A 57,671-nucleotide genomic window follows, 5' to 3' on the forward strand; every position below is an offset into this window, starting at 1 on the left:
TACTACACAAGAACTATATTCATCACTTCTAACACGCGCTATTTTGCCCCAATTAGGTGGTTCTAAGCTTGTAAAAATAAAAACGATGCATATACTCGCATTTATGGATAAGTTGCAACAAGACGGCCTGTCTGTCTATACGATCAAAAATACAATGGGTGTTCTACGTTCATTATTCACTTGTGCGGTGAAATGGAATGTCTTAAAAGCTAATCCCTGCAATGGAGTACAAGTCAAAAAGCCCAATAAGAAAGTACAAAAAGTTTACGATCAAAAAGGTTTGGCCAAACTTTTTGATGCATTAAAAAAAGGAAAATTTAGAATGGCAGCTACTTATCAGTATCGCAATCATGACTGGTGCACGCCAAGGAGAAATCGCTGGTTTAGAATGGAAACATATTGATACGAAGAAACGAACAATTTTATTTGAGCAAACGATTGTTGAACAACCTGGTATTGGAGTCACTATCAAGAAAGAACTAAAAAACGGTAAGGATAAAATAGTTTCATATCCCGAGTCATTAAAAAGTCTCATTGCTCGCTTCAAGGCACAAAAATTTAAAGATCGTGATATTAGCTCGGATGAGATAGTTTGGCCTGAACATTCTTTTATATTTTCAAACCCTAATGGAAAGCCTAAACGTCCAGATTCAATTGGACATCGCTGGACCGCATTTGTTAAAAGACACGAATTAGAACATATACGATTCCATGATTTAAGACATACTTCAGCAACACTTTTAATAGCCAACGGAGTTCATGCGAAAATAATTCAAGAGAGACTTGGGCATGCTGATATTGGAACAACAATGAATGTATACGGTCATGTATTTAGAGAAGCCGACCAAACAGCTGCAGAAACATTTGGAGGGCTACTTGATGCTAAGAAAAGAAAATCTTAAATCCTGCCCCATTTCTGCCCCATTTGCCAAAAAAGGCAAAAAAAAAGGATTCCAAAAGATCTGAACCATCTTTGAAACCCATTGATACTACTTATGCGGCCGAGAGGACTTGAACCTCCACGGGTTTTACCCCACTAGGCCCTCAACCTAGCGCGTCTGCCGATTCCGCCACGACCGCTCTATTAACACTAATTAATATTATATTATTGGAACCCTACCATGTCAATGATTAAATCAAAAAACATGAATATTTATTCAAAACCGACACTCACAACACAAAACCAGCACAATCCCATACACAAAAAAACGCCCAACCCATCTCTTTTCCAGGTAGGACGAAATCTCCGCTTCACACAAATCGAGCGAAAGCGTTTGTATTCCACCAGTTTCGTGGAAGCCGGAAGCGGAGTGTACGACTGTACATGAGAACCGGAAGTCCTCGAAACTGGTGGAATGCGAACGCTTGCCGCCGATTCCTCCGCATATACACAAAATAATGCTATGACCCGTACGGGAATCGAACCCGTGATACCGCCGTGAAAGGGCGGTGTCTTAACCGCTTGACCAACGGGCCGTGATGCGTAGCTCTAAAGCCAACTTTTTTTTATTATAGCATACTCACCGAATCTTGCAATACCTATTTCACAATTCCTGAAAAAAGCCCCTGTTTATCGCTAAACAGAGTCTCTCTTCCTCGCTATGATTTCTTTTTAGACTTGTCTTCTTTTCCAACGTATCAGTATTAACACACCTGTCATGCTAAGTACCAATCCCAAAACAATCGCTAGATCCATCGACTTGTCACCCGTTGTCGGTAGCACTCCTTTTTCTTTACTAGTTTCATCAGGATTTTTCGCTACTTTTTCCACAGTTGGTGCTTTTTCTGGCTGGCTCGGCGCGATTTCTTTCTCCGGTGGTATCACGGTTGTTCCATCTGGTTTTGGTGCTGGATCTGGCGTTGGTTTTGGTTCGGGTTTTGGTTCGGGTTTTGGCGTCGGCTCTGGGTCAGGTTCTGTTGGCACGACCTCCTCTGGGTCTTTCGTATAGCTCACAATGACTGACTGTGCTTGATCTGTGAACGTTCCCGTTGTTTGCGATGCTTTCTGTGTGTAGCCTGCAATCGCTTTTATTTCTGCCGCAAAATTTTCACCGATGTTTCCTTTTAAAATTTCTGGTGACGCGACCTCTCCACCATTTTCATCTTGGTATAAAACGGTCACGTCTGCGCCTGGTATTTGGGCGATAACTGGTGCAGATTCATTACTGGCAGCGTCCAATGCGGTCACAACATAGGTTCCAGATTCGCTAATTGGATAGTTGAATGCAAGTGCATCGCCGCGCCAAATTTTTAGGATGATGTTTGCTGGGTTGGCGGTGATTTCCTCGGCGGTTCCGGTGCCTTTATAAACAACGTAATAACGCGCAGAATTGGCCGCTGTGTCTGACCAAGTGAGTGCGTCCGCGGTTTGCTTGACTTGGAGCGGTGCAGCAATTGCTTGATGTGCGAGCCACGGTTTACTCGGGGTTAGAGAGGTCGTCGCGAAATAGGTTTCTTTTAAAAGATCAATCGCATCATTTTTCGCTTGATTCGCTGGTTTTTGAGCGTCTGGTAGGCTTGCGATATCGCTCTTTTTGATATCATTATAGCTGAACAAGACGCTACCGGAAACTTGGTCTAGCAGTTGATTGAAACGCATTTGATTCGGAATTTCGGCTGGGTTCATCCACGCGGCTTCCCAACCGCCGTTTCCAACATGTTTATAGTTCGCATGCCCAACGTAAATTTGCACGTGCGTCCCTTCTGCGGCCTTATTCCACCATCTCGCCAAATCGCCATAAGGAGCGGCTGCTTGGTCAAAACTCCAGTAAATTTGCGGTGTCATATAATCGACTTTCTCATCTTTAATCCACTGATATGTATCAGCGAAAATGCTTTGTGAGTAAGATTGGGAGGAACCTGTTGGCGTGTTGGAACCGAGCGGGTTATTCGCTTTATGCTCCCAAATGCCAAATGGGCTAATACCGAATTGCACGGCGGTTTTCTTCGCTTGGTTGCTCGTGTCGATAGTGCTTTTCACCTTGTCAATTAATGTCGTAATATTGTCGCGGCGCCAGTCATCGATTCCAGCTTTCGTATTTGGATAGCCGTCCGGAATGCCGTATTTAGCGAAGGTTGGCGCGTCTTCATCTTTATCGCCAAACAGTACATTTTTCCCATCCACCGTGATGCGATATGGGTAAAAATAATCATCGAAATGAATCGCATCCACATCATAATTCGTCACGACTTCCTTGATTGTTGCGGCTACGTAATCTTGCACTTCCGGAATGCCGGGATTGAGAAATAGCTTTTCATCAAAACGCAACACGTTCTCAGGATGCAAGACAGCGTAATTCGTATCCGCTAAAAGTCCTGCCTTGTTCCATGCTGTGATTTGCTCTGGAATCGTCATCGCAAGCGCTTCCTCTTTGGTCGCGCCAATTTTTGTTAAAACGCTTTGTGTCGTCAGTTTCGTATTCGTCACGCGATATGGATTAAACCACGCGTGATATTCCATGCCGCGTTTGTGTGTTTCCTCGACCATTATGGCGAGTGGATCATACCCTGGATTCGCGCCTTGCACGCCACTTGCGATAAACTCTGACCATGGGTTTATTTTCGATGGATAGTATGCGTCAAGGAGCGGCCGAACTTGGAAAATAACCGCATTCATATTCCACGTTTCAAAATCGTCTAATACCGTTTTATATTGTGCACGGAAAGCCGATTCTGATGCTACTTTTGCGAAGTTCAGATTGGCTATCGTCGCAACCCAGGAGCTCTTGAATTGTTCCTTATCTTGCGTATAGGTCGTTGGAATCTGGACTTGCTCGCTGGAGCCGTTATAGTAGAAAACTGGTGTGTTGGCGTCATAACCATACGTTCCATCCGCTTTTTTTTATGAATTTTGTCAACCCTTCTGTTGTCTCATCCGCCTGTACTGCCACGGAGAAAACGGATACACTTACTATAAGTATGAGTAACATGGATGCCCACTTTTTCATTCTTCATCCCCCTTTTTTATATCGCCAAACTTTATAATATTTTCCAGATGGCGATTACGGGTTCAATATATCATCTTCAAACATGGATTTCAACTTATTTTTTAGAAAAATTAATTATATTTAGCTTTTACACATAGTTCCAATACGGCTCCATCCCTTCTATATCAACTTATTTCATGTTTCAAACTAACTGAAATAAATTTTTAATCACATTTTGCAAGCGTTGACATTTTATTTCAAATGAACTAGAATACAGCATGTGAACTATTTTAATAAAAGGAGGCTTTCGACTACAGACTATTCACAACAGAGATGATACATAACTATCTAACTAAAAAAGGGAGAGTCATTATGCAGAGATTTATGGATTTTTTAGAAAAGTACTTGTCAATTCCAATGGCAAAATTGTCTGAACAGCGACATCTACGCGCAATTCGTGATGGTGTTGTTTCATCGCTACCGTTTATCATTGTTGGTAGTATGTTTTTAATCGTTGCTTTTCCACCAGTTCCTGAGAGTACGGCGCTTTATCAATGGGCCCAGGAGCACGCTTTTGAAATTTTAATTCCTTATAGGATGACCATGTTTATCATGTCGCTATATATCACTTTTGGAATCGGTTACAATTTAGCGAAGAGTTACAAGCTTGATCCACTATCTGGTGGTCAGATTGCTGTTGCTTCGTTTCTACTAACCTTGACACCTATCGCACTTGATAAAGTTGGTTTTGTCCTACCAATGGCAAACTTAGGCGGACACGGATTATTTATGGCAATGATTGTTTCGATTTTTTCTGTTGAAATTATGCGATTCTGTAAAACGCGTAACATTACAATCAAAATGCCAGAACAAGTTCCCCCTAGTGTAGCAAGATCGTTTGAAGCTCTTATTCCTGTTGCTTTTGTTGTAGTATTTATGACACTAATCACAGTTGTACTTGGCATCGATCTCCATTCACTGGTCGACCAAGCCGTTTCACCGATTGTAAAAGCTGGCGATACCTTATTCGGTGTCCTATTACCGGTATTTTTAATTGGGTTCTTCTGGTCCTTTGGTATTCACGGGATTTCCGTTATTGGAGCCGTTGCAAGACCTCTTTGGGAAAAATATTTGGGCGCCAATGCGGAAGCTGTAGCGGCTGGTGCTCCAATTCCTCATGTTGCTCCTGAGACCTTCTTCCAATGGTTTGTATGGATTGGTGGTTCTGGTGCGACACTCGGTTTAGTCCTTGCCATGCTCTTCTTTGCCAAATCAAGTTATTTGAAAGCGCTGGGCAAAACAACACTGGTTCCGAGTATTTTCAATATCAATGAACCAGTTATTTTTGGTACACCGATCGTACTGAACCCGATGTTGATTATTCCATTCATCTTCATTCCGCTTATCACAACAACCATCGCTTATTTCGCGACAACGCTTGGTTTCATTTCACCAACCTATGTCATGGCCCCGTGGACTTTACCCGCCCCGATTGGCGCATATCTATCCACAGGCGGCGACTGGCGAGCCATCGTTCTCGTCCTCGTCAATATCGGGATATCCTTTGTCATCTACATTCCGTTCTTCAAAATGTATGATCAAAAACTATTGGATGAAGAGCAAGCGCAGGCAGAGGAAAATAAAGAAACACACAGCAACGAGCCGAATTTGGCTTAATCTAAATTTGGAGGGGCAGCATCGTTGTCCCTCTTCATTTAAAAAGGAGGTTTTACCCGCATGGAAACGAATAGTAAATGGATCAAGTTTAACTACAAAAGCGCGATTATCTTTTTCGCCATCACGATTCTTGCCAATCTTATTTTCCTTCCTGTACTTACCGGCCTTGGCGTTTCTAAGGCTTTCGCTTTATTCTTACTTACGAGCCTTGGCAGTAGCGCTAGTTTATCTTATATTTTACTCGCGAAACACGGTTTTTATAAATCGAAGAAACAGGCGGCGATTTTCACAACGGTCGTTACGTTAGTCTGCACGGCGAGTTGTTACTTTTTAATGTATCTGAGCTAAAATGAGGAGGTTCGTAGTATGTATGTTGTTGGATTAATGTCCGGTACGTCGCTTGATGGCGTGGACGTGGCTTTGCTTGATATCAAAGAGATGGACGGGAACTTGTCGACAAAACTGATTGATTTCAAAACGGTGCCCTTTCAACCTGGAATCGTGACGGAAATTCGTAAAAGTTTGAGTATAGAAAAATCCGATTCACAGCTGATTTGTAGTTTAAATTTCAAATTGGGTGTGCTTTTTGCGGAAAGCGTGAAAATGATTTGTAGTAAAAATGGGATCGCAGCGTCAGAGCTTGGCGTGATCGGTTCGCATGGCCAGACGATTTTTCATCAGCCAGAACAAGTCGGTGATTTCGCTGCTTCGACGTTGCAAATTGGGGAGCCCGCGGTGATTGCGTATGAAACTGGCGCGACGGTTGTCTCGAATTTCCGCACGATGGATATGGCTGCCGGTGGTCAAGGCGCGCCGCTCGTGCCATTCACAGAGTTGCTGCTCTATCGGGACACGCATAAAAACCGCTTACTGCAAAATATCGGCGGAATCGGAAACGTGACGGTCCTGCCTAAAAATGCGACGTTAGATCAAGTTTTTGCATTTGATACTGGTCCAGGAAATATGATTATTGATGATTTGATGCAACGCTTATTCGGGCGTGGCTACGATGATAGTGGCGAAATGGCAGCGCACGGCGTTGTGAATGAGGAGTTGCTTGCCTATTGTATGGACGATTCCTTTATCACGGCTGCGATTCCAAAATCGACTGGGCGTGAACTTTTTGGGAAGGAATATACCGATGAGTTGCTAACTACATACGGGCATTTGGCGCCGGAGGATTTGATTGCGACAATGACGATGTTCACCGCTAAAACCATCGTTTCGAACTACGAACAATTCGTCTTTTCAAAAATGGCGATTGATGAAGTGATTGTAAGCGGTGGCGGAAGTTATAATAAGACGTTATTGCGCTATTTGGCGGAACTTTTGGAAGGCCGTTGTGAGGTATTGACGCAGGAAGACATTGGCTATTCCTCCGATGCAAAAGAGGCTGTCGCATTTGGCTTGCTGGCATATGAAACATTACATGGTCGGCCATCCAACGTTCCGATGGCAACTGGCGCGCGCGAGCATGTTATCCTCGGGAATGTCACTTACCCACCGCTAAAATATAAGGAAGAAGGTACAATTCATGCATAAACTTGGGATTTCGATTTATCCAGAACACGCGACACCTGAAAAAGACAAAGCTTACATCAGTTTGGCGCACAAATACGGTTTTACACGCGTATTTACGTGTTTATTATCGGTGAGTGGCGATAAAGAACTGATTTTACGCGAATTTAAAGAGACCATTAGCCATGCGAACGCACTTGGCATGGAGGTTTTGGTTGATATTTCGCCACGCATTTTCGAAGCACTTGGCATTTCTTATGACGACCTGTCCTTTTTCCACGAGCTCGGCGCCTATGGGATTCGCCTGGATATGGGCTTTACGGGCAGTGAAGAAGCCGCGATGACGTTTAATCCATACGGCCTCAAAATTGAGATTAATATGAGTAACGATACGAATTACTTGAATAATATCATCGATTTCCAGCCGAATCGGGATAATTTGATTGGCTCGCACAATTTTTATCCGCATCGCTATGCTGGTCTTTCCTATGATTATTTTGTAAAATGCAGCGAGCGATTCCGCAGTTTTCAGATTCGTACCGCCGCGTTTGTTCATTCGAATGATGCCACATACGGTCCTTGGCCTGTGACAGAGGGTTTGTGCACGCTTGAGATGCATCGCGGTTTGCCGATTGATACGCAGGCGAAGCACCTTCTGGCAACCAAGCTCATTGATGACATTATTGTAGCGAACGCCTATGCTTCTGAGGATGAACTCGCGCGACTGAGCGCTGTGCTCCAAGCAGAGAAATTCGGATTAAAAATACAACTTCACGATACCATCACCCCACTGGAACGCAAAATTGTCATGGAAGAGCCTCATTTTTATCGCGGCGACGTCTCGGATTACTTTATCCGTTCGACCCAATCTCGCGTGAAATATCGCGCAGAAGACTTCAAACCAACATTCACGCCAAACATCAAACGCGGTGATATTTTGATTGAAAATGAACGGTATGGCCAGTATAAAGGGGAACTGCAAATCGCTCTGAAAGATATGGAAAACCGCGGCAAAACAAATGTCGTTGGACGCATTCTCGATGAGGAGATTTTCTTATTGGATTATATGGAACCTTGGACTAAGTTTGAATTTTTTGTTGAATGATCATACAAGCAGGTTAGTCATGTAGACTGGCCTGTTTTTGTGCATGAAAAAAACGATACATCTCTGCATCGTTTTGAAAGTTTATAAATATGGCGGAGAAGGAGGGATTTGAACCCTCGCGCCGCGTTAACGACCTATACCCTTAGCAGGGGCACCTCTTCAGCCACTTGAGTACTTCCCCATATTTGAATCGCCAGCCAAAGGTACGCGCATAGAAAGAACTCCACAGGCAAGACTCGAACTTGCGACCGATCGGTTAACAGCCGATTGCTCTACCAACTGAGCTACTGTGGAATAGCGTCATGTTTGTTTCTGCCGACTCTTTACATTATAAGCAGGAATACTGAAAAAATCAAGCTTTATCTGGTTATTTTCAGTAAAACAATTTTTCACCTGTTCACAAATTCTTCTTTTGTATACGCTAATCGTCCATTACAGCGACCACAACGGTATTTTTTTTACGTCGAAACGGCGCTTGCGTAGGAATTCCGTTTCGCAGGATAAACACGTGTAGCGGTGCATTTTTTGCGTCGTCGGAATCGCTTGGCAAAACCGCGGGGCATCTACTTTTGCTAGCAGTGCTCGGAAATCGGCATCACGATGTTGGTATCCCTTTCCCTCTAAATGTAAATGATAGTGGCACAGCTCATGCTTCATAATGCCTATGAAGTACGCTAAGCCAAAATTATCAAGGTAACGTGGATTCATCTCAATATCGTGGCTTCGTAGCAAATAGCGCCCTCCTGTCGTCCGTAAACGCGTGTTGAACGTCGCCTGGTGCAAAAACGGCTTATGAAAAAATTGCAACGACACGCTTTCCATGTGCCGCTGCAGTTCTTGTTCTGTCATCATTGTCTTACTTCCCTTGTTCTGGGCTACGCATCGTTAGCGAAATTCGCCCTTTTTTCTGATCGACGTCGTCCACCCAAACAGTAACAATATCACCAACAGACACAACATCCATCGGTCTCTTAACAAAGGAATTGCTCAGCTTCGAAATATGCACGAGGCCATCTTGCTTCACGCCGATATCTACAAATGCTCCAAAATCAACAACATTGCGAACAGTCCCTTGCAACTCCATCCCGCTTTTTAAGTCTTCCATAGAAATGACATCTTGCTTTAGAAGTGGCGCATCCAGCTCGTCACGTAAATCGCGACCTGGTGCCACGAGTGAATCCACGATATCTTGTAATGTTTCTTTTCCGACTTCAAGTTCCGTTGCCATAGCAGTCAAATTGAACTGTTGCAATGCTTGTTTTAACTCGGGTGTTCCGAGATCCGTTAATTGGAAACCAGCAGAAACCACGATTTTCTCCGCAATGGCATAGCTTTCTGGGTGAATGGCAGTCTGGTCAAGTGGATGCTTGCCTTCCAAAATACGTAAGAAGCCAATACTTTGCTCGTATGATTTTGCGCCAAGACGCGGTACTTTTTTCAACTCTTTGCGCGATGTAAATGGTCCGTTTTCCTCGCGGTATTTGCGAATGTTACCGGCAACCGTTTTGTTCAAACCAGCGACGTGTTGCAAAAGAGAAGCCGAGGCCGTGTTTACATTCACGCCAACTTGGTTTACTGCGGTTTCGACGACAAATGTCAATGTGTCATTAAGCTGTTTTTGTGCAACATCATGTTGGTATTGACCAACGCCGACGGATTTCGGGTCAATTTTCACTAGTTCTGCTAGTGGATCTTGCAGGCGACGACCAATCGATACAGCACTGCGCTGCTCGACTTGATACTCTGGAAACTCTTCCCGCGCAATATCACTGGCGGAATAAACACTAGCTCCAGCCTCATTGACGATGCAATAATACGCATTCAACTTCTCCTCTTTAATCAGTTCAGCAATAAATTGTTCGGACTCACGCGATGCTGTTCCATTTCCAATCGCTACCACTTCGACACTATAATCCTGCATTAATTGTAAAACCTTTTGCTTAGCATCGGCTTTTTTATTTTGCGGTGGGTGTGGATAGATGACATCAATCGTGAGCACTTTCCCAGTTTTATCGAGTAGCGCCAATTTGCAACCCGTCCGGTAAGCTGGGTCGAGTCCGAGAATGATCTTTCCTTTTAATGGTGGCTGCAAAAGTAACTTCCGCAAGTTTTCCGCAAAAATATGAATCGCCTGTTCTTCCGCTGCTTCCGTTAATTCAGCACGGATTTCACGTTCTATCGCAGGTCCAATAAAGCGTTTATAGGCGTCATCAGTCGCTGCCACAACGTAACTTTCTGCGATGGAGCTAGCTTTTTTGATCACTTGTTTATGCAAATATTCACTGATTTTCGTCGCGTCAATAACGACTGCCACACGTAAAATATCCTCTTTCTCGCCACGATTAAAGGCTAACACGCGGTGACTTGCCACTTTTCCAATTAGCTCTTGGTAATCGTAATACATTTCGTACACCGATTTCTCATCCAGCTCGACTTTTTTACCAACGGACTGCATCATTCCGAACTTCCGCGTAAATTCTCGAATCCACTTGCGATACGTCGGCTCATCTGAAATAACTTCCGCGATAATTTCATGCGCACCTAGAAGTACCTCTTCAACCGTTGGCACATCTAGTTCTACTGAAATATATTTACTAGCTTCTGCGTTCACATCACCGCTTTCAGGGAAGCTAAGTAGCCATGTCGCAAACGGCTCCAATCCTTTCTCCTTAGCAATCGTTGCTTTCGTGCGCTTTTTCTGCTTGTAGGGGCGATATAAATCCTCCAATGCTTGGTGTTTCTCCGATTTCATAATCGCAATCCGGAGCTCCTCCGTCAATTTTCCCTGCTCCTCGATCAACCGCACAATCTCTTCTTTTCGCTGTTCCAATTTTTCTACATAGGCGTAGCGTTCTTCGATATGACGGATTTCAACTTCATCTAAACTCCCCGTCATTTCCTTCCGATAGCGCGCGATAAATGGCACTGTGTTGCCTGCATTTAGCAATTCTATCACTGCATTAATCTGATTCGGTCGATAAGGTAATGATGTATGTACTAACTTCAAAATTTCTTCCATATTTTCTGCCTCCAAATAATTCATCTCTTGGACTAGTGTACCATAAAATAAGGCGTAAAACCAAAATGAGTAAGCAATTGTATCTATGGACTCCCTGTCTTGAATACAGTCACTTACTTATATAACTGGTAGCCATCACATCCGTGCCATATCCGATAAACTCATCTTCCGCTTCTGGTGATTCACCGCCAAAAAAGACCGCAATTTGCTTTTTCATAGCTTTTCCTCCTCGTGCTTAGTTAGTGAATCCATAGGCCATCAGTTTTTTCGTATCTTGAAAACGGACATCCGTTGTTTTTGCTTTTAACACAATCGTTATAAGGCGTTTTCCATTTTGCTTTGCAGTACCCACAAAACAGTACCCCGCACCGTCTGTGAATCCAGTTTTCAAACCATCTAGACCATCGATTTCTTTATTTGCTAAAAGCGCGTCCGTAGATTTCAGCGTGTAGTCGTTACTCGTCACATAGCTGGCTTTTGAAGTCATGTCTAGCACTTCAGGAAATTTCGTGATAAGCCCGGATGCAAGCAGGAATAAGTCTTTACTCGTCGATACATTTTCCTTCCCATCTTTATCTAAACCACTTGCACTGACAAAATTACTCTGGTTGGAGAGTCCCATTTTTTTGGCTGTTTTATTCATTTTTGCAGGAAAATCATTGCCTTCCAAGCGTTTTCCAAGAGCTTCTGCCGCGTCATTTGCCGACATGACAATCATCGCTGCATAGAGATCTTTTACGGTCCATTCTTTTTTGTTCGTAGTCATATAAAGAGATATGGCCGCCTTATCGTCCAGTGATTCTAATGGTAGTTTTTCATCCCAGGACAACGTTTTATTATGTATGGCCTGTAAGACTAAATACGCGGTCATCAGCTTAGTGACACTTGCGATTGGGGTTACAACTTGTGGATTTTCTTCGTATAATGGCTTACTTTTTTTAATGTCGTATAAAGCCGAGGATGCCGCTGAAATACCAAGTTTTGGCGAAGGTTCAGGTACGGGATTTTCTTTCACTATTTTTTCTGGGGCAGATACTGTAGGTTTCTCTTTCGTTGGTGTTACCGCTTCCTTATCTGCGCATGCCGACATGGAAACACTTGCTGTCAATGTAAAAAGCGCGATAACACATATTTTAGTAATTTTCATTTTAGACTCCTCCTTTGATATAGTTTAAGTATAGAGGAGGATAGTAAATGCTAGACTAAGAAAGTGTAAGTAAAGTCTAAAGAAATGGTTTGATTATTTCCAAGAAAAAGAGGTGCCGATGGGCTTTATGTAAGATAAAATATAAAAATCACGTTTTGGACCATAAAAAAAACAAGATTGGGACAAAACTCAAGATAAAGCAATCGAGTAGGAGGAGCCTGATGGCTCCGACCTCTCACACCACCGTACGTACAGATCCGTTTATACTAGACATGTATCCTTGCATGGCGCCTTCTATGTGATTTCTGTTCGTCGGACCAGAGATTTGCCTTGAGCTCCCTTCAGATTCCACGTCGCCATGGACACCCTTGCTGTCGGCTAGGTACTTACCACTACTCGGTCGCACTCGGGACTTCACCGTTAGAATTTGCCTATGCTGGGCAAACAAAATCGCCTCACCCTTTTTTGGGTAAGACGAAAAATTATGCTTTACACAAATCGAGCGAAAGCGTTTGTATTCAGAGAGTTTGGTGGAAACCGGAAGCGGAGTGTACGACTGTACATGAGAACCGGAAGTCCACCAAACTCCCTGAATGCGAGCGCTTTTCGCCGATTTACCTGGATTATGTCCCGGCCCCACTTTCATTTAAATGCTCCTACTAAGAATGTCACATCATCCTCAGGAATATCAATGACATTGCCTTCAATACAATGGCCTGTTGCTTCTACGGAACTTGAAGTGAATAAATAACGTTTCACTCCAGCAAGTGTTAATCCGTCTGAATGCATCAAAAATTTAGAGCCTGGCTTGTATTGGAACTTCTGTGTCCGAATTTTTTGTTTTCTTCCTGAAAGAAATCCTGTAGAGGAGATTGGGAAAATAAGCGCATCATCTGTACCAAGTAAATAAAATCGGATATTTCCAATTCCGCAGTACGTAATTGTTTGTTCATCCCAATCACCCCGCCATATGGCAATCGCCGCACCACGTAACCCGACCAAAGCCTCGTTTGCCAGTGCTACGATGTCACTTATATTAGGAAGCGTATTATTGGCACCGATAACCTCGACAACTGCCTTGGCCGCTTTCTCCGCCTCTTTTCCGCTTCCTAAACCATCCACGATAGCACACAGAAACCCCGTCGCGTCTTCTTTCAAAAAAATTTGATCGCCACAATGGTATTGCAAATGCTTAGCACGCTGGAAAAGGTACAATTCAATACTAGCACCCGATTGTCCGATCACATCCATCTATTCTAAATCCTCATCTTGCAATGCCGCGCGCAACTTCTTAATCGCTTGGCGCTGAATCCGAGAAACGTGCATCTGCGAAATATCCAGCAAATCACCAGTCTCTTTTTGACTGCGATTCTCAATGAACGTATACTGCAAAATTTTCTGCTCCCGCTCATCTAGCGCTGGCAATACCTTCTCCAATAACATCCGCTGATTCACCCGTTCGAAACCATCGTCCTCGCCGCCAACAACATCCAGCAACGTGATCGTGCTTCCGTCCGAATCCGCCTCAATCGAATGATCCACAGACAAGGCTTGGTAACTCTTGCCCATTTCCATAGCTTCTAAAATTTCCTCTTCTGTCGCACCGATAAAGTCCGCGATATCGCTAATTTGTGGTGAGCGTTGCAATTCACGCGTCAACTCTTCCACCGCGTTTTTTATCTTCGGACCGAGTTCTTTAATCCGACGTGGTACGTGAACACTCCAAGTTTTATCTCGTAAAAAGCGCTTGATTTCCCCGACAATCGTTGGTACTGCAAACGCTTCAAAACTCTTACCGAACGTTGCATCATATCTGCGAATCGCACCTAGCAAACCGATATTTCCAACTTGCACTAAATCTTCATGAAATGATTTACCTTGAGAATACTTGCGGGCAATGGATTCCACCAAATTCTTATAGTGAACAACAAGCTCATATTGCGCTTCCTCATCGCCGGTTTCTTGGTAATCACTAATCCATTTATAGACCTTTACTTTGGCCTTTTCACGGGCTTCCTCTCTTGCCGCTAGTTCCTCAGGTCGAGATAATTTTGGCATTCCCCTCCACCTGCTTTTCCTCTATATATTTAGTCATAACAACCGAAACTCCGTTATCATAATGCAATTCGACATCATCCATCAATGCCTCAATTAAAAATAAACCTAACCCTCCAACACGCAACAAATCCGCATCACTTTCTTCTTCATACGGACCAATTTCCGCCTTGCGCTTCTCCAGATCAAAGCTTTTGCCCTCATCCGTGACACGCACCTCTAACTTATCTTCATAAACGGAGAAAGTAATCTGAATCTCACCACTATCCTCTTCACTAAAAGCATGTTTTACAGCATTCGTAATCGCTTCACTAATCGCAATTTTTAAATCTTCAATCGCTTCAAAAGAAAAACCGATTCGGCTTGCGACGCCTGATACTGCTAATCGTCCTAAGCTTACGAACTCAGGTTTTGCCGGAATTTTTAGCTCAATCGTGTCATACGTTGTTGCCATTCATTTCACCCTCTACATTTTTGATTTCAATAATATCGGTCAAACCAGTAATCTCGAATAAACGATAAATACGATCTGACAGGCCTACTAATTCTAATTCACTCTTCTTCGCACGTAAGTTTTTAAACAGGCCAACAAAAACGCCTAAACCTGTGCTATCCATGTAGCTAACACCTGCTAAATCAATCTGTAACTGAAAATTCTCCTGATCCAAAAACTCGCTCAAGGCCTCTTTTAATTTTGGTGCCGTATACGCGTCAATCTCGCCACCCACAACTACTTTCGCATGATTACTATCAGTTTCTCTGATCTCTACTTTGATATTCATCACTTCACCTCGCCCATTTTGTATATCCAGAATACTTACCCCGAATACCATTACCTTAAACACGTTTCAAACAAATTAGTGTAAAATCGTCGCGCAATTCATAATCCTGCACTTTACACAAATGATCATACACCTCCTTAACCAACCTCTGAGGCGGCAAATCAATGCGCTCTTCAAAAACAGCAATCAAATCCTCACGCTCAATAAATCCATCCGCCGTCCGCGTTTCCGTCACACCATCCGACATAATAAAAATCATATCATCCGGCTCCACTTCCTTTTCAAAAGCGCGATACGTAGCGCTACGATCAATGCCCAGCGGTAACCCACGTGCATACAAATCGGTAAACTGTCGCGTTTTTGCGCTAAAATATAGCCCCACTTCATGACCAGCCGACGCAAATTCAAACAAGTGATGCGCCGTGTCATATAAACCATAAAACATCGTAATAAACATGTTATCCGCGATGTTTGTTTCCGCCACTGCATTCAGATTCTGCAACATCTCACTCGGCGTCTTCGTATCACCACCATAGCTATCCGCCGCATATTTCAGCATCGACATACTAAACGCCGCCGGAATCCCTTTTCCAATCACATCCGCGAGCGTGACACTAATCTTATTTTCGCCCTCATTCGTAAAACTGTAAAAATCGCCACTCATCTGACGCATCGGCACACTCACAGCGCCAACCTCAAGCCCTTTGACCATCGGGATATCCGATTTCATCATCGTTTTTTGCATGTCCTCAGCCTGAGCAATTTCACGCCTAAGTGCCATCTGCTCCGTCCGCATACTAAGATGCTCCATGTGCGCCAAGCCATAACCGACCATCATCTCAAGCAACACGTCAAACGAAGAAGAAACGTATTCCGGCAAATCCGCATCATACTCCTCTAAAATCGAGCGATGCAGATTCACCACTTCCTCTGGTGACACACGATTTTCCATCGCCTCACGCGTCAACCTTTCGCACGAATACAATATTTCTTCATCTTGATGTTCTAAATATTTCAGTATGATTTCACGATATTTCTCTTTAAATTCCTTAATCTCCCTATCCTCCATGTAGCGTCGTCCCCCCTAGCGAATCCACTTGTGTGTCGTAATAATGGTTCCCTGTGCCCCTTCTTCCACGCTAGATACTAAATCAAACGTATCCATCAATCGCTTCACACCCGGTAAACCTGCACCCAGACCGCCTGATGTCGTGTAACCATCTTGCATCACTTGCCTTACATCTTTTATTCCCGGACCTTTATCTTTCGCTATAATTTTCAGCCCATCTTTTCCTGCTTCTGCTATCTTTTCAATACATATTTCTCCAGTTCCCGCATAGAGAAAAATATTTCTTGCAAGCTCACTAATTGCTGTCGTGATTCTTGCCTGATCCACCGTACCAAAACCAATTTCCTTCGATATTTTTCGTCCTAACTGGCGAGCAGCGACAATGTCCCACTCATTGATAATCTTGACACAGGATTGGAATTCCATCTCTATTCCCCCAATTCCTGTTTTAATTTTTCCAAACCGCTTTCTAGATCCATCGCGGATAGGACACCTTCGAATGTAATACCAAGCTCAATCAATGTAATCGCAACTGCTGGCTGGATTCCCGTCACAACCACCGTCGCTCCCATCAACCGAGACATGCTGACAACATCGCCTAAAATTTTTGCAATGAAGGAATCAATAAAATCAATCGATGTAATATCAATCACGACTCCCCTTGCAGATGTTTCATGGATTTTGGCAAGTAAATCCTCTTGAAATTCTACCGCCGTATGGTCATCGAGTTCACTCTGGATGGAAATTAATAGACATTCTCCCAATTTCAAAATCGGAATTCCCATTCTCTCACTCCTCTTTTTCTACAATCTCTCTATTCGTCATCGCGAGTGCCTTCTCCATGCCTTTTTTCATCGTGCTCGTCGTGATAACTTGATCTAATTCTATCCCTAAATTCACAATCGTCTGCGCAATCTCTGGCCTGATTCCAACGAGCATCGCTTGGCATCCCACCAACCTGACTGCATCACTGGCTTGAATAATATGATGCGCCACCATCGTATCCACAATCGGAACACCTGTAATATCAATCAACACCACATCCGAGCGATTTTTCACGACACCAATCAGCAAATTCTCCATAATCAACTTCGCCCGCTCCGTATCAATGGTTCCAATCAACGGCATCACCGAAATCCCATCGAAAATTGGTAATAACGGTGCCGAAAGCTCCTGCAACGCCGTTTTCTGAATGGACACCGTCTTCTCCCAAGATTCCGCGTACGCATTGACAACCACATTATACATTGACGATAACCAATTCTCAAAATGATAATAAATATCCTCGTCCGCAGTCTTTTTCGTGGTACTAAAAAGTCCTTGCCGCTTCATCTCGCTATACACTAGGAGTCCAAACGTCCGCAAGCCCGCGGTCACAAAATGCACCGACCAACCAAGTTGCACCACTTTTTGCGCGAAGTCATCTAGTTTTTCATTAAAGGAACCATCTTTCGTCCCCAACACATTAGCAACAATCAAATCTAAAAATTCGCGACTTGTATCCTCATATAAAATATCGCTCGTCACTAGAAGAATCGCTGGATCTGCCTGTGCTTTCATCTGTTCCATCCACTTACTCAGCAACACATCTTTGTTTGTATGGATAAAATTAGCAAAATCTCTATACATATCTCTATTTCCAACCTTTCTCCTTGATTGAACCCAGTCTAATCTTTCTAAAAAAAAGAGACACAAGAAAAGCAAGGGGGGAAGCAAAATGGGGTTTGCCACAGCCTAAGAAGCTTTTCTCATGTCGGTTACTAAAAGCCAGACATTATATTCTAAACTCAAGTATCATCTAATATGTAATTCTTTTGTTCCTTTGAATCTTCGCGAAACCTTCACGTACTGCCTCATCATTCAACTAGTAAAGCCGTTCTTAACCATCAATTATGTAAAAGACACATCCGCTCTACTACTCATAAATATTCGCAATTTTAAAAAATCTACTAAGCCCATGCTAATTTCTAACGCTTTGTTTACTTGATTCATCAAGTTATCGTCCAGATGCGTAATCTTGTCCGTCAAGCGTTGTTTATCAATCGTTCTCACCTGTTCTAATAAAATAACAGAATCACGATCAAAACCATGTTTTCGAGCTGCCTCAACGTGAGTCGGCAATTTGGCTTTAGAAATCTTTGCCGTAATTGCCGCCACGATGACAGTAGGACTAAATCGATTGCCAATATCGTTTTGAATAACGAGAACAGGCCGTATTCCCCCTTGTTCACTTCCAACAACAGGAGATAAGTCCGCGTAGTAAACATCCCCACGCTTCACCATCGGCTCATTCATCCTCCTAAAACTTGTAAATTTTTATCCTCGGCTTCCGATTCTACATGTGTACATTCACACGCAATCGAAAAGTTAATAGAAGCCATTTCAGTGTACCCACGTTCCATTTCGTCACGCAAATCACGTGCTTTTCTTTGACGTAAAAACTGTTGTGTTGCTTCCATAATCATTTCACTCCGCCCCATTTTTTCTTTTGCCCGAGCCTCATCTAAGTCGTCCAATACCTGCTGCGTCATTTCTACCCAGATTTCTGTCGTGTCTGTCTTTTCTAACACGCGTCACACCCCCAGCTGTGTATTACTCCATAACATGTATATCGTAACACTATAGACGCGCGATTGAAAGGCTTTTCGGAGTGTTTTTTTCCTAAAAATACGCTATTAGACCTGATTCCCTATCTTTTAGGCTAGACTGAATACCTAAGAGTTAGGAAATATGTTGTGTACTTTCTCATTATAATTCCTAATCAAAAACTATGCACGTAAAAAACCTCAATGGATGTATTTTTTTGGAACGCGTTCAGATAGGAGGCACGTGACTTCATAATTAATCGTATTCAAATACCTTGCTGCAACGTCCGCTGAGTTCGGACCACCAATTAGTGTCACTTTTGTCCCAACCGGATATTCGCACGGTAACTTAATAATGCACTGATCCATACAAACCCGACCAATAATCGGCATCAAAACACCCTCTACCGATACTAGAAATCCTGCGTACGCTCGAATAAATCCATCCGCATAGCCAATCGGTAACGTCGCAACCCATTCGCACTCTGTAGCTTCATACGTAGCGCCATAACTCACATGATCCCCAGGCATCAATTCCTTCACCTGCACCATTTCCGTGTATAGCGATAAAGCTGGACGCAGGTCAAATGGCAAAGCTGAAAGAATCTCTGGCGATGGCGTTAAACCATACATGGAAATACCGAAACGCACCGCATCGAAATCTGCTTGCTCATGCAATAACGCCGTGGCACTATTCGCACAATGCACTAAAGCTGGGCGCACCGCCATCGAAGCTACAACCTGCCGAAAACAAGCCAATTGCTTCTCGAAATACGATGTTTCCAATTGATCCGCCGTAGCAAAATGCGTAAAGATACCTTCCAGCGTGACGTCCTCTCGTTTGGCGATTTCCGCCTCTATCTCACGTACTGCTTCCATAGAACGCACCCCTAACCGTCCCATGCCCGTATCCACTTTCAAATGAACATCCAGATTCATTGGTAACGGCGCCAATCCAGTTAACCATTCGATATCAAAAACTGTCACGGCAATCTGTTTTTGCGCGGCAAGTCCTGCAAAAGCCTGCGGTACCGCCCCCATCACCAGGATAAAATCATCGAATCCAGCTTCACGCAACGCCAAAGCTTCATCTAAAATCGCAACACAAAACCCTTTAGCACCGGCTTCTTTCGCGGTTTTTGCGACTTCCAGCATCCCGTGCCCATATGCATCTGCTTTGACGACAGCGAACAAAGCAACATTCTCAGGTAAATGCGCCTGCTCATTCTGAATATTAGCCCTGATCGCCGCACGATCCACTTCCGCCCACGTTGAGCGATGCCATCCTGTTACTGCCATTCTTTCCGCCCCCGATCTACCTCTTCAATGATGACTTGCGCCGCAGCACTTCTTCCCGTATGCGTAATACTAACAAAAACCTGCTCATCCAAACGCTTCGGCTTCGTTAAAATCGGCCGCCCATTCGGTAATGTCAAAATTTCCACATCCGTGAAGCTCAGCTCCTTGCCAAATCCAGTCCCATTCGCTTTTGCATAGGCTTCCTTCGCAGAAAAACGTCCCGCCAAAAACTCCACCTTGCGCGAACCACTGTACTTAGCGAGCAATTTCTGCTCCTCATCCGTCAGAATTCGCTCCACAAACCGCGGATTGTGCTCCAAAACCTTCTCCACACGGTCTAAATCAATCATATCTAATCCGACACCTTTTATCATCGCATCACCTGCTCTAAAAGTTGACACGCCTCATCTGCTGCAGTTTTCCCAGCCTGGATACAATCCGGAATACCCACGCCACGGTACGACATTCCTGCTAGAAAAACAGTTGGATGGCTATGCTTCAACTCACTCTCCACAAGTGCAAGACGTTCTTGATGTCCCACCGTATATTGCGGCATCGCTTCCTTCATCCGACTTACTTCATAAAATAGCGGTTCCCCTTTGAGCCCAATCATCTCTCTCAAGTCCGCCTGTACTGTATTCGCCATCTCCTCATCCGTCTGATTTAACAACCCAACCTGTCCCGCTTTTCCAAGGAAACCACGAAGCAAAATTTTCCCTTCTGGTACCATATGTGGCCATTTTTCATGTACCCACGTGCAAGCTGTTATATTATAATCCCCCGTTCTTGCTACCAAAAAGCCCGTGCCCTCAGGAATCGCCGGAACTGCTTCTTTATCAAAAGCCAGCGAAATCGTCGCCAAACTTGTCATCGGTTGTTCAGCTAACGGTATAACAGCTGGCGCATCTAGCAGAGAAAGCACCACATCATGCGTCGCAGCAATAATAATCGCATCCGCAACAATCCGCTCACCATTCTCCAAAACAACGGTCGTATTCTCAATCGACTTCACCTTAGCACTCGCATGCAATCGCTCCGCTGGAAGTGAATCTACCAAAGCGTTCGTTAGCGTCGTTAGGCCCCCAGCAAGCGTTCGAAAAGCCCCTATTGTTTTGGCCGTTCCAGTCGTATTCACCGTCTCCGGTCGATGACTCTTCAATCCATACATCAAACTCCGATATTCCTTCGCCACCTGCTCAAACTGTGGAAAAGTAGCGCGCAGACTCATCTCGTAAATATTTCCCGCATAAATGCCCGCAAGTAACGGTTCAATTAAGCGAACCACCATCTCTTTTCCAAAACGATGTTCAAAAAAGTCACCAATCGACTGATCCTCATCCATCACGTTCGCATCCACCATCAATTCCTCTAACGCCCGGATTTTGCCGTCTTGCGTTAATAAATCACTCTCTAAAAGCGCCCGGATATCTGTCGGAATCCCCATCACAGAGCCTTCTGGAATTGGGTGTAGCGCGGCGTCATGGTAAATATAGGATTTTCCCGTCGCATTCGTAATCAATTGATCCGTCAATCCCAGTTCCTCGACAAGCGCCAGTCCTGCTGGCTTACGCGCTAGAAAAGAATCCGGCCCTTTTTCAATGATAAAACCGTCGCGATGCACCGTATGGAATTTCCCACCAAAATGATCATCTGACTCGAACAACTGCCAGTCCACCGCTTCTTGATTTGTCTGTTTGTTGATATAATGCGCTGCGGATAATCCAGTGAGACCGCCGCCGATAATGATGACTTTTTTCATAATAGGTTCCTTCTTTCTAAATAAAGCTTTCTTATTTTGATGGCTGATACCAATGATAGAGGCTATTCGCATCTTGCTGAGCAATGTAGTGCACGCCTGCATTCAAATGCGTTTGCCCCGATTTCATGAGTACTGTAAAGTGAACAACATTTCCTTTTTTCATCCAAATGCTTTGCGCGTAGTCCACCGATTGAACGCGACGCTTCAGCATGAAATTCGTCTGTTTAGAAATAAACGCACGCCCTTGCATGACAAGCTCCGTCTCCGTCGTATAAAAACCGGTGGCACGATACGACGCATACGCCTTCCACGCAAACAGTGGCAACAATAACAAGCTGGATAACCCCCATGGGAACAATAAAATACTGACGAGTAAAATAACAGGAATCGTCCAAATTAGATTAATGAAGAAAAACCGTCTCAAGCTCTTTTTTTGGCGCTCGCTCTAGCTTTTCTATCGGAAATTGATAATCCTCCAGAAACTGCGGTAATATCTCCAGTGCTTTCGCCTTTTTCACAATCGGCAAAATCAAAATGTCTCCAGAATGTTCATCATCACCGGAACTTCCGGCCGTCACAACACGTACCGACGCCAATTTTAGCATTTGGCGAAGTGGTGATTCGATTAATTTAATCGATTGAATCCGCTCAAAAGCAATCGACGTATGCTCACGTTGCAATAGTCCTTTTTCAATAACGATGTGGTCGTCGAACTTCATTAGCTTGAACTGGAAATACTTGAATAACGTGCTGACTATCGCGATTCCCCAAAGAATAAGCAGTACGACAAAGCCAATGATGACAAGGATTAGCACGCCGTAACGAAGAATCGTATCAAATTGTTCTTCCACAAAATCAGCCGGAATCAGGTCGCGGAATTGCTGACCGAATGCCAAAATAATGAAGAATATCCCGAAGACGCCCCCCGATGTCACCGCCATGAGCAGCAACTCCTTAACCTCTAACTGAAAAGTAAGCAGTGGCTTCTCGTTCTTCTCCTGGACAACCCGAATTTCCGCTGTCTCCACACTCTCCTCTTCCACCAATTCCGCCACTTTTCCAGCGCGTAAATCTTTCAATTCCTGTGCCACGCTTGCAGGAACAGCGCTCAAATCCGCTTCGGCTTTCCCTCCACCAGCTGTTTCAATCAAAATTTGAACAACATGAAACGGCATGTAGAAAAACCATTGTTTCTGCTGAACTGTCTGGATTCGCTCATATGGAATAAAAATATTTTTCTTGAAAAACAGACCGTACTTCACCCGAATCCCCTTATCATCCATGCGATAACGGTATGTAAAATACTTGATCAAGGCTGGCGCTAATAACAAAACAATCAAAGCAATAATGAGTAGCGGATACATCCACCAAGATAATATCCCATTGTCATTCAAATTCCGGAACACCGCAAATATAACAACAGCAATCGGAATGATGCTCTGTCTCACACTAACAATTAACTCCTTAATAAGCGCAATCGGATGCAGACGTCTATCTTCATACATCTTCCTTCGCCACCTTTACAAGCTCTAAAATATGGTGTCTCAGCGCATCTGATTCTTCTGCTTGAACAGCCTCAATCGTGTGGACTGTCGCCGCCGTTGAAATCGAGACACTTACTAATCTCTGCTTTCTTAGCAATGGCCCCTGATCCGTCTCCACATGTTGCACCCGAATCATCGGAATCAACACCCGACTTCTAAAAATAATCCCATGCTGAATCTCAATCTCGTCATGCCTAATTTGATAACTCCACCTCGCCCAACGAAATGGTACAATTAAAAAAAAATGTCAAAATAAAATATAAAATCGTGAACGCAAAGCCAATCGCGCTCCACCAAAGTGACACATCAATGGCATAAAATAAAATGGCCGCTCCAATCGATACGACTAAAAATATCAAAATCGCAATCGCATACCCTTGGCGCCATACTGTTTTAATCTTCTCAGGTAATTTTTGTGCTAAATTCTCAAGCTCCATAAAAACGCCCTCCCTTTTCTTTTAATGATACCTGAAACCCCTTGAAAAATAAAGCTTTATCCCCTACTATTTTGCATGCCAGCCAAGCATATTTATCCCCTTATTGCTCGATTTTGTGTATACTTAGTTTCCAATCAAAATTTCTTAATCTATTCGTTTTTCGTTCACAGTTCGTTCATTTGTTGGTTTTATAATGAAAGATAGAAAGGTGGTAGTAAACATGAAAAAACGATTTTATGGATTCCTATTATTTATTTTATTCTTCTCAACGAGCATACATATTCCAGTAAGCGCGGCCACAACAAGCCCTACTACTTCTAGCGACAGCGCCAATGACTTCATGGAAATGTTCGACATAGACAGTTATACAGCATCAAACCCATATATTTTAGTGAACGGAAATACGGCCACTATCATGTTCACCACAGAGGAAGATGCCAAAGTGAGCATTCGCAGCGGTTCTATTTATGTGAAAACAACAGACTATACGCGCGACCAAGAACTATCTATCCATCAATTAGAAGAGACCACCCACCTCATTTTAACCGTTACAACAAAAGCTGGTGTCAGCACTTCTTATCCAATAACGATTAAAACAACACCTAAATCCGAACATAAAGTCTTACCAAGAATCACGGAAACATCGCTTTCATCCTCAAGAAGAACGCATTCTTAGAGAACTCTTCCCCGATTTTCATTTGCATTTCACCTTTATCCTGTAATATGGACTTAACTGTTACTGGAGGGATGTCAGCCTTGAAAAAGAAAATCGGATTTGGTGCCTTATGTTTCTTCATCGCATTAGGTGTCAGTATCTTACTCACACGACCTGAAGTAAAAGACACGGCCAGCAAGTTAAAAACAGACTATATAGAAGCAACTACCGTCGAAAATGTAAGCGATCCGTTCTCTGAGCTCGTAGAAGACCAGAAAGAATGGTTTATTAAACAATTAAGCGGTTCATAAAAAAAGCATGATAACAGTCGCGATTTAACGACTTGTCATCATGCTTTTTACGTTCTAATTAATAATTTTCTTGAAATCGATGCGTTTGTTGATATAATACATAATTGGCGCACCTATAGCTAAAACAATGAATTCGCTGATAGCCAGTGTTAACCATGTATACAAAAATGGCCACTCTAATACTACAGACAGTTCCCAAGCAATGATAAACATCGTCGCAGAGAAAACGAGCGTTGTCAGGACCATTCTTACCTTCACATTCGCCACATAGCGACTTAGCAAAATAACGATGGCTAGCGAAATCGCGGACTGCCCCACCCAAACACCCAGTCATACCAACCAAGTGGCGAGAAGAAATTCGCAATCAATACCCCAACTACAATTCCAAAAAAAATACTTCTTATCAAATACGATTAAATGATTGAACATCTCCGACAAACGAAATTGAATATTCGTAAATCCGAAAGGTGCTACAACCAAAGTCACGACAACATAAAGCGCCGCAACGATCGCATTTACCGTTAACGTTTTTATTTTCATTTTATATAGACTCCCCTTAGTTTTTTTACGTAGGATGGTTTCGAACTACGTTTTCTCATCTATGTTACCTTAAAAACCCCGTTATATCAAGGTCATTTCAACTTTTTTTTGAAAGTAAGCGGTATCTTATGAAAAAGTACTTGCTTTTTTTCGCAAATGGGTGTAAATTCAATTATAGACTTTAATTGTCCACGATGAAGTTTTTTCTTAAAACCTAATCAGAGACAAATTATATCCACAATGAAAACGAGGTGAATCAGGAACATGCAATTAACAAAAGGGGTAGAACAAGCGATTTGTATTATCGTCCTGCTGTCCACCCAAGATAACCACAATCCACTAGCATCCGACACAATTAGCGAGCATCTGCAAGTATCTCCTTCCTATTTAAAGAAGATCATGCGCAAACTCGTTGTCCAGAATATTATCCGATCCGTGCCAGGCAATAACGGCGGTTTTTCACTAGCAAAAAGTCCGGAGCAAATCACGTTACTAGAAGTCGTAGAATCGATGGAAGGCCCCATTTCGATCTATCCAGACACAGGCTTGATCAACAAAGTTTTCCGCGATGGCGAGCACACTTCTAAAGGGGAAGCAGTGTTACACGATGTTTTTAACGGTGCCAACGACCTTATTCGCGACTACTTATCCAAACAAACAGCCGCAGACTTACTGAAACGCACGATGGAACAATCTGAAATACCGGTACTTAACTGGAACACAATGAATCTAAGCAATCAAAAGGAGAAAGAGTGAGTTTTATGAATATGTTAAAGCAAGAATGGAAACGACTTTTAAATAACAAAATTCTGCTCGTTTCGACGATCGTTATTATGTTTATCCCGATTTTATACGGTGGCGTTTTCCTGAAATCCGTTTGGGATCCGTATGGCAAAACAAGTGAGCTTCCTGTTGCTGTCGTCAATGAAGACCAAGCGGCGAATTACGAAGGGCAAGAGCTCGATGTTGGGAATGAACTCGTCAAAGAACTGAAGAAAAATAACGATTTAGGCTGGAATTTTCTTGATGCGAAGACTGCCAATAAAGGTTTGAAAGACGGCAAGTATTACATGGTCATCACGATTCCGAAAGATTTTTCCAAAAATGCCTCTACCGTTCTTGATGCAACACCGAAAAAAAATGAATCTTTCTTATGAAATCAACCCCGCGCAGAACTATATCGGGGAAGTCGTAACAGGCCAAGGCGCATCAGCCGTCAACGCCAAAATTTCGAAAAAAGTAACGGAAAGCTATGCCAAAGCCATTTTTTCACAAATAGCAAAAGTTGGCGATGGCTTCGAAACCGCCGCGGATGGTTCTAAAAAAATCGACGACGGCACGATTCAATTGAAGGACGGGAGTAAAACACTGACTTCAAAACTAAACGAGCTCGCAGCAAGTACGCCGAAACTAGCAGATGGCGCGAATAAAATCAGTGTAGCGCTTGGCACAACGGTAGCAGATGGCGTGGACAAATTAAATGCCGGTGCTGGTAAACTAAACAGCTCGCTCGGCCAATATACAGCCGGCGGTTCACAAGTCCAATCAGGTCTTGGCAAATTGCAAGATGGGACGGCGCAACTAAACGCGAACTCCCCTGCCTTACTTGCTGGAAGTGGTAAATTAGCGGACGGGCTTGGCACGCTAAACGCGAGCACAGAAACACTTGCCGCCAAAGTCCCCGAACTAAACAACGGACAACAATCTTTAAACAACGGGTTGCAAAAATTACAAGCTGGAAGTAGCAAATTAGACGCTGGCCTTAACAAATTGGCGAACGGACTTCCAACAGCGAACAATGTCAAAGAACTAACATCCGGATTAAACGCGATGAAAGCCGGCATCAACACGATTAACTCGTCCCTCCAATCAGGTGGCGACTTAAGTACTTCCATGAAAACATTACAAACCAACTTAAAAACGATGGAAACCGCCATTACCGATTTAGGCACTTCCATCCAAAACAACGGCAAAAACACAACGACCGCAGTTGCTAGCACGAGCGCATTTCAAAGCTTGACACCAGCGCAACAAAAAGAAATCACAGATGCACTCAGCACAGAATTAACGAAACAAGCCGGACAACAAGTAGCCATTGCGCAAAAACTAGGCGCTAATTTATCAAGTACCGCAGACATTTTACAACATAAATTACAACCCGTGGCAGGAAGCTTAGGTACATTAAAAGCCGGCATTGCGGAACTAAATAGCAAAGCATCGGTCGGCATCCCTGTGGCAGTGCAAGCAATCCAAGGCTACAACACAATTCGAGGCGCGTTCGTTGCTCCAAACAATGGTATTTTAGACGGATCAGCAGCCTTAAAAGCAGGTCTAGATTCGGCCGTATCAGGAAGTAATCAACTTACATCTGGAACAGCGACTTTAAACAATAGCGTTCCCGCCTTAGTCGGTGGCATATCGCAACTCGCAGCAGGCTCTAACACGTTAAACAGCGGCTTGCAAACCTACACGAACGGCGTTGGCACAGTGCACGATGGCATCAATCAAGCCAACAACGGCGCAACCCAATTAACACAAAACAACCCGGCCTTACTCGCAGGTTCATCCGCACTCGCAAACGGGACACATACACTAGCAGGCGGTTTACCAGAACTCGTGAATGGCACAAATACCTTAGCAAGCGGCGCGACTCAGGTAAGCGATGGCGCGGGTAAACTCGCAACCGGATCAGGAACAATCGCTTCTAATCTCGTAAAACTAAACGACGGTACAAGCGAACTTGCAACCAAACTAAAAGACGGTGCAGCAGAAGTTGGCAAAATCGATCCATCATCGAAAACGTATGACATGATCGCCCAACCAACCGACCTCACCGAGAAAAAACTAAGTAACGTACCAAACTACGGTCACGGTTTAGCACCTTATGTCCTATCCCTTGGTCTATACGTCGGCGCATTAGTATTCAACTTTATTTTCCCAATCCGTCGCCCATCGATGACTCCATCATCTGGCGTATCGTGGTGGTTAAGTAAATTCTCGATTGGCTTTGTTGCCGCGATTTTACAAGCGTTGATTCTTGATTTTGTGATGTTAGCGCTTGGCTTAGAAGTGGCACATATGGGAGACTTCTTCTTGATTTCGATTTTGACGTCGCTCACCTTCATGTTCCTTGTTATGCTACTCGCAACAGCATTTGGAAACCCAGGCCGCTTCATTGCGATGGTCATCCTCGTCTTGCAACTTGGCGCAAGTGGTGGGACTTTCCCAATGCCACTGACAGACGGATTCTTCAACGCACTAAATCCATTCCTACCGATGACGCATTCTGTTTACGGCTTCCGTCAAGCAATCTCATCAGGACTTGGAAATAACCTTTTCGTCGTCAGTGCATGGGTCCTAGTAGGCTTGATTGTCCTATTCAACGCCCTACTCATCCTGACATTAACGATCAGAAAAAACAAACGCTTCCCAGTGACAACTTTACACGAACAAACGGTATAACTCAAAAAAACCGCTAAATCTGGTTATCAAAAAATGCCATTTTTAGCGGTTTTTTGCGTATAGAAGGTTCTTTCTTGCCTTAGTACTCACTCCAAGGTTTATAATGAAATTATCATTTGGAGGTGAACAAAGATGAATATGAAACAAGCGGCGGACATGTTTGATTTAACCGTTGTTACTTTGTGATATTACGAACGAATTGGTCTTATTTCGCCTATTTATCGCAATACACCTGGTGATTCCAAATATCATTCTTCACAATTCATGTAATCCCTACTAAACACTTCTAATTTGGAGTTATATGTAACGGAAATATAATACGCAAAAAAATCCGAATCAGCTGATAACAACTAATTCGGATTTTGGATTTATTATTTAGCGCTGCCGCCTTTGTTTCCGCCGCCGCCAGAGCTAGGTTTGCGATCGTTGCTATAACGACGTCCGCCGCCTCCGTTACCAGAACCGCTTCCAGAGCCAGAACCGCCGCCTTTGCCACGATAACCGCCGCCTCCGCCTTTGCGATCTCCACCGCCAGAGCCACCACGATAGCCGCCTTTACCGCCTCCGCGATAGCCGCCGCCACCTTTGCCGCCTCCGCCTTTTCCTCCACGATGAGGTAATGGACGTTCTTCGGAAATATGAACTGGTGTTTGGTCTGGTTCTTTCGACAACAGTTTCAACATTGCTGCTGCGATATCTGTTGGATCGTATTCTTCGAGTAATTTCGTTGCTACTACTTTATAGTCAGCTAGGCTGTCTTCGCGAACGATATCGCTAATTTTTTCAGTAGCTACGCGTAATTGACCTTCGAATGCTTCGTCCCACGTTGGTGGTTGAAGTGGTGTCATGCGTTTTTTTCGTTGTATCTTCCACGATTTTTAGGTAACCCATTTCACGTGGTGATACGAATGTTACTGCCATACCTTCTTTACCGGCACGACCAGTACGTCCAACACGATGGACATAGGACTCTGGATCTTGCGGAATATCAAAGTTATAGACGTGTGTTACGCCAGAAATATCTAGACCACGTGCTGCTACATCTGTGGCAACAAGGATGTCGATTTTGCCTTCTTTAAACTTACGCAATACGCTCATACGTTTCGCCTGGGTCAAATCACCATGAATACCTTCTGCAACATAGCCACGCATGTCAAGCGCGCGAGATACTTCGTCAACACGGCGTTTTGTACGACCAAAGACGATCGCAAGTTCTGGTGCTTGTACATCTAAAAGTCTAGAAAGAACATCGAATTTCTCTCTTTCGTTTACTTTCACAAAGAATTGCTCGATTAGTAGAGCTGTCATTTCTTTTGTTTTAACTTGTACCAATTCTGGGTTTTTCATGAAACGTTCTGCGATGCGTTGGATTGGTTTTGGCATTGTTGCTGAGAATAGCAACGTTTGACGATCGTCTGGAACTGTTTTTAGGATCGACTCGATATCATCGATGAATCCCATGTTAAGCATTTCATCGGCTTCATCCAATACTAATGTTTCCACGTTTTCTAGACGCAACGTTTTACGGTTGATATGATCTAGAATACGTCCTGGCGTACCAACAACGATTTGTGGATTTTTCTTCAATGAACGAATTTGGCGACTGATATCAGAACCGCCGTATACTGCTAAAACGTGAAGGCGTTTGTCAGTTGCTAAACGATATAGCTCTTCTGAAACTTGAATCGCAAGCTCACGTGTTGGAGCGATAATTAGCGATTGTACACCTGTTTTTTTTAGTGTCAATTTTGTTGATAAGCGGCAAACCAAATGCTGCTGTCTTACCTGTACCTGTTTGTGCTTGTCCAATAATATCTTTACCTAAAAGACCTAGTGGAATTGTTTTTTCTTGGATTGGGGTTGCTTCCTCAAATCCCATTCTGTTTACTGATTTAACAATTAGCGGATCTAAACCGAACTCCGAAAACTTTGTCAATGTCATTTCTCCTTTAAAAATAAAGTTTTTTTGGGAGAGCACTTTCTCATTTTCATCATCTTTACTCATCGTTTTAATTCATCTGGTTAATGCAAGCAAGTTGTTGTACCTCGAAACTAACGCCCGCATATTTCATTTTTCTGCAATAGAAAAGCTTGGATAAACCAAGCATATGATTCACGACATAATGGAGGCTGGGAGCAAACATCAACGCCGACAAGCGATCGATTCAGTCCACAGTCTCTTACGCAAAAAATAAAAAAGCCCTCTAATAATAATGTAGGCTTATCGTAAAAACCTAATTAACTTCCACAAATCATCATAACATGAATTCCTTGTGTTTTCAATGATTATACTCGATTTAAGCGTGAAATTTGCTTTTTATTTCCGAGTATGCGCATACATATGAAGTGGGTACACAAAGTTGCCCTGAAAAAATAGCCTCCAACATCCGAAATTGTTGAAAGCTACGATATGATTAGTTTGTCGTATATTTTTTTTATCATTTTGACTAAAAGTATGATAATTAGTACTCCTGCAAAAACAATGAGTGACTGGATAGCGCCTAGGAACAGAGCTCCCAGTATATCCGAAACTTTAGTATTCATGAGTAGCATTATATCTACAAAACTGAACACGACAAAAAGAGAAATTAATAGTATCCACATGCTTTTTTTCATCTAGTTTCACTCATTAATGCTTCTACAATATCCTTTAATCCCATGCCGTATGAGCCTTTGACCATGATGTATTCCTCGCCGGTAACTTGTGCTAGTAGTTCTGCTTCGAGTTCCGCTTTTGTTTCAAAATAGAATACGTTTTCCTCGCCAATTTGTTCTGCGGCAGCTTTTGTGAAGGCTTCGATATGATTTCCGTATGCAAAAACTTTATTGATACTACCTTTTTCGATGGATTTTCCGGCGTTATAGTGAAAAGCGTCTGCATCTTCACCAAGTTCTAACATGTCTGCTACCACGACGAATTTCTTTTTATTCGGCGCTTCTAGGTGCATGAATGTTTTCAGAACAGCCATCAATGCGGTTGGGCTCGAATTGTAGGCATCATTTAGAATATCGCTACCTTTCGCGCCGACAAGCCATTCGAGACGGCTAGTGGAACGTTCCATGCTCGCCAATGCTTCTTTTACATCGCTCGCTGAAATACCAAGTTCTTGTGCGGCTAACATCGCGGCCATCGTATTAAACACGTTATGTTCCCCTACAATCGGTACGAAAATTTCTACATCTGGCGCTACGTTCGTCGTGAAGGAGGTGCCTTCCATTTCGGTTCGCATCATTTTAGGACGCAAATCACCATTTTTCCCAAAAGTTGCTACGCGATAGTTATCCGTTACGAGTGGTTTTAGAAGTTCTTCCTCACTCGGATAAATGAGTAAACTAGCCGCATCAAGACCCATAGCAATTTCCATTTTTGCCTTGGCGATCTCTTCTCTGGAACCTAAATGCTCCAAATGCGCCTCGCCGACGTTCGTAATAAGCGCGATATCCGGCATCACAATCCTGGTCAGCACCTTGATCTCGTGGCGATGATTCATCCCCATCTCAAGCACTGCAACCTCTGTATCCGCTGGCATGCTAAGAATTGTGTACGGCAAACCGATATGATTATTAAAATTCCCACCGGTTTTGTGCACGCGATATTTCGACGCCACGATAGCCGCCATGATATCCTTCGTCGTCGTTTTCCCGTTGCTTCCGGTAATCGCGATTGTTTTTGGATTCACCTCTTGCAAATACGCCTTCGCCAAGTCCTGTAGCGCAGACAATGTATCTTCCACCATCAAAATTGGCACGCCCTCAGGAGGATTCGGCACATCTTTTTGCCACAGTGCTGCACTTGCACCAGCATCGTATGCATCCTTAACAAACGCATGACCATCACGCGATTCCCCAACAAAAGGAACGAACAAATCTCCCGCTTGGATTTGACGCGTATCAAAGCAAACACCAGTCAGCACAACGTCACGCCAACCCTCCACATCATTAAAAATCGAAATCATTTCTGCCATTTCTGCTACTGTCTTTTTCAAATCTTGCTCCTCCTAAAAATCCCGAGAAAAAAGTGTGACAAAAGTTTGAATAAGGCCGAAGACTACCATACCACTTGTATCGGTAAGGTATATATTCGGCTTTACACAAATCGAGCGAAAACGTTTGTATCCTCATAGTTTGGTGGAAGCCGGAAGTGGAGTGTACGACTACATAAGAACCGGAAGTCCGCCAAACTATGAGGATGCGAGCGCTTGTCGCCGATTTATTTAGGTTATGTCCCACCCTCGTCCTAACTCGATTAGTCCTCTAATGTATATTTTAAATTATTTTTTGCTTCATGACGTTCTTTCGCAAGCTCAACTAATTTCACAATCAACTCGGAATATGGCAACCCGCTTTCTTGCCAAAGGAGTGGGTACATGCTGTATGGCGTAAAACCTGGCATCGTGTTGACCTCATTTAAGAAAATCTGATTATCCGCCGTCACAAAAAAAGTCTGCACGCACGAGACCACTACCGGAAAGTCCCAGAAAAGCGCGTTTCGAGTAATCTACCAATTGTTCATACACAGCTGGTTCAAGCTCAGCTGGAATCGCCATCACCGTGTCGTTATCTTGATACTTCGCCCGGTAATCATAGAAAACCGCCTCCGCACCTTTTGGAATGATTTCTCCCGCAACAGAACAAGCTGGCGTGTCATTACCAAGAACAGCAATCTCCACTTCACGAGCCACAACGCCTTGTTCCACAACGATTCGACGGTCATAACGAAGCGCCTCGACCATCGCCGCAACAAGCGTCACGCGATCCGTTGCCTTACTGATTCCCACACTCGAACCAAGATTCGCAGGTTTCACAAAGACCGGATACTCAAGTGTTGCCTCAATTTTTGCGACAATCTCGTCTTGCGTTTCTTGCCATTCTATCGCGCGAACCGGCACAGCTGGAACTTGCGGAATGCCCGCATCAGCGAACACCATTTTCATCACGATTTTATCCATTGCCGCCGCCGAAGCCAAGACTCCTGCCCCAACATAAGGTAAGTTCAGAACCTCTAGCAAGCCTTGTACCGTGCCATCTTCACCGTTTGGTCCGTGCAATAACGGGAAAACAACGATCCGATCCATATCGCCTTCCTCACGTAAAGAAGCTGGACTAACAGCCAAACCGTGCGACGCCATTTCTTGTGTTTCCGCGAGTCTTAAAGCATCCTTTTGCTCAAATCGCAATTGCTCTACAAAGTCCAATTTACCAATCAAAGCTGGTCCCTGCACCCAGTCACCCTCATTCGTTATGTAAATGGGTTTTACTTCAAATTTATCGAACTCCAGCGCATTAATCACTGAAAAAGCCGTCTGTAAGGAGATTTCGTGTTCCGCCGATTTTCCACCATATAAAAGCACTAATTTTGTTTTCATGATACCCCTCCGTTTTACTACCTAAATCAATACAATCTATTTTAACACGTTTTTAAAAGAATAACAGAAAAAGCACTGAAAAATTTCTCAGTGCTCAAATCTTTCATATTAAGTCTTTCATCTCTAAATTCCCGATGCCCCGCCGCGTTTAGAGACCGCTAGTTAACTTCAATCCAATAACTCCCGCAATAATCAACGCAATAAATAGGAGTTTTAGCGCACTCTTCTTCTCTTTAAAAAGCACCATTCCCATTACGACGGAACCAACTGCACCGATTCCAGTCCAAATCGCGTAACCCGTACCAATCGGAATCGTCTTCAAGGCGAGCGAAAGCAAGAAGAAACTAGCAATCATAAAGACAACCGTATAAATAGAATAGTTTAGCTTCTTAAATCCTTCCGAGAGCTTCATCATTACAACAAAAGCCATTTCGCAAAGTCCAGCAATCAATAGAAAAATCCATGCCATCACGCGTCACCAGCCTTTTCATCCGACTTAGCGCCGCCATCTACCAATTTCAGACCGATAATCCCTGAAATCAGAACAATCAACGAGATAATTTTCCATAAATTTGCCGATTCATTCAAAAATAACATCCCAATAATCGCCGTTCCTGCCGCACCGATTCCCGTAAATACAGCATACGCCGTACCAATCGGAATCTTGCGCATCGCCCGCGCGAATAAATAAAAACTGACGATCAAAAATGCAATCGTTAACAAACTCCATCCTAACCTACTAAAACCATGCGCTTCCTTCAAACCGAACGCCCAAACGATTTCAGACAATCCAGCGAGCATTAAATAAATCCATGCCATCACTTTTTCCTCCTAAATAACTGGGCTGTCCCAAATTTGTTGAAAATATGATGCATCACGTATCCGAAAGGTCATCCTCTCTAGTCCTTATAACAATGCGGCTAGTGCTTCCCATGCCGCGTCGCGCCGTTTCGTAAAATCCTGTGCATCATAGATTTCATGTTCCAAACTTAAACCATCAAGCAAACAATAGAACACATAAATCCATTTCTCTTTCTGCGCCGCGTCTAGCTTTTGGCTTAAAATCGCACCGATAGATTCAGACGTCATCGCTTCATACGTCGTCATCTCCTCACGCATCTGCTTTGCGAGTGCCTGTGGCGGGAAAAAAATCGCGCGCTGGAAAAACCGTTTCACATCAGGATCCACACCGAAATCCGTTACTCTATAGAAGAAAGCACGCAATTCCGCTTCCATCGTGCCATGCCTTTCCTTCGCAACTTCCTCCAGCATCACCAATTCATGTCGCATCACATCTCGATAAATTTCCAAAAACAATGCTTCCTTCGAGGAAAAATGCGCGTAAATAGATGGCGTCTTAATTCCAACCGCCTTCGCAATTTCCGACAACGCCGTACCTTCATAGCCCTGCTCCGCAAAAAGTGGCAATGCCGCCTCCTTCAATCGCTGACTTGACATAAGAACCTCCTAACTAACATTCATTAGTTTTATTATAGCAAAAAAAACACGATACGTAAACCCAGCATATCGACAAAGGTTCACTTTGGTCGATATGCTGGGTTTACACGATAACTCAAAGTCCAACTAACCATCAATAACAGACCATTCATTTTGTTTCATATCATAAATTAAATGCGCCACCACATGGCCATATTCAATTAGATCACTGGAGCGCAATAACTCTTGCATATCATCTTTCAAATTCAAACCGATTGGTACTTCAATTTGATTGCGCGTCTTCACAGCATCGTCAAACGATATACAGGCACCTTCTCGAAAATATGTGGCGAACTTCTTAAGCAAGTCCACTGGTATGTCCGCAATTTTCTTTCGTTTCATGAAAGGCAAAACAATTTTCTCTGTCGTCATTTGCATCATATTTTTCCAGATTGCGTAGCCAAGCACATGATAGAATTGGTCTAAATTGCGGTAATAAACCTTGTTATATCTCCCATCATCTTTTGTTAGATAGACAAAGTTATTCTGGAGTTTATAATAAAACGGGGAACGTAAATGCCTGCCAGTATGCGCCAAATAGAGCAACTCAGCCACTTCTTGTGCTGTTAACTGATTCACTAAGTCAATATCTTCAAAGTCCACCCAACAAAAATCAGCATATTGCGAAACGGGCGCCTTTTTTAATTCTGGTAAATCATTCACATCACTATAATGAAAAGATGTATGTGCATTGAAAGACGCCTCAGGGAATTGATGTTTTAACAACAGAACATTTTGAGGGGGAGTCATCACACTATTCATAAAATCGCAAAATGTAATACCGCTTGTCACAACATTATTTATCACATTATCCATATGTACATAAATAGTTTGTTGCTTCAATATCTCTTTTTTCATTGCCTCACTCACCCAATTTCTCTTATTTCTATCCACTTTCGCGCAATCATATATCCATCATACAACACTTCTCTCTAAATGTATGTGTCAATTGATTCAAATCTTAGTTACTAATTGATGACAGACATTATTAAAGCTGTGAAAATGAAGGTTTACCCGCCACACACACAACTAAAAATCATCACAGTTCTGTCACATTTGTTTGTCATAATAGGGAAATTTCGTATTTTTTGTAAACGAAGTACATGGTAAAGTTATTTTAGCAAGACATCACTTAGGATAATAATTATAGGAGGAATGTTTATACTTTTCATGCAAGGTAAATTCTAAGATGGAATGCGATAACTTTAAAAAAACGGAATTAGATTTAATCAAGGTAAATAAACCAAATTGTGGGGGAATTAATTAAATGAATAAGAAAATGAATAAATTAGCGTTGGCTTTTCTAGCAACAAATATCATCGCAAGTACAGTAATCAATGAAATACCACTAGGCACACAAGCGGCACAACTCATTGCTGCAACAAATACTGCTGATAAAGTGGCAGAAGCAAAAGCGAATTTCCACGGCTTTAGCCTTAGTGCAGATGCAACATCATGGTTTGCTAAGATTGATGAGAAGAAAAAATCAGACTACCAATACGATTTTTATATCAATGGTTCCTTCGCTGCTTCTTGGTATGTAAATGGCGTATCACCATACGCTAATAACAGCACAGATGGTATCGACCGCATCGTTTCTCAAGGTCATACATTCAAAGAGGGCGATGTTCTGACAGCTACAGTAACGATAGATGGTACTGCGTATGAAGTTGGAAAATTAAGCTTATCATCCTACAATGACGCAAAAACCGCGGCAGATGCATTATTCATCAACAACGACACGACAAAAGGCATCAAAGATTCAACAACACAAGCGGCAATTGATGCAGCAAAAGTTTTGGCAAACAAGGTAACAGACACAACGAAGAAAGCAGAACTGACTAAAGAACTTACCTTAGCACAAAACATTTTAAATGCAAAAGCGAATTTCCACGGCTTGAGTGTTAATACGAATGCAACATCATGGTCTGCTAAAATTGATGAGAAGAAAAAATCAGACTATGGATACACTTTTTCTATCAATGGTTCCTACGCTGCTTCTTGGTATACTGATGGCACATCACCATACTCTAATAACAGCACAGATGGTATCGACCGCATCGTTTCTCAAGGGTATACATTCAAAGAGGGCGATGTTCTGACAGCTACTGTCACATTCGATGATACTGTGTATGAAGTTGGGAAATTAACCATATCATTTTACAATGACACAAAAACCGCAGTGGATGCATTATTCATCAACAACGACTCGACGAAAGGCATCAAAGATTCAACAACACAAGCGGCAATTGATGCAGCACAAGCTTTGATAGGCAGAGTAACAGACACAACGAAGAAAGCAGAACTGACCAAGGAACTTACCTTAGCACAAAACATTTTAAATGCAAAAACGAATTTCCATGGCTTGAGTGTTAATACGAATGCAACATCATGGTCTGCTAAAATTGATGAGAAGAAAAAATCAGACTATGCATACACTTTTTCTATCAATGGTTCCTATGCTGCTGAATGGTATACTGTTGGGACATCACCATATGCTATTAACAGCACAGATGGTATCGATCGTATTATTTCTCAAGGTTATGCATTCAAAGAGGGCGATGTTCTGACAGCTACTGTCACATTCGATGGTACCGTGTATGAAATCGGAAAATTAACCGTATCATTCTACAATAACGCAAAAGCTGCGACGGATGCATTATTCATCAACAACGACTCGACGAAAGGCATCAAAGATTCAACAACACAAGCGACGATTGATGCGGCACAAGTTTTGGTAAACAAAGTAACAGATGCTACGAAGAAAGCAGCTTTACAAGCAGATATAGCCAAAGCACAAAATGAACTCAACACACGTAACGCCGAAGCAACAAAACAAGCGGCTGCAACAACAAGTGTGAATGAGCTCTTCATCAACAACAATTCAGCTAACCACATCAAAGACTCGACGAACCAAGCAGCAATTGACGCTGCACAAGCAAAAGTGAATCTTGTAACAGACGTATCAAAAAAAAGCGGAATTACAAGCCCAAATTGACAAGGCTCAATCAGAATTTACAGCACAAGATGCCGTAACAGTAGCGACAACTAGCGTTAACAACCTATTCGCAGATGCTCCATCAAACCAAGTACTAAAAGAAACAACAACACAAGCCATGATCGATGCAGCACAAGCAAAAGTAGATGCTCTATCATCTAAGGTCCCAGAAAAAGCAGAACTAACAGGGGATATCAATAAAGCAAACACACTATTCAATCAGATCGTAGCAACAACCATTGGTGCGTTAACAACAGATTCTACATCCGTGTCTGGTAAAGGCGAACCAAATGCAGATATCGTTATTAAAAACGGTAATGCCATCATTAAATCTGGTAAAATAGCAGCTAACGGTGAGTATTTCTTCAACATCCCAACACAAGCAGCAGGCTCTACCATCACGGCTACCGTAACAAAAGCTTCCAATGGTAAAACATCAAGTGCTAGCACAAAAATAAGCGACGAGGCGATTACAGCCACAACAATCAGTGCTCTAACAGTAGATTCTACAACAGTTTCTGGTAAAGGCGAACCGAATGCCGATGTTGTCATCAAGAATGGTACAATACAAATCAAAGCAGGTAAAGTTGCAGATGATGGTACGTATTTCTTCAACATCTCGAAACAAGCAGCAGGTTCTACGATTACAGCAACCGTAACCAAAGCTTCTAACGGTAAAACATCAATCGCCAGCACGACAATTCCGGCAGTGGATACTAAATTAACAGCGAATGATTATACAATCGGAACAGCTACATTAAGCGGTAAAGCCCCAACAGGTACAGGTTTTGTACGTCTTTGGGTGAACAATAAAGCTGTATCAAGCGTATCACCAAGCGCAGATGGTTCATACACATTTACAAACGTCCCTAACTTCGTAAGCTTAACAACAGATAAAGTCGAAGTTGTGGCAGTGGATAAAGCCTACAAAGAAATGGCGCGTACAACCGTCGTAACAAAAGGTATCTCTGTCTTAGACAACAGTCTGAGTGCACCAACAAGCTTCGCACTTGGAACAGATAAAACAATCAGCGGTACTTTCGGGAGCAACGTATTCCAAGTTCGCTTAGCAATCAACGGTGTGAACAAAAAACAAGCAACAAAAACTGGCAGCAACTATACAGTGGACGCTAGCGACATCAAGAACACAACAGATACAGTTGAAATCGTAGCAGTCGATGCCCAATACAACGTAGTAGCACGCAAAACAGTGACTGTCACAGAGAAAGAAAGTAACGTCCTAAATATTAATCCGTATGCATTCGGTGATTCAACGATCAGCGGAACAGCAAGTAAAAATGTCTATGCCGTTCGTGTATGGGTCAATGGAGCAGTTAAAAAGAATTTCAACATGACTGCAACTGGTGCGTTTAGCTTTGCTGATATTAAAACATTGGTAACGAAATCAACAGACATCGTGAAAGTAGTTGCGGTTGATTCCAATTATAAAGAACTCCAAAGCGTTATTCTTCAACCTAAATAAGCAGTTCAATCTGTAACGGAATACGTATCGAAAATCTGAAATTAGATTTTCGATACGTATTTTCTGTTTTATCATCAAAAGAAAGTGGAAAATTGGATAATCAGCCTTCCTTGTTGATTCTTTTTGTACATAAATTTAATACTGGAGATATGGTATTATTAAATCTTATGTAGTTGTTATAATTCACGAGTGATATATACAATAAAACGATTGAGCTTAGATAGCAACGAGATCACATAACAATTTTTAGCGGGATATTTAAAAGGGAGTAATCCTACATATAGTATTTTGCTGAAGCAGTGGCCTCTAATTATAAGATTGGCGTATTATCAAGACCTCTGGACAGATATACTTAAGGTGTTATGAAGATGAACGATGCCGATTGCAAATACCATGTTTGTTCGGACACCTCCTTATAGAGGGGCTCACGCAAGGATTTTTCAACTTACCAACAGAGAAGGTTAAACAATCAGACCTCTCGGGACTTTCACTGCGTCCTAACAAATATAACGGTTTGAAAGCTCATCAACATAATGGGCCCTTTTCAGCTTTTCATATAAAAAAGCTAGTATCCCCAGATACTAGCTCCAAAAAGTATGTCTATGTAGTTTAACGTACACCTAGCTTCACAATGGTTAAGTGATTTTTTTGCAAATTATGCCAAATGTCATTTCTGGATTTGGTCTTCTCTACAAAAATACCTTTTTTCTCTAATTGTTGGATTACCTTATTCAACACATCTTTATTTTCTTGCAAATGGTATCACTCCAATCGCTTTTCACTTACTATCCCGTTTATATTTTCTCTATAGGTTCACTTTAACACAAAACACCTGACAAAAATAGCCCTTTTTTCAAAAAAAAATCTAGTATTTACGAATTATTTTTCGTTTTTTTAGTCCTGTAAACGGTTCAAACCCGAATATTATCCCTAAAAACAGACTATTTCAGAAAATATTGTTATAATTAAAGAATAATGAAGGAGTGATGAACATGGCAATTTCACAGGCCAAGAAAGCACGGATGAAGCGTGTTAGAGAAGGAAAACTGGATCCAGCGATTCACAGAAGTGCTTTTGCAACGTTGGATTTAAGCACGAAACGAACAAAAACAAAGCACGAGAAAATGAATCAGAAAAAATACAAGCAGTCTTATTCCAACGCGGAACAGGATAGCTTGTATTTTTTTACATACTACAAAACTTTTTCTAAAAAACTAATCGTACGCTCGTGTTGTGGCGCGTCAAACACTTGCTCTGGCGTGCCTTCCTCGACGATATAACCGCCGTCCATGAATATAACGCGGTCACCAACTTCTTTTGCGAAGCCCATCTCATGCGTGACAACCATCATCGTCATGCCTTCTTTCGCTAAGTCTTTCATAACGCCTAACACTTCGCCAACCATTTCTGGGTCGAGTGCTGATGTTGGTTCGTCAAAAAGCATGATGTCAGGATTCATCGCGAGCGCTCGGGCAATCGCGACACGTTGTTTTTGTCCGCCGGAAAGTTGGCTTGGTAGTGCGTCTGCTTTGTCTGATAGGCCAACACGTTGCAGGAGCGCAAGACCCGTTTTTCTGGCTTCTTCTTTGGATTGCTTACGTAATTCTGTCGGCGCAAGCGTGATGTTTTTCAACACAGACATATGCGGAAAAAGATTGAAGTGCTGGAATACCATGCCAATGTTTTCGCGTACTTTGTTGATGTCTGTTTTCTTATCGGTGATTTGGAAGTCATCTACAACCACGTCTCCCGCTGTAATTTCCTCCAGGTTATTCATGCAGCGCAAAAACGTACTTTTTCCGGAACCGGATGGGCCGATAACGCAAACTACTTCGCCTTCTGCCACTTCAAGATTGATTCCTTTTAAGACTTCATTGGTTCCGAAGCTTTTCTTTAGATCGGTTACTTTTAGTTTAGTCATTGTTTACCCTCCGTTCCATCACGTTTGATAGTTTCGTTAAGGCAGTGATGACAATCAAGTACATGATTGCAACAATCAGCCAAATAGTGGACGATTCAAATGTACGCGCGATGATAATTTTACCAGATTGTGTTAGCTCAACAAGACCGATAACACTCATGATGGACGTATCTTTCAATGTGATGACGAATTGATTGATGAACGACGGAATCATGACGCGAATTGCTTGTGGTAGAATGATTTTGATCATCGTTTTGCCGTATGGTAAGCCAAGTGAACGACCTGCCTCCATTTGACCTTTATCAACGGCTTGGATTCCGCCACGGATAATTTCGGTAATGTAAGCCCCCGCATTCAAACTCAAGGTGATGACTGCGGCGACGGTGGCGTCCATTTTAAAGCCCATTGCTTCGGGAATCCCGAAATAGATGAAGAAGGCGAGGACGATTAACGGAATACCACGGAAAATGTCGACGTAAACTGTTGCAATGCCGCGCAATACTTTGCTGCGACTCACTTTTAGGAAACCGAAGACAAGCCCTAGAATTGCGGCGAAAACGAGCGAAATAAGCGTTAATTTAATCGTATACCAAAGACCGAGTAGTAAGGCCGGCGCGCTTTCGATGAGTAAATCCCAGAATGATTGGGGTTTTACGTCGCTACCAATATACCGATCAATGATTTCTTTGTATTCACCGCTTGCTTTGATGTTCGTTAGTCCAACGTTGAATTTCTCAAGGAGTTCTTGATTTTTACCTTTGTTAACTGCAAAACCGTACGAATTTCCTTTTTCTTTTTCTGTGACGATATCCAGGCCGTTGCCTTGTTTTACGCCATAAGCGAGAACGGGATAGTCATCGAAACACGCGACTGAATTGCCGGTTCTAACGTCTGCGTACATGCTTGCAGAATCATCGAATGGCACAAGTGTAAAGCCGTATTTTTCTTTATTGGCATCTGCAAAAGCATAACCTTCTGTTCCTGTTTTGACAGCGACTTTCTTGCCGCGTAGGTCTTCGTAGGATTGAATCGAATCGTCGCCTTTTTTGATGGCCATAACGATGCCTGATTCAAAATAAGGATCTGAGAAATCGAATTTTTGCTTGCGTTCATCGGTGATACTCATGCCTGCGATGACGCCGTCCACTTGGTTACTCGTCAGCGCTTGGACCGCCGCATTAAAACCGAGCGGCTTTACATTGTACTGAAAATCTTGATCTTTGGCGATGGCTTTCAGGATGTCCATATCAATCCCGACTAGCTCGCCTTTCTTATTTTGAAATTCAAACGGAGCAAACGTCTCATCTGTCCCGATTTCATACACTTTCTGTTCTGCTGCCTGCGCTTTTGGTACAAAACTACCTGCAACCATTGCGAATACTGCCATAAATGACAAAAGTAAAAATAGTATTTTCGTCTTTTTCATTGTTTCCTCCCCATTTTGCAAGTATGTATATAAATTGTAACTTTGCTTTTGATGCTGTAAAAAACACGATACATTCTCGATTTTATCATAATGTAACCTTATTGAAAATACCCAATTCGGATAAGGTTAGTAGAAGATATCAGAAAACCTCGGAATAATCGCGCTATTCCAAGGTTTTTTTATGGCATTTCGACTTTATAAATTTTATTAGGCTTCGTCGCCCCATACGTCTTTTGCAATCGCTACAACGTGTGCTAATTTTGCCCATTGTTCGTCTTCGGTGAGGATATTTCCTTCTTCTGTCGATGCAAAACCACATTGCGGGCTTAGACAAAGTTGGGAAAGTGGGACGAACTCGGATGCTTCTTTGATTCTTTTTTGAATAGCTTCTGGATCTTCTAGAACGCCATTTTTGGATGTAATTAAACCGAGAATAATTTTCAAATCTGGGCGTTTGACGTAGCGTAATGGGGCAAAATCGCCGGAACGATCGTTGTCATACTCTAGGAAAAAGCCGTCGATATTTAGGCCGCCAAACAGTGTTTCGGCAACGGGTTCGTAGCCGCCAGAAGCAATCCATGTCGAACGGAAATTACCGCGGCAAATATGCATCGTGATGACCATGTCCGCTGGTTTTTCGGAGACGGCTTCGTTGATTAAATTTTTATATGTTTCTTGTAAGGCATCTGGGTCAAAACCGCGCGAACGAACGACTTCCCGCTGCTCATCGGAACATAAATAACTCCAAGATGTGTCGTCGAGTTGCAAATAACGGCAACCCGCATCATAGAAAGCCTGAATCGCTTGTTTGTAGGCATTCGCTAAATCTTGAACGAATAGCGCGTTGTCTGCCAAGTACGGCGCATACTCCATATCCCCGCGGTAATGCAACATCGCTGGGCTTGGAATCGTCATTTTCGCAACGGTATCTTCTCCTGCAATGCTATGTAAAAACTGATAATCTGCGAGCATTGGATGCTTACCACATTTGATTGGTGCCACTATTTTAACAGAATGGGTTTTCGTTTGGACGTTGGCGAACTGAATGCCATCTTGCGCGTCATATCCTTCCACGCCTTCTAAGCCTTCTAAGAAATCAAAATGCCACCAAGCGCGGCGGAACTCGCCATCAGTCACCGCTTTTAAGCCTGCCTCTTTTTGCTTAGCCACGATATATTTAATTTCTTCGTCCTCAATCTCCCGCAATTCCGCGTCATTTATTTTGCCTGCTACTTTGTCTAGCCTTGCCTGTTTAATCGCTTCTGTTCTCAAAATGCTGCCAACTTGATCTGCTTTAAATGGTGCTTTCCCCATGTTCTCCACTCCAATCTTCCAATTTGAAAAAACCGAACCTTTTTTACAAGGCTCAGCTCTCTTCTCTTACGCTTCTGCGATTACTTCGATTTCAATATCCGCGTCATTCGGCAATTTAGCCACTTGAAAAGCGCTACGTGCCGGGTAATCTCCTTCGAAAAATGACGCATAGATTTCATTGACCGCGATAAAATTACCAAGGTCTTTGAAAAGTACGGTTGTTTTGACGATTTTATCAAGGCTTGAGCCACCAGCTTCTAGCACCGCTTTAATGTTTGCAAATGCTTGCTTTGTTTGTGCTTCAACGCCTTTGACCATTTCACCCGTTGCTGGATCGATACCAAGTTGCCCCGATGCATAAATAAAACCGTTTACTTTCACTGCTTGGGAATATGGGCCCAACGCTTTTGGTGCTTGATCTGTGTGAATAATTTCTTTTGTCATGTCTAAATCCTCCTAATTGTTGTTTATATTAGTATTGTATTTCAATTCAGATAGTTTTGCAATCTTTAAATAGGTAACTTATCACGAAAATCGTGCCAACGTTCGTTGATAATGTGTTGAATTTGACTTATGACATCGTGTACATTCGACATAAACACTTGGATGAGCAGATACACACCGGTCAACGTTATAATCGTAACAACCACAAATACTAAAATACTGACCCAATACACATCGATACGCGATTTTTCGTAATGACCAATAATAAAATACATAATGGCATATGGCAGAAATAGCAGTGCCATCAAGCAGAGTAACACCGATATAAGTACCGAACCGAAGCATGTCATGATGATAGATACGAGTATAATAACAAGCGGAAACGTAATCATACCGCCAATACCCGCAGCACTTTTCATAAATGTCACTTCCTTGATTCCCATGACATAGCGTATTGCAACCCAAGAAACCGTTATATTCAACAACATTAAAATGAAGATATAAATAAAAATCTGCCCTGAAGAAACAAAAATAGCGGTAACTACTTTTTGCAATATGGGATACTCTTGCAAAGCGCTTAATATGAGCCCTTTCATGTTCCAGCTATATTGCAAGGATAGTCCAATAACAAATAGTAAAACGTGAAATAGTCCAAATGCCCCCTTTTCTTGACTTGCTTGCATACTCGTTTTTACTGGTCGAACAATCGTCATCCCCACATATGAAAAATAATCTCGAATCATTTCAAAACTCACTCCTTTTTAATATGCTATAATTATAACTTGTCGCCATTCGTTTGGCACTTTTAAGATAATTTTTTTGAACAGACAGGAGGGTCCTATGCTACTATTACTCGCTTCGGCTTACTATATCATGATGAACGTGATTGGCTTTGCAACCATGGGTATCGACAAAAATAAAGCAATCAAACACCAATGGCGCATTCCAGAAGCAACACTTTTGCTCGTTGCCTTTCTCGGCGGCGGCATCGGTTCATGGCTCGGTATGCACACGTTCCACCACAAAACGCATAAATGGAAATTCACATTCGGCGTTCCTTTTTCGATTGTCCTACACATTGGAATTATGCTGTACCTCATCACGTATTTTAAGTAGTTTTATCACAAGCGCGGAAGTTGTTTCTGCCCCGACTATCCTTTAAAATAAAACTATTCGAGAGGGGTTTTTAGCTATGAGTTTTAATCTTATTTCCGTTGAAGAATTGGAAAATCGATCTGCAGAAAACATTATCGACGTACGCGACACGGCCGATTTCAACGCCGTTCATATCGAAGGTGTCCGCAATATTCCGCTGATTGGCCTGCCAAATTTTGTGGAAGAACTGAATCCGAACACCATCTATAGCCTGATTTGTTATTCAGGTAATCGCTCCACGCAAGCCTGTGAATACTTAAGTGCCCGCGGTTTCCAATGCGAAAATGTCGTCGGTGGCATGAACGCTTGGCTCGAAAAAGAAAACTAAAAAAGAGGTACGCCAAATCCGCTGAAAAACCGGGTCTGGCGTGCCTCTTTATTTTGCATTATTTTCCTTTTCCAATCCGACTCACTAGTTTGCCGAGTTCCATCAAAATCACAGCTCCTAGCGCTAGTCCTGCCGCGATTCCCCACTCATTTAAACCGAATGATGCTGGAATCGAGAATACTTCACGCGCACCTGGAAGCACTGTCACCCCATAAAGTACGAAACATACCAACACAGCGTAAATCACATATTTATTACTGAAAAATCCTGCTTCGAACGCCGTTTGTTTGTTAGAACGTGCCGCAAAGGTTTGCAACGTACGGGCTAAAATCAACGTCGTAAATGCCATCGCCACACTGATTTCAGGCGAATGTTGCAAGCCGATATATTGCGAAATAATAACCGCAACCCCAATCAAGACACCACGCGTAATGACTGCCTGCATCGTTCCACCCGCAAAAATGCCTTCTTTAATATCCCGCGGTTTGCGCTCCATCACATCTGGCTCTGCTTTTTCCATCCCCAGTGCAATCGCTGGCAAAGAATCATTGACCAAGTTGATAAACAGCAGTTGTAGCGCCGTAAACGGATTAATCCAGTCAAATATCAAAGCAAAAAGAATCGCAATAATCGCGCCTAAATTCCCTGCAAACAGGTACGCAATCGACTTTTTAATATTATCAAAAACGGTACGGCCGACTTCCACCGCGCTCACAATCGAAACGAAATTATCATCCGTCAAGACCATCGCCGAAGCATCTTTGGCAACATCGGTTCCACTTCCCATCGCCACACCAATATCGGCTTGTTTCAAGGCCGGCGCATCATTCACGCCATCCCCCGTCATCGAAGTAACCTTACCTTTTTTTCTGCCATGCTTTCACGATTCGAATTTTATTTTCAGGAGATACGCGAGCATAAACCGAAATATGTTCCAGTTTTGCATCGAGTTCTTGTTCCGATAATGCGTCCAGCTCTTGTCCCGTAAGCGCGATATCATCCGGTTGCATCAAGCCAATTTCGCGCCCAATCGCTTGCGCCGTTGTCTTATGATCCCCCGTAATCATCACTGTGCGAATCCCTGCCTTTTTCGACTCCTCAATCGCCGCATACACCGCTTCACGTGGCGGATCAATCATCGCCGTCAAACCAACAAGCACCAAATCATGCTCATCGTCCAAATCAACATCCGGCTGTGAACCGTCCAAGCGCTTATACGCGTACGCCAAAACCCGTAACGCCTGATTCGAAAAGTCCTCATTCGCCTGCATCAAGGTTGCCTTCAATTCATCGGTAAGCGGCTGCTCCTTGCCATCCAAAAACACCTGGCTACAGCGCGCAAACACGACATCCGGTCCACCTTTTGTCAGCATCGCTTTTTGCCCATCAAACGTATGCACCGTTGACATCAACTTCCGCTCCGAGTCAAACGGAATCTCTGCCTCCCGCAAATAACGCTCCCGAATCTCGTTATAATTCTTATTGTTCTTATTACTAAACGCGATTAGCGCAACCTCCGTCGGGTCTCCAAGCTCAAGCCCCTCCTCATTGATGTTCGAGTCATTACAAAGCACCGCGATATGAATCAAACGACGCTCACCATCCGACCACGTATCCGGCGTATCTGGGAAAACCTCCTGCGTCCCGTCCGGCAAATAATAATCCACCACCGTCATCTTATTCTGCGTCAACGTCCCCGTTTTATCCGTACAAATCACGCTCGTCGAACCAAGCGTCTCAACAGCCGGCAACTTCCGAATAATCGCGTGCCGTTTGGCCATCTTGTTCGTCCCAACCGACAACACAATCGTCACGATCGACGACAACGCCTCTGGAATCGCTGCAACAGCTACCGCAACAGCAAACATAAACGCGTTCAAAATCGCCTTCGTCATGTCTCCACTTCCGCCGCCGAGCCATGCACGCCCAGCCTCAATCGCGAAAATCAAAATACATAACAGCAAAATCCCAACGCCCAGTTTCTTACTAAAACTCTCCAATTTTTTCTGCAACGGTGTCTGTTTCGCCTCAGCACTTTCAAGCAACCCAGCAATTTTGCCGATTTCCGTACCGCCGCCCGTTCCAGTCACGACAAAAGCGCCACGACCATAAACCGTCAGTGCACCACTAAAGACCATGTTTTTCCGATCCCCAAGCGCCACGTCTTCTGAAATCACACGAATATGCTTTTCGACCGCCTCCGATTCCCCTGTCAGCATGCCCTCGTCCACTTTAAGCGAACCACTTTCAAAAATCCGCCCATCCGCCGGAACAAAATCCCCAGCATCCAGCAAAACAATATCACCAACAACGAGTTCCCGTGCAGCAATCGTCAACTTCTCACCATTTCGAATCACCTTAGCCTCAGGCGCCGACATCTCTTTTAACGCATCGAGCGACCCCTCCGCCTTGCGAGTCTGCACCACACTAATCACCGAATTCAGAATCAGCACCGCAAAAATAATCAACGACTCCACAACCTCGCCAATCAAAATCTGCACAAGCGCTGCGGCAAGCAAAACAATCACCATCGGATCCTTAAAGGTCTCTAAAAACAGTTTCCACAAGGGGTCCCGCAACTTATCTTTCAATTCATTATAACCATCTCGCTCCAACCGTTTCGCAACCTCCGCCGTCGTCAATCCAGTTTTCGCAGAAGTTTCTAACTCTTCTAATACCTTATCCGCTTCCTCCTGATATCTCTGCATACCCACACACCTCTTTTTTACAATATACTAACCATTATACCCGAAAAACCCCTTTTTCAAATCAAAAAAACCACGAAATCCCAAAAAAATCGAATTTCGCGGTCTAAAATCACTGTTAAAAAATCTATGTTTTCACTAATTATACCGCTGAGCTACTCTCGTAAGTCGGACATCTTTGCCTTGCCCATCAACAGCATCGTGAAGAATGCCAAGCTTAGCGGAATGAGCGTCCACAAAAATGTTTGCGCGATCGAGCTACACAATACTTCGGTCACCTTGTCCAAAATTTCAGTTGGAATTTTTGCACGTAGTTCTGGTGACAAGATCGCGCGGCTATCGATGTGCTTAAACATATCCGGAACCCCGTCAGCAAACAGGTTCCGCTGCACCACGCCATAAATCGTAATCCCAACGGTCATACCGAACGAACGGATAAAGTTGTTCGTCGCACTCGCCGTTCCGCGTTCACTCGGATTAATTTTATACAAGCTCGCCGTCCCAAGAATCGAGAACGATGGGCCAATCCCAACGCCCAGCATCACCATGTAAATCGTCAACATATAGCGCGGTGTATCCGGCGTCAACGTCCCGAACAAAATCGTCGTGACAAACGTCAAAATCCCAGCACAAATCATGATCGAGCGGAAACTAAATCGGTTCGCCAAGTTCCCCGAAACAGCCGCCATCACGCTTGTCCCAACCATCATCGGTAGGAGTAGCAAGCCCGAATTCGTCGCCGTTCCACCATCCACACCTTGCACATAAAGTGGAATATAAATCGTCGCCACCATGAAGACACCACCGTACAGCATCCCCGTCAGCACCGTCCCCAAGTAAACATTTCGCTTAAACAAATAAAACGGTAAAATTGGGTCCGATGCTCGGCGCTCAACGAAAATCAGCACAATCATTGCGACCACAAACAACGCAAACAGACTCAAAATCTGCACAGAATCCCAGGCATACGTCTGCCCGCCAAGCTCTAGCCCGAACATCAAAGCAACCGTCCCGCCAACGAGGAAGAACGCGCCCAGCCAATCAATTTTAGCTTTATTATGCTTCGGTGATTCCTTATAAAAAGTACTAATTAAAAATAAGGCCACAATCCCAATCGGTATATTGATATAGAAAATCCAGTGCCAACTAATATTATCCGTAATGAAAGCGCCAAGTAGCGGTCCAACAACGCTTGATAGTCCGAATACAGCACCAAACCAACCGCCGACACTCGCTCTTTTTTCTAGCGGCAATACGTCCCAAATAATCGTGAACGCAATCGGCATCAATGCACTGCCACCGACGCCTTGAATCGCGCGGTAAATCGCGAGTTGCGTCATTGATTCCGCCGTCCCACATAAAATCGATCCAATTAAAAAATAATGTAATCCCAAATATGTAGAATCGCTTCCGTCCATACATATCCGATAATTTCCCAAAAATCGGCATTCCAGCCATTTCCGCGACTAAGTACGCCGACGTAATCCAAACATACTTATCAAGTCCCCCTAAATCCCCTACGATTGTGCCCATACTTGCCGCAACAATCGTGTTATCAAGAGAAGAAACAAATATTCCGAGCATGAGCGCTATCAATACCGGAACTATTTTCGTTTCTGTTTTTGCCATTTTCCTCACCCTTCTTGACCTCAACCATGTATAATAGAGATATCACAGTTCGTCTTCTTAATTTAACACTGTTAAATTATATCCTTATTACCCTGAAAATAAAATCAGTCTAAAGGAGTATTTTTAGTGAGCAAAAAAAAGGAATCTAACCAAAGAAAAAATAATTCTCGCCTCATTAGAAGTTTTACAGAAGAATGGTATGCAAAAATTGTCGATGCGTAAAGTGGCCGAAGCGATGAACGTCCAAGCCCCTGCGATCTATTGGCATTTCAAGAACAAACAGGATTTGCTTCAAGGTTTGGCAAGCTACATGTCTTCTCAGATTGAGCTCCCTGATTCGGCGCTCCCTTGGCAGGAAAAAGCGCGTATTATTGCGATCCGAAGCCATGATATGATGCGCGAAATCCCCGATGGTGCGGAAATCATGATGAAAACGATTCCTGTGGATATACACCGTTTGACGCTGATCGATTGCTTGTTCCGCGCCTTTTTGGACGCTGGGTTCAGTGAAGATCAGACGCTTGCTCTGTGCAATTTAATTGATAATTATGTGACGGGTATTGCGCTGGATGAAACATCGCAGGACAGGACGCTGAGCGAGGTTGGGCCGGATAAAATACACGGACTTTTTGCCTCGATGTTCGAACGAGAAGATACGCAAAATCTAAAAGTGCTGCCAGTCATGAAGAAACACGCTGAATCTGGCAATCGTTTCGATCTTAATTTCCTATTTGGACTGGACGTTATTATCGCTGGTGCTGAGAAGTTGCTGGCGTCAAATGAGGGAGTGTAAAACATGCGTGAAGATAAGTTATTAGAAGGAGAACGCGTTTTCTTGCGCCCATTGAATGCAGACGATCAAGATACATACTATACGATGTTTTTCAACACCGATGTGCGCCGTTTAACGGGGACCAAACAGGCTTTTACCTATGCCCAAATTGAGCAATATATCGCGAATAAGTGGCAAGATAGCGAGGCAGTGTTATTGCTGATTTGCTTGCAAGTTACGGAGGAAGTGATTGGTGACATTGCGCTACAGGACATCGACACGACAAATCGCAACGCCAACATACGTGTCGCGATTGGAAAAGTGGAACATCAAAGTAAAGGATACGGCTCGGAAGCCATGCGCCTCATGCTTGATTATGGATTCGGGATTTTGAATCTGCACCGCGTTGAATTAAACTTGTTTGACTACAATAAACAAGCCGCCCGCGCCTACGAAAAAGTCGGTTTCACCATCGAAGGCGTACAGCGAGAAGCCTTATTTTACGACCATGCTTATCACGATTCGATTTTGATGAGTATGCTTGCTCGGGAATATCGCGAAAAATATTTAGAATAACCTCAAAAAAGAAGGAAGGCATCCAACTAACAGATTCCTTCCTTCACCATTATTCATTTCTTGAAAACTGCGCATCATGTAAATTGCGGTACGCACCATTTCTTGCGAGCAACTCCGCATGAGTTCCTTGTTCCGCAATTCCAGACTCATTCACTACAATAATTCGATCCGCGTGTTTAATCGTTGCCAATCGATGCGCAATAATCAACGTCGTCCGCCCCTTCGCCAACTCATCCAACGACTGCTGAATCACTAGCTCCGTCTCCGTATCAAGCGCTGATGTCGCCTCGTCCAAAATCAAAATCGGCGGGTTTTTCAAGAACATCCGTGCAATCGCCAGTCGCTGTTTCTGACCACCTGAAAGTTTCACACCACGCTCGCCGATAAGCGTATCCAAACCATTTGGCATCTCATCCACAACTTTTTCCAAATGCGCCAATCTCACCACGTATTGAATTTCCTCATCCGTCGCATCCAGTTTCCCATACGCAATGTTCTCCCGAATCGATCCTGAAAACAAGAACACATCCTGTTGCACGACCCCAATCTGCGCCCGTAAAGAAGCAAGCGTCATCGCCTGAATATCCACCCCATCAATCGTAATCGAGCCCGCCGTCACATCATAAAACCGCGGCAACAAGTTACAAATCGTCGTTTTCCCAGCACCAGAAGGCCCAACAAATGCAATCGTCTCGCCCGCCTTCACCTGCAAATCAATCCCATCCAGCACCATTTTTCCAGAATCATATTGGAACGACACATTATGATATGCAATATCGCCATGCAAATGCGCCACATCCATTGCATCCTCACGATCCACAATCCCCGGCTTCGTATCAATTACCTCGATAAACCTCTTAAATCCAGCAATGCCCTTCGGATAACTCTCAATCACCGAATTAATCTTCTCAATCGGCCGCATAAACACATTCGTCAACAAAATAAAACTCACAAACTGCCCGTACGAAATCTCATCATTAATTACAAAATAAGACCCAAAAAAACAGCGCAAACAACGTAATCAGCCGCATCAAAAAGTAGTTAAACGAGAAACTAAATCCCATCACCTTATAAAACATCAATTTCGACTGGCGATACGTCTGATTCAGCAAACCAAAACGCTCCCTCTCAAAACCCTCATTCGCAAACGCCTGAACCACGCGCACACCACTAATCGCATTCTCCACGCCCGCATTAAAACTACCCAAATCCTTAAAAATCTGCGTATTAACACCCGTCATCTTTTTATTGAATAAAATAATCAAGGCACCCAAAATTGGCACGAGCACAATCGTCATCACCGCAAGCTTCACATTAATCGTCATCATCAACAAGAACGCTCCAACAAGCGACATAATCGAAATGAAAATATCCTCTGGCCCGTGATGCGCGACCTCTCCAATCTCAAACAAATCCGTCGTCATCCGCGACATCAATTTTCCCGTTTTCTGGTTATCGTAATACTCAAACGGCTGCTTCTGCAAATGCGCAAACAAATCCCGGCGCATATCCGTCTCAATATTCAGCCCCAACATATGCCCCCAATATGTAACAATATACTGCATAAACATATTCAAAAAATAGAAAAATAACAACGCCAAAGCCGCCGTCACAATCAATCCCCAATCCTTGTTCGGCAACAACTTATCAATCACCTGATTCACCGCTACCGGAAACGCCAACTCGAGTAGCGCCGCGATAACCGCACATCCAAAATCAATTATAAATAAAAGCTTATAAGGCTTATAATAACTAAAAAATCGTTTCAACATCATCATACCTCCCCTTTCTGTCACGGAAATTCTATTATAACAAACAAAAGTGTTCATGCCTAGTTGAGAGCTGTTCTCAATTAAAAAAGTTCCCATTTTCATAGGAACCATAGTTACATTCACTTATTTCCACCTAATTGCCGATTCTTTCGCCGTCCAAACGGTATCATCGCAATCGCACCAAAAATCGTACAACTATAATACGTAATCAAGCGCCATAATATCAAGCCTATCACCAATTTATCAGGACTGAGCACCATCCCAAAAAACGAGGTAAAACTATATTCCGCGCCGCCACTACCACCAGGCGTTGGAATCGAGGACGACAATTTCATCACAAACGCATGATACGTCATCACCGTCATCAAACCAACGTCCGTCACGCCCATGCTAAGTAACACAAAATAAGGAATACTCAAATAAAAACAAGAGCTGAAGCGTCGTGTACCCGACACATTCCCAAATCAATCGTTTATTCCCACTGAAACGCACGCTTTCTTCATGAAACGAGAAAATCTTACTATCCGCACTTTCACGAATCCCCTCACGCTTTTCTTTTTTTACGAATAAAAGCGCTGGTTTCAAAAGAAGATGCACAATTGCCGCAGCTATGCGTTCACTTTTAGCCACCGTCATCAGGAACACAATGACCCCCAAATTAATCACAAATCCAATCAAAATCAAGTACTTAATTTCAAATGTCGTGTGCCCAAGAAGTGGAAAGCCAACAATCAGAAAGAAAATAAACGTGCCTACAATCACCGCTTGATAAATAATAAACTTGATAAGTAGAACCGAGCTCGCAAGACCAATATCGATTTTCCGTCGCGTCAATAAATAAAGCTGCGCCGGCTGTCCACCACTCGCAAACGGCGTCACCGAATTAAAAAACTGTCCAATCATCGTAATTCGAAACGATGTTCGAAGCTTCAATGTAGGATCTGCTTGCTTCCCAAAACGGTGCAAAACAACCGCTTCCAGCCACCAATACAAAAACATCGCCAAACAAGCAATCCCGATATAAACTAAATTCACATGCTTCAGAACATCGAAAACCCTACTCCAGTTGACATCACGAAATTGGAAATAAATAAATCCAACACTAATTCCAACGACTAGCAAAATACTAATCAGATGCCGGCTCGTATTTTTACTCATCTGCCTCTATCCCTTCAAAAGCCCATCATAAAATTCCTGCCACAATCCTGTCAGTCTGGCTTCCGAATAGTACGCCGCACCTTTTTTCGCACCATCTTTAGCTGTTTCTAAATAGGCCTTATCGGTCGCCATCCGTTCTAATTGTGCTTTAAACCCAGCAACATCGGATGCTTCCATGTAATTCCCCGCAAGAATCCCTTCATAGAGCTCTAAATCGCGAAGTAACACCGAAAGCCCGCTACTCATTCCTTCTAGAATCGCCATCGGGAATAACTCATTGAAAGACGGTAAAAAAAAGCACGTCCGCCATATTATAATACGCATTCATATCTGCACGCTCGATAATCCCCGGAAAATCTACATTCGCAGGCGGATTATCATAAATTTCTTTTAATTCTTTATAGCCCGCCGTGATTTTCCCAAACGAAAAACCACCAGCCCAAATAAACTGCATTTCTGGCAACTGTTTCGCGACCTCAATAAAATCTAGAACGCCTTTACGATGCTGCACTTGCCCGACACCAATTGCCACAAATGCGTCTGGCGCAATACCGTGTTCCTTACGTAGCGCCATTTTGTCAGCGGTTGCCATCGGATAAAACGTATTCGCAGACACAAAATTCGGAATGTACTTAATCTTCTCTTCTGGTATACCATACGCCACCAATTGCGGAATAAACGACGGATTCACCACAACCAGCACATCCATCCGCTTGTAAAATAGAATCACGTACTTATAAAAAAACTTTTTTTCGCAATCCATGGCAGCTCTAGACTCTCATCCAAAGTTTCCGGCAAAAAATGCACATAACCGACCATCACGCCGCGCCGTTTCTTCACAAATGTGGATAAAAAGAACGGGAAATCAATCGTATGATAATGTGTTATATCCGATTTGCGGTATGTATTAATAGCCATGTCGTACTTATCCGCATGGTGTGTTGTCATTAAATTAATTAATTCTCGGTAAGCAGAAGCTACCCCCTGTCCTTTTACTTTTTCCGCAGAGGATAGCATCGTAATTCTATTCATGATATTTTCTCACTTTCTTCTCTCGTTTTTGGAGAACTGCCGCCGGAATGCTTAAAACATAATTGCTCACGGTATACTCGTCATGCGGTTCATATGCCCTTTGCCCATCAACCCAACCGTAATTCTTGCATACTTCCATGTAAATTTGTTCAATGTTAGCACCAAACCGTTCCGAAGAAAAACTCCCAATATGATGTAGGGCATTCGTTGCTAACTGTTTAGCCAACTCAGGTTGTTGCAACATATCACAAATCACCCCAGGCAATTCCCAATCTGCTCTAAAACTACGACCCGTTTTTCGATTCAAAATCAAATCCTCATTGCTACGATCCGTTTTTGCAATCACTGGAATTCCTGATGCCATCGCCTCAATGTAGGTCATACCTTGTGTTTCTGACGTAGACGCGCTTACAAACATATCGCCCAATTGATAAAAACGACCGATTGTTTCCCAGTCTTGTTCACCCGCAAAGATAACCGATTTCGAGATGTCCTCTGTAAACGCGAGTTCTTCAAGCGCCGCACGCGCAGGACCGTCACCAACAATAAGCAATTTCGCATTTGGAACCTTTGCCAAAACGCTCGGAAAAGCTCTCACGATAATGTCGATACCTTTTTCCTGCGCCACACGTCCCACCGAAACAACGACCTTATCATCCGGTAAAATACCTAAATCCGCCTTCGTTCGCGCTAAATCGGCTTTATCAAACCGGTCTGGTTGAAACGATTTAAATTCCGTACCAGTCGGGATAATTCGAATATGATTGGCAATACCATAGCTTCTAAGCGCTGTTTGTACCTTCTCCGTTGGCACGATAACCGTGTCCATCGAATCACAGAACGCACGACTTAGCTTCTGCACCACGCCTTGTCCAATCAATTTTCCTTTACCAATATAGTGTAAATAATCTTCATACATCGTGTGATACGTATGCAAAACAGGAAGATCGAATTTTTTCGCCATCTTTTTCCCGATTAGCCCCATCGAAAATTCCGTATGGGTATGAATAACATCAATTTCTAGACGTTTAATTAAACGGGTCACCTTTTGGGTTCCAGCCATTGCGATTCGTCGCTCAGGAAAAAACACAAACGGAATGCTTGAAAAACGGAATACTTTTCCTCGTTCCGCCTCCAAGTCAGCCTGTGGGTCTGAAGTTGTAAATATATACACATTGTGTCCTCGTTTGGTTAACTCTTTTTCC

At 43.2% G+C, this 57,671-nt stretch carries 47 protein-coding genes, 4 tRNA genes, 10 pseudogenes and 1 riboswitch (2 of these 62 running past the window's edge); of the genes and pseudogenes, 17 read left to right on the plus strand and 44 right to left on the minus strand.

What is annotated here, in order from left to right; all coding sequences use genetic code 11:
• Both PCORN_RS18420 and PCORN_RS18425 read left to right on the plus strand, forming a co-directional pair.
• A protein-coding gene (locus PCORN_RS18420; protein WP_051999364.1) for a site-specific integrase crosses the window boundary here: on the plus strand, nucleotides 1-403 show its 3' portion. 248 nt of this gene lie to the left of the window's left edge; 403 of the gene's 651 nt are visible here — the last part of the coding sequence; the start codon falls outside the window, past its left edge; its stop codon occupies nucleotides 401-403.
• Entirely contained in the window at nucleotides 351-902 is a 552-nt protein-coding gene (locus PCORN_RS18425; RefSeq protein ID WP_051999365.1) for a site-specific integrase, read from the plus strand. Before PCORN_RS18420 ends, PCORN_RS18425 begins: the two co-directional genes overlap by 53 nt.
• Nucleotides 903-996: 94 nt before the next feature.
• On the opposite strand, the gene PCORN_RS09420 is transcribed toward PCORN_RS18425, so the two are convergent.
• The 3 genes from PCORN_RS09420 to PCORN_RS17325 form a co-directional block, all read right to left on the minus strand.
• Nucleotides 997-1,080 (minus strand) — tRNA-Leu (locus PCORN_RS09420).
• A 324-nt stretch (nucleotides 1,081-1,404) separates the two neighbouring features.
• Nucleotides 1,405-1,476: transfer RNA gene (locus tag PCORN_RS09425), tRNA-Glu, on the minus strand.
• A 136-nt stretch (nucleotides 1,477-1,612) separates the two neighbouring features.
• Entirely contained in the window at nucleotides 1,613-3,763 is a 2,151-nt protein-coding gene (locus PCORN_RS17325; RefSeq protein WP_077913847.1) for a family 10 glycosylhydrolase, read from the minus strand.
• Between the two features lie 535 nt (nucleotides 3,764-4,298).
• Between PCORN_RS17325 and PCORN_RS09435 the strand changes: the two genes are divergently transcribed.
• From PCORN_RS09435 to PCORN_RS09450, 4 genes are read left to right on the plus strand one after another with little or no spacing between them, the layout of a single operon-like run.
• Nucleotides 4,299-5,603 (plus strand): PTS sugar transporter subunit IIC, encoded by a 1,305-nt coding sequence (locus PCORN_RS09435; RefSeq protein ID WP_036079628.1) that lies wholly within the window; start codon nucleotides 4,299-4,301, stop codon nucleotides 5,601-5,603.
• A gap of 60 nt (nucleotides 5,604-5,663) precedes the next feature.
• A complete protein-coding gene (locus PCORN_RS09440; protein WP_036079630.1) occupies nucleotides 5,664-5,951 on the plus strand; it encodes a hypothetical protein in 288 nt (95 codons plus the stop codon).
• 18 nt (nucleotides 5,952-5,969) lie between these two features.
• Nucleotides 5,970-7,145, plus strand: coding sequence for an anhydro-N-acetylmuramic acid kinase AnmK (gene anmK, locus PCORN_RS09445; RefSeq protein ID WP_036079631.1), 1,176 nt, complete (start codon nucleotides 5,970-5,972; stop codon nucleotides 7,143-7,145).
• Nucleotides 7,138-8,226, plus strand: coding sequence for a DUF871 domain-containing protein (locus PCORN_RS09450; RefSeq protein WP_036079633.1), 1,089 nt, complete (start codon nucleotides 7,138-7,140; stop codon nucleotides 8,224-8,226). Before anmK ends, PCORN_RS09450 begins: the two co-directional genes overlap by 8 nt.
• A gap of 90 nt (nucleotides 8,227-8,316) precedes the next feature.
• Here PCORN_RS09450 and PCORN_RS09455 read toward each other — a convergent pair.
• The 20 genes and pseudogenes from PCORN_RS09455 to PCORN_RS09555 form a co-directional block, all read right to left on the minus strand.
• Nucleotides 8,317-8,407: transfer RNA gene (locus PCORN_RS09455), tRNA-Ser, on the minus strand.
• 40 nt (nucleotides 8,408-8,447) lie between these two features.
• A tRNA-Asn gene (locus PCORN_RS09460) sits at nucleotides 8,448-8,520 on the minus strand.
• A gap of 95 nt (nucleotides 8,521-8,615) precedes the next feature.
• A pseudogene (locus PCORN_RS09465) lies at nucleotides 8,616-9,075 on the minus strand (SprT family protein).
• Nucleotides 9,076-9,082: 7 nt separating this feature from the next.
• Nucleotides 9,083-11,245 (minus strand): Tex family protein, encoded by a 2,163-nt coding sequence (locus PCORN_RS09470; protein WP_077913848.1) that lies wholly within the window; start codon nucleotides 11,243-11,245, stop codon nucleotides 9,083-9,085.
• 235 nt (nucleotides 11,246-11,480) lie between these two features.
• Complete coding sequence (locus PCORN_RS09475) at nucleotides 11,481-12,392, minus strand: D-alanyl-D-alanine carboxypeptidase family protein (protein ID WP_241433140.1); 912 nt, start codon at nucleotides 12,390-12,392, stop codon at nucleotides 11,481-11,483.
• A gap of 642 nt (nucleotides 12,393-13,034) precedes the next feature.
• On the minus strand, nucleotides 13,035-13,634 hold the full coding sequence (locus tag PCORN_RS09485) for a PP2C family serine/threonine-protein phosphatase (RefSeq protein WP_036079835.1): 600 nt from the start codon (nucleotides 13,632-13,634) through the stop codon (nucleotides 13,035-13,037).
• A 9-nt stretch (nucleotides 13,635-13,643) separates the two neighbouring features.
• Nucleotides 13,644-14,450, minus strand: a complete 807-nt coding sequence (gene sigB, locus PCORN_RS09490; RefSeq protein ID WP_036079640.1) for an RNA polymerase sigma factor SigB — start codon at nucleotides 14,448-14,450, stop codon at nucleotides 13,644-13,646.
• A complete protein-coding gene (gene rsbW / locus PCORN_RS09495) occupies nucleotides 14,428-14,901 on the minus strand; it encodes an anti-sigma B factor RsbW (RefSeq protein ID WP_036079643.1) in 474 nt (157 codons plus the stop codon). Before rsbW ends, sigB begins: the two co-directional genes overlap by 23 nt.
• Nucleotides 14,885-15,229 carry an STAS domain-containing protein gene (locus PCORN_RS09500; RefSeq protein ID WP_036079837.1) on the minus strand — a complete coding sequence of 115 codons (345 nt, stop codon included), beginning with the start codon at nucleotides 15,227-15,229 and terminating at the stop codon, nucleotides 14,885-14,887. Before PCORN_RS09500 ends, rsbW begins: the two co-directional genes overlap by 17 nt.
• 55 nt (nucleotides 15,230-15,284) lie before the next feature.
• Nucleotides 15,285-16,298 (minus strand): PP2C family protein-serine/threonine phosphatase, encoded by a 1,014-nt coding sequence (locus PCORN_RS09505; protein ID WP_036079646.1) that lies wholly within the window; start codon nucleotides 16,296-16,298, stop codon nucleotides 15,285-15,287.
• A gap of 15 nt (nucleotides 16,299-16,313) precedes the next feature.
• Complete coding sequence (locus PCORN_RS09510; protein WP_036079649.1) at nucleotides 16,314-16,724, minus strand: anti-sigma regulatory factor; 411 nt, start codon at nucleotides 16,722-16,724, stop codon at nucleotides 16,314-16,316.
• 2 nt (nucleotides 16,725-16,726) lie between these two features.
• Nucleotides 16,727-17,083 carry an STAS domain-containing protein gene (locus PCORN_RS09515; RefSeq protein ID WP_036073255.1) on the minus strand — a complete coding sequence of 119 codons (357 nt, stop codon included), beginning with the start codon at nucleotides 17,081-17,083 and terminating at the stop codon, nucleotides 16,727-16,729.
• Nucleotides 17,084-17,087: 4 nt separating this feature from the next.
• Nucleotides 17,088-17,927, minus strand: a complete 840-nt coding sequence (locus PCORN_RS09520; protein WP_036079652.1) for an RsbT co-antagonist protein RsbRA — start codon at nucleotides 17,925-17,927, stop codon at nucleotides 17,088-17,090.
• Between the two features lie 261 nt (nucleotides 17,928-18,188).
• Nucleotides 18,189-18,581, minus strand: coding sequence for a type II toxin-antitoxin system PemK/MazF family toxin (locus tag PCORN_RS09525; protein ID WP_051999373.1), 393 nt, complete (start codon nucleotides 18,579-18,581; stop codon nucleotides 18,189-18,191).
• 8 nt (nucleotides 18,582-18,589) lie between these two features.
• A complete protein-coding gene (locus PCORN_RS09530; protein WP_036079655.1) occupies nucleotides 18,590-18,868 on the minus strand; it encodes a hypothetical protein in 279 nt (92 codons plus the stop codon).
• Between the two features lie 216 nt (nucleotides 18,869-19,084).
• A complete protein-coding gene (gene alr, locus PCORN_RS09535; RefSeq protein ID WP_036079657.1) occupies nucleotides 19,085-20,182 on the minus strand; it encodes an alanine racemase in 1,098 nt (365 codons plus the stop codon).
• Complete coding sequence (gene acpS, locus PCORN_RS09540) at nucleotides 20,173-20,556, minus strand: holo-ACP synthase (protein WP_036079660.1); 384 nt, start codon at nucleotides 20,554-20,556, stop codon at nucleotides 20,173-20,175. The genes alr and acpS overlap by 10 nt, the downstream gene beginning before the upstream one ends.
• The gene (gene hemG / locus PCORN_RS09545) at nucleotides 20,553-21,941 is read right to left on the minus strand and encodes a protoporphyrinogen oxidase (protein WP_036079662.1); all 1,389 of its coding nucleotides are present in this window, start codon (nucleotides 21,939-21,941) and stop codon (nucleotides 20,553-20,555) included. The genes acpS and hemG overlap by 4 nt, the downstream gene beginning before the upstream one ends.
• A 31-nt stretch (nucleotides 21,942-21,972) precedes the next feature.
• Nucleotides 21,973-23,446: pseudogene (locus PCORN_RS09550) on the minus strand (PH domain-containing protein).
• Nucleotides 23,439-23,922, minus strand: a pseudogene (locus PCORN_RS09555) (PH domain-containing protein). The pseudogenes PCORN_RS09550 and PCORN_RS09555 overlap by 8 nt, the downstream one beginning before the upstream one ends.
• 220 nt (nucleotides 23,923-24,142) lie before the next feature.
• Between PCORN_RS09555 and PCORN_RS09560 the strand changes: the two are divergent.
• Together PCORN_RS09560 and PCORN_RS09565 are read left to right on the plus strand one after the other, a co-directional pair.
• A complete protein-coding gene (locus tag PCORN_RS09560; RefSeq protein ID WP_036079665.1) occupies nucleotides 24,143-24,598 on the plus strand; it encodes a hypothetical protein in 456 nt (151 codons plus the stop codon).
• Nucleotides 24,599-24,678: 80 nt separating this feature from the next.
• The gene (locus PCORN_RS09565; RefSeq protein ID WP_036079669.1) at nucleotides 24,679-24,888 is read left to right on the plus strand and encodes a hypothetical protein; all 210 of its coding nucleotides are present in this window, start codon (nucleotides 24,679-24,681) and stop codon (nucleotides 24,886-24,888) included.
• A 54-nt stretch (nucleotides 24,889-24,942) separates the two neighbouring features.
• On the opposite strand, the pseudogene PCORN_RS09570 reads toward PCORN_RS09565, so the two are convergent.
• Nucleotides 24,943-25,428 (minus strand): annotated as a pseudogene (locus PCORN_RS09570) (QueT transporter family protein).
• 10 nt (nucleotides 25,429-25,438) lie between these two features.
• A riboswitch (PreQ1 riboswitch) is annotated at nucleotides 25,439-25,483 on the minus strand.
• Between the two features lie 209 nt (nucleotides 25,484-25,692).
• Here PCORN_RS09570 and PCORN_RS09575 point away from each other — a divergent pair.
• The 3 genes from PCORN_RS09575 to PCORN_RS09580 are packed head-to-tail and all read left to right on the plus strand — an operon-like array spanning nucleotide 25,693 to nucleotide 28,890.
• Nucleotides 25,693-26,184: an RrF2 family transcriptional regulator gene (locus PCORN_RS09575; protein ID WP_036079671.1), complete on the plus strand. Its 492-nt coding sequence runs from the start codon at nucleotides 25,693-25,695 to the stop codon at nucleotides 26,182-26,184.
• A 5-nt stretch (nucleotides 26,185-26,189) separates the two neighbouring features.
• Nucleotides 26,190-26,585, plus strand: coding sequence for a YhgE/Pip domain-containing protein (locus PCORN_RS18430; protein ID WP_051999367.1), 396 nt, complete (start codon nucleotides 26,190-26,192; stop codon nucleotides 26,583-26,585).
• Nucleotides 26,569-28,890: a YhgE/Pip domain-containing protein gene (locus PCORN_RS09580; RefSeq protein WP_051999368.1), complete on the plus strand. Its 2,322-nt coding sequence runs from the start codon at nucleotides 26,569-26,571 to the stop codon at nucleotides 28,888-28,890. The genes PCORN_RS18430 and PCORN_RS09580 overlap by 17 nt, the downstream gene beginning before the upstream one ends.
• Nucleotides 28,891-29,261: 371 nt before the next feature.
• On the opposite strand, the pseudogene cshA reads toward PCORN_RS09580, so the two are convergent.
• The 7 genes and pseudogenes from cshA to PCORN_RS09620 all read right to left on the minus strand — a co-directional run bounded on the left by cshA (nucleotide 29,262) and on the right by PCORN_RS09620 (nucleotide 36,611).
• A pseudogene (gene cshA, locus PCORN_RS09585) lies at nucleotides 29,262-30,826 on the minus strand (degradosome RNA helicase CshA).
• Nucleotides 30,827-31,502: 676 nt separating this feature from the next.
• Nucleotides 31,503-32,876: a UDP-N-acetylmuramoyl-tripeptide--D-alanyl-D-alanine ligase gene (locus tag PCORN_RS09595; protein ID WP_036079677.1), complete on the minus strand. Its 1,374-nt coding sequence runs from the start codon at nucleotides 32,874-32,876 to the stop codon at nucleotides 31,503-31,505.
• Between the two features lie 260 nt (nucleotides 32,877-33,136).
• Nucleotides 33,137-34,256 (minus strand): annotated as a pseudogene (locus PCORN_RS09600) (D-alanine--D-alanine ligase).
• 148 nt (nucleotides 34,257-34,404) lie between these two features.
• Nucleotides 34,405-34,725, minus strand: a complete 321-nt coding sequence (locus PCORN_RS09605) for a DMT family transporter (RefSeq protein WP_036079680.1) — start codon at nucleotides 34,723-34,725, stop codon at nucleotides 34,405-34,407.
• Nucleotides 34,725-35,075 carry a DMT family transporter gene (locus tag PCORN_RS09610; RefSeq protein WP_036079683.1) on the minus strand — a complete coding sequence of 117 codons (351 nt, stop codon included), beginning with the start codon at nucleotides 35,073-35,075 and terminating at the stop codon, nucleotides 34,725-34,727. Before PCORN_RS09610 ends, PCORN_RS09605 begins: the two co-directional genes overlap by 1 nt.
• An 87-nt stretch (nucleotides 35,076-35,162) precedes the next feature.
• The gene (locus tag PCORN_RS09615; protein ID WP_036079687.1) at nucleotides 35,163-35,714 is read right to left on the minus strand and encodes a TetR/AcrR family transcriptional regulator; all 552 of its coding nucleotides are present in this window, start codon (nucleotides 35,712-35,714) and stop codon (nucleotides 35,163-35,165) included.
• Nucleotides 35,715-35,840: 126 nt separating this feature from the next.
• A complete protein-coding gene (locus PCORN_RS09620) occupies nucleotides 35,841-36,611 on the minus strand; it encodes a hypothetical protein (protein WP_036079841.1) in 771 nt (256 codons plus the stop codon).
• 409 nt (nucleotides 36,612-37,020) lie between these two features.
• Between PCORN_RS09620 and PCORN_RS09625 the strand changes: the two genes are divergently transcribed.
• Nucleotides 37,021-38,751, plus strand: coding sequence for a toxin Cry1Ac domain D-VI-related protein (locus tag PCORN_RS09625; RefSeq protein WP_036079690.1), 1,731 nt, complete (start codon nucleotides 37,021-37,023; stop codon nucleotides 38,749-38,751).
• Nucleotides 38,747-40,234, plus strand: coding sequence for an immunoglobulin-like domain-containing protein (locus PCORN_RS19750; RefSeq protein WP_241433147.1), 1,488 nt, complete (start codon nucleotides 38,747-38,749; stop codon nucleotides 40,232-40,234). The genes PCORN_RS09625 and PCORN_RS19750 overlap by 5 nt, the downstream gene beginning before the upstream one ends.
• 609 nt (nucleotides 40,235-40,843) lie before the next feature.
• Here the strand turns inward: PCORN_RS19750 and PCORN_RS19615 are convergent.
• The 6 genes from PCORN_RS19615 to PCORN_RS09655 form a co-directional block, all read right to left on the minus strand.
• A complete protein-coding gene (locus PCORN_RS19615; protein ID WP_167330521.1) occupies nucleotides 40,844-40,990 on the minus strand; it encodes an Lmo0850 family protein in 147 nt (48 codons plus the stop codon).
• Nucleotides 40,991-41,426: 436 nt separating this feature from the next.
• Nucleotides 41,427-42,155, minus strand: a complete 729-nt coding sequence (locus tag PCORN_RS09635) for an amino acid ABC transporter ATP-binding protein (RefSeq protein ID WP_036079696.1) — start codon at nucleotides 42,153-42,155, stop codon at nucleotides 41,427-41,429.
• A complete protein-coding gene (locus PCORN_RS09640) occupies nucleotides 42,148-43,542 on the minus strand; it encodes an amino acid ABC transporter substrate-binding protein/permease (RefSeq protein ID WP_420912027.1) in 1,395 nt (464 codons plus the stop codon). Before PCORN_RS09640 ends, PCORN_RS09635 begins: the two co-directional genes overlap by 8 nt.
• Before the next feature lie 246 nt (nucleotides 43,543-43,788).
• Nucleotides 43,789-44,895 carry a 5-methyltetrahydropteroyltriglutamate--homocysteine S-methyltransferase gene (locus PCORN_RS09645; protein ID WP_036079701.1) on the minus strand — a complete coding sequence of 369 codons (1,107 nt, stop codon included), beginning with the start codon at nucleotides 44,893-44,895 and terminating at the stop codon, nucleotides 43,789-43,791.
• A gap of 66 nt (nucleotides 44,896-44,961) precedes the next feature.
• Entirely contained in the window at nucleotides 44,962-45,339 is a 378-nt protein-coding gene (locus PCORN_RS09650; RefSeq protein ID WP_036079704.1) for a RidA family protein, read from the minus strand.
• A 65-nt stretch (nucleotides 45,340-45,404) separates the two neighbouring features.
• Entirely contained in the window at nucleotides 45,405-46,082 is a 678-nt protein-coding gene (locus tag PCORN_RS09655; RefSeq protein WP_036079706.1) for a hypothetical protein, read from the minus strand.
• A gap of 97 nt (nucleotides 46,083-46,179) precedes the next feature.
• Between PCORN_RS09655 and PCORN_RS09660 the strand changes: the two genes are divergently transcribed.
• Both PCORN_RS09660 and PCORN_RS09665 read left to right on the plus strand, forming a co-directional pair.
• Nucleotides 46,180-46,455 (plus strand): DUF1294 domain-containing protein, encoded by a 276-nt coding sequence (locus tag PCORN_RS09660; protein ID WP_036079708.1) that lies wholly within the window; start codon nucleotides 46,180-46,182, stop codon nucleotides 46,453-46,455.
• Between the two features lie 76 nt (nucleotides 46,456-46,531).
• On the plus strand, nucleotides 46,532-46,822 hold the full coding sequence (locus tag PCORN_RS09665) for a rhodanese-like domain-containing protein (RefSeq protein WP_036079711.1): 291 nt from the start codon (nucleotides 46,532-46,534) through the stop codon (nucleotides 46,820-46,822).
• Between the two features lie 58 nt (nucleotides 46,823-46,880).
• On the opposite strand, the pseudogene PCORN_RS09670 reads toward PCORN_RS09665, so the two are convergent.
• Together PCORN_RS09670 and PCORN_RS09675 are read right to left on the minus strand one after the other, a co-directional pair.
• Nucleotides 46,881-49,530 (minus strand): annotated as a pseudogene (locus PCORN_RS09670) (cation-translocating P-type ATPase).
• A 152-nt stretch (nucleotides 49,531-49,682) separates the two neighbouring features.
• Nucleotides 49,683-51,156 (minus strand): annotated as a pseudogene (locus PCORN_RS09675) (MDR family MFS transporter).
• 163 nt (nucleotides 51,157-51,319) lie between these two features.
• Here PCORN_RS09675 and PCORN_RS09680 point away from each other — a divergent pair.
• Both PCORN_RS09680 and PCORN_RS09685 read left to right on the plus strand, forming a co-directional pair.
• Nucleotides 51,320-51,949 carry a TetR/AcrR family transcriptional regulator C-terminal domain-containing protein gene (locus PCORN_RS09680; RefSeq protein ID WP_277620188.1) on the plus strand — a complete coding sequence of 210 codons (630 nt, stop codon included), beginning with the start codon at nucleotides 51,320-51,322 and terminating at the stop codon, nucleotides 51,947-51,949.
• A gap of 3 nt (nucleotides 51,950-51,952) precedes the next feature.
• A complete protein-coding gene (locus tag PCORN_RS09685) occupies nucleotides 51,953-52,504 on the plus strand; it encodes a GNAT family N-acetyltransferase (RefSeq protein ID WP_036079715.1) in 552 nt (183 codons plus the stop codon).
• 49 nt (nucleotides 52,505-52,553) lie between these two features.
• Here PCORN_RS09685 and PCORN_RS09690 read toward each other — a convergent pair.
• The 5 genes and pseudogenes from PCORN_RS09690 to PCORN_RS09705 all read right to left on the minus strand — a co-directional run.
• Nucleotides 52,554-54,276: pseudogene (locus PCORN_RS09690) on the minus strand (ABC transporter ATP-binding protein).
• A 119-nt stretch (nucleotides 54,277-54,395) separates the two neighbouring features.
• Entirely contained in the window at nucleotides 54,396-54,677 is a 282-nt protein-coding gene (locus tag PCORN_RS20815) for a lysylphosphatidylglycerol synthase transmembrane domain-containing protein (RefSeq protein WP_277620180.1), read from the minus strand.
• The gene (locus tag PCORN_RS09695; protein ID WP_051999370.1) at nucleotides 54,667-55,434 is read right to left on the minus strand and encodes a lysylphosphatidylglycerol synthase transmembrane domain-containing protein; all 768 of its coding nucleotides are present in this window, start codon (nucleotides 55,432-55,434) and stop codon (nucleotides 54,667-54,669) included. Before PCORN_RS09695 ends, PCORN_RS20815 begins: the two co-directional genes overlap by 11 nt.
• A 6-nt stretch (nucleotides 55,435-55,440) precedes the next feature.
• Nucleotides 55,441-56,466 (minus strand): annotated as a pseudogene (locus tag PCORN_RS21075) (glycosyltransferase family 4 protein).
• On the minus strand, nucleotides 56,459-57,671 hold the 3' portion of the coding sequence (locus PCORN_RS09705; protein WP_036079718.1) for a glycosyltransferase family 4 protein. 71 nt of this gene lie beyond the right edge of the window; 1,213 of the gene's 1,284 nt are visible here — the last part of the coding sequence; its start codon lies beyond the right edge, outside the window; it ends in the stop codon at nucleotides 56,459-56,461. Before PCORN_RS09705 ends, PCORN_RS21075 begins: the two are co-directional and overlap by 8 nt.

Source organism: Listeria cornellensis FSL F6-0969, assembly GCF_000525855.1.
In the GTDB taxonomy this organism is placed as follows: Bacteria; Bacillota; Bacilli; order Lactobacillales; family Listeriaceae; genus Listeria_A; species Listeria_A cornellensis.

Coding starts and splice junctions, on each gene's coding strand:
- PCORN_RS09440 (WP_036079630.1), top strand. CDS start 5,664: ATGGAAACGAATAGTAAATGGATCAAGTTTAACTACAAAAGCGCGATT.
- PCORN_RS09515 (WP_036073255.1), bottom strand. CDS start 17,083: ATGGGAATTCCGATTTTGAAATTGGGAGAATGTCTATTAATTTCCATC.
- sigB (WP_036079640.1), bottom strand. CDS start 14,450: ATGCCAAAATTATCTCGACCTGAGGAACTAGCGGCAAGAGAGGAAGCC.
- hemG (WP_036079662.1), bottom strand. CDS start 21,941: ATGAAAAAAGTCATCATTATCGGCGGCGGTCTCACTGGATTATCCGCA.
- PCORN_RS18425 (WP_051999365.1), top strand. CDS start 351: ATGACTGGTGCACGCCAAGGAGAAATCGCTGGTTTAGAATGGAAACAT.
- PCORN_RS09635 (WP_036079696.1), bottom strand. CDS start 42,155: ATGACTAAACTAAAAGTAACCGATCTAAAGAAAAGCTTCGGAACCAAT.
- PCORN_RS09475 (WP_241433140.1), bottom strand. CDS start 12,392: ATGAAAATTACTAAAATATGTGTTATCGCGCTTTTTACATTGACAGCA.
- acpS (WP_036079660.1), bottom strand. CDS start 20,556: ATGATAAAAGGTGTCGGATTAGATATGATTGATTTAGACCGTGTGGAG.
- PCORN_RS09650 (WP_036079704.1), bottom strand. CDS start 45,339: ATGACAAAAGAAATTATTCACACAGATCAAGCACCAAAAGCGTTGGGC.
- PCORN_RS09510 (WP_036079649.1), bottom strand. CDS start 16,724: ATGGAATTCCAATCCTGTGTCAAGATTATCAATGAGTGGGACATTGTC.
- PCORN_RS09685 (WP_036079715.1), top strand. CDS start 51,953: ATGCGTGAAGATAAGTTATTAGAAGGAGAACGCGTTTTCTTGCGCCCA.
- rsbW (WP_036079643.1), bottom strand. CDS start 14,901: ATGGCAACAACGTATGACACGATTGAGCTAAAAATTCCGGCAAAACCT.
- PCORN_RS09520 (WP_036079652.1), bottom strand. CDS start 17,927: ATGTATAGAGATTTTGCTAATTTTATCCATACAAACAAAGATGTGTTG.
- PCORN_RS09695 (WP_051999370.1), bottom strand. CDS start 55,434: ATGAGTAAAAATACGAGCCGGCATCTGATTAGTATTTTGCTAGTCGTT.
- PCORN_RS18430 (WP_051999367.1), top strand. CDS start 26,190: ATGAATATGTTAAAGCAAGAATGGAAACGACTTTTAAATAACAAAATT.
- PCORN_RS09525 (WP_051999373.1), bottom strand. CDS start 18,581: ATGGTGAAGCGTGGGGATGTTTACTACGCGGACTTATCTCCTGTTGTT.
- PCORN_RS09645 (WP_036079701.1), bottom strand. CDS start 44,895: ATGGGGAAAGCACCATTTAAAGCAGATCAAGTTGGCAGCATTTTGAGA.
- PCORN_RS09640 (WP_420912027.1), bottom strand. CDS start 43,542: ATGGCAGTATTCGCAATGGTTGCAGGTAGTTTTGTACCAAAAGCGCAG.
- PCORN_RS09575 (WP_036079671.1), top strand. CDS start 25,693: ATGCAATTAACAAAAGGGGTAGAACAAGCGATTTGTATTATCGTCCTG.
- PCORN_RS09470 (WP_077913848.1), bottom strand. CDS start 11,245: ATGGAAGAAATTTTGAAGTTAGTACATACATCATTACCTTATCGACCG.
- PCORN_RS09625 (WP_036079690.1), top strand. CDS start 37,021: ATGAATAAGAAAATGAATAAATTAGCGTTGGCTTTTCTAGCAACAAAT.
- PCORN_RS09665 (WP_036079711.1), top strand. CDS start 46,532: ATGAGTTTTAATCTTATTTCCGTTGAAGAATTGGAAAATCGATCTGCA.
- anmK (WP_036079631.1), top strand. CDS start 5,970: ATGTATGTTGTTGGATTAATGTCCGGTACGTCGCTTGATGGCGTGGAC.
- PCORN_RS09580 (WP_051999368.1), top strand. CDS start 26,569: ATGAATCTTTCTTATGAAATCAACCCCGCGCAGAACTATATCGGGGAA.
- PCORN_RS09615 (WP_036079687.1), bottom strand. CDS start 35,714: ATGTCAAGTCAGCGATTGAAGGAGGCGGCATTGCCACTTTTTGCGGAG.
- PCORN_RS09560 (WP_036079665.1), top strand. CDS start 24,143: ATGAAAAAACGATTTTATGGATTCCTATTATTTATTTTATTCTTCTCA.
- PCORN_RS09655 (WP_036079706.1), bottom strand. CDS start 46,082: ATGATTCGAGATTATTTTTCATATGTGGGGATGACGATTGTTCGACCA.
- PCORN_RS09435 (WP_036079628.1), top strand. CDS start 4,299: ATGCAGAGATTTATGGATTTTTTAGAAAAGTACTTGTCAATTCCAATG.
- PCORN_RS09660 (WP_036079708.1), top strand. CDS start 46,180: ATGCTACTATTACTCGCTTCGGCTTACTATATCATGATGAACGTGATT.
- PCORN_RS09505 (WP_036079646.1), bottom strand. CDS start 16,298: ATGGAGGATAGGGAGATTAAGGAATTTAAAGAGAAATATCGTGAAATC.
- alr (WP_036079657.1), bottom strand. CDS start 20,182: ATGGCAGTAACAGGATGGCATCGCTCAACGTGGGCGGAAGTGGATCGT.
- PCORN_RS09605 (WP_036079680.1), bottom strand. CDS start 34,725: ATGGCATGGATTTTTCTATTGATTGCTGGACTTTGCGAAATGGCTTTT.
- PCORN_RS09450 (WP_036079633.1), top strand. CDS start 7,138: ATGCATAAACTTGGGATTTCGATTTATCCAGAACACGCGACACCTGAA.
- PCORN_RS09620 (WP_036079841.1), bottom strand. CDS start 36,611: ATGAAAAAAGAGATATTGAAGCAACAAACTATTTATGTACATATGGAT.
- PCORN_RS09500 (WP_036079837.1), bottom strand. CDS start 15,229: ATGAATATCAAAGTAGAGATCAGAGAAACTGATAGTAATCATGCGAAA.
- PCORN_RS09610 (WP_036079683.1), bottom strand. CDS start 35,075: ATGGCATGGATTTATTTAATGCTCGCTGGATTGTCTGAAATCGTTTGG.